Source organism: Ramlibacter sp. WS9 (genome assembly GCF_003797765.1).
Taxonomy (GTDB): domain Bacteria; phylum Pseudomonadota; class Gammaproteobacteria; order Burkholderiales; family Burkholderiaceae_C; genus Ramlibacter.
The window spans coordinates 1-56,546 of the sequence record NZ_RKMB01000030.1; the positions used below are offsets into that span (position 1 = coordinate 1).

Sequence of the window (56,546 nt, forward strand, 5' to 3'; positions counted from 1 at the left end):
CCCCGATCCCGCCCCGCCATGCCGATATAGATTTCCCGAGGACTCGCCCACTTTTTCGGCTGCATCAACAGCTTGGCCGCTGAATGAGAATTCTTCTCCCGACACCAGTGGGCTAGACCCGCAATCCATGCAGCCGAGTGATCACGCAATAAGCATGGATGCCGGATCCAGTCCTACATGACAGTTGGGCTTCGCACGGTCGACATCGGGGCTGCGATACGCGTGCTCGGGAATCGCGGCCAGCGACGAGGCGTGCAGTTGGCCGGGCGCCAGGCCGTAGAACTTCTGGAAGCTCATGATCAGCGGCCGCCACTTGTCGGGGTCGATGCGGTTGGGCTGGCCTTCCATCACGATCGCCGGTGCCAGGTGCACGCGCTGGATTCGCACTTCCAACGCCAGCGCGTAGCCGCGCAGCAGGTCGTCATCGTTCGCCAGCGTATGACGGCCTTCCAGCACCGCCTCGAGTTGCACCGGACACTCACGCGCCCTTGGCGGCGCCACTGTCTCCGATTTCATCGGCGTCAAGCCGGCCAGGTGGAACTTGTCCTTCCAGTGCCTGTAGCCGCACTTCTGCTTGTTGCGCGGCACCGGGTCCGAGCCCGTGGTGAGCGCCAGCCGGTTCACGGCCGACACTTCAGCTTGCGAGGGCAGGTTCAATACACACTGCTTCGTGCGCAGCAGGTTCTCCGTGGTCTTGGAGCCGCCGGCCAACCCGAGCATGCAGCGCCAACCGAGCCAGAAGGCCGATGACATGGGCGCGAGGTTGGCGCTGCCGTCCTCGTTGAGCGTGGAGATCAGCACGACAGGCGTGCCGAAGTAGAGGATGGCGGGTTCGCTGGCGATGTGCATGGAGGTTTTCCTGTTCTTGAAGCCTGCAGTCTCGGCTTCAAGCTCCCATGTGGCTCGCCATTTCCGGACGCGCTATTGCTACGCGGGCTGCGCGAGCAGCGTGCGGATCGCCTCTTCCATCTCCGCATAGCCGCCTTCGCCGAAGTGCTTGCGCACGATGCGGCCGCGCTTGTCCACCAGGTATTCGGCCGGCCAGTACTGGTTGCTGTAGGCCCTCCAGGTCGCGTATCGATTGTCTTGTGCCACGGGGTGCTTCACGCCGAAGCGCTTCATCGCGGTCTGCACGTTGGGGGTCGATCGCTCGAAAGCAAACTCCGGCGTGTGCACGCCCACCACGACCAAGCCCTGGCCGCCGTACTTCTCGGCCCAGCGGTTGACGTAGGGCAGGGTGCGCAGGCAGTTGATGCAGGAGTAGGTCCAGAAGTCCACCAGCACCACCTTGCCGCGCAGGCCGGCCATGGTGAGGGCGGGGGAGTTGAGCCATTGGTCGATGCCGGTGAATTCCGGTGCAAGGCCGTGGTCGAAGAACGCGGGTGCGGCGGCCGTTGCAGCCATCGGCAAGGCAGCGGAGGCGCCCAGCAGGGCGGTGAACTGGCGGCGATTGAGAGTTGCGAGTGTCATGGTCAAAGTCCTGTTGCGAAACCGGGGTAGAAGCCGGACAGCCACACGGTGGCGACGCTGTCCCATTGCAATTGCATGGCCACGGCCACCACCACGATCACCACGCCAAAGGCCTGCTGCATGCGCTGTGTGTGGCGAGTGAGCTGGCGCACGCGGGTGGTGGCGTATTGGCCGCCGTAGGCGATGGCCAGCATCGGAATGGCGGCGCCCACCGAGTAGCAGGCCAGCAGCAATGCGGCCTTGCCGATGTCCGGGCTGGTGGCGATGAGCGTGAGGATGGAACCCAGCACCGGCCCGGCGCAGGGCGTCCACAACGCACCGAGCGAGAGGCCCAGCACCAGCCCGCCCAGGTTGCCGCTGCCAGCCTTGCCGCCCACGGCGTTGACGCGATTGAGCATGCCGTTCATGCGGGCGGTCAGCCAGTAGAAGGGCTGGGGCCAGAGCATCAGCAGGCCGAATGCCAGCAGCATCGCGATGGCGGCTTGCCGCAGCGTTTCCTGCGACAAGCCCAGCACGCTGGTGAAGACGCTGAACAGCAGCGCCACTGAAGCGAACGCCAGCGCGAAGCCCGCCGCGATGAACGCTGGTCGGGCGCGGCTGGTCTGGCCGACCGACGCGCCCAGCACTACCGGCAGCATCGGCAGCACACAAGGCGCGGCGACAGTGAGCAGGCCGGCGACGACGGCGAGCAGCGGATCGATCACTTCGTTGCCTCCGCGGCACCGGTGCTGCTGACGCGCTGCCAGACCTGCGTCTTGCCGAACATCGGTAGCCCGACGTACGAGCGCACCACCAACTGGTTGGGTCCAGCCACCGACAGCAAGGTGCTGTAGCTCTTGCCGTTCTCGCGGTTGTAGATCTCGCCCCTGAGCTCACCATCGCCGGCGGGGCGCAGGCCGGACAACAGCTTCATGCCCATGGCCGGCCGCGCGTCGGCCTGCACCAGCTCGCCGCCACCGCTCATCGAACGGTTGGCCAATACCTTGACGACGGTGCCGCAAAAGGCCTCGCCGCAGGGCGCGATGTCCACCTCCAGGTTGCCACTTTCGGTGACCCAGCGGCCCTGCTGCGGCAGGGTGGATTGGGCGAAGGCCGCGGGTGCCAGCGCCAGGGCCAGCAGGGTGGGAAAGAGCTTCATGATGATCTCCAGTGGATGGGAGACCGCATTGCACCGGCGCCAGGTATCCCGCTTGTGTCATGAAGCCGGCTTTTTGTACGGGCGCTTGTCCGCGTACGGGCCAGACATGTTGAGATACATGGGCTTCCGGGCACAAGCAGCCGGATCGGCTACAAACGGGCATGGACACGCCCGACCACATCCTCATCGTCGACGACGACGCGGGCATCCGCGAGCTGGTCACGCAGTACCTGCAGAAGCAGGGCCTGCAGGCCAGCGCGGCGGCCGACGCCAAACAGATGCGCGCCGTGCTGGCCACCACGCGCATCGACCTGGTCGTGCTGGACCTGATGCTGCCGGGCACCGACGGCCTGGCCCTGTGCCGCGAGCTGCGCGGCCCCGGCGCGCCGCACTTGCCCATCCTGATGCTCACTGCACGCGCCGAAGAGGCCGACCGCATCCTGGGCCTGGAGATGGGCGCCGACGACTACCTGGTCAAACCGTTCGCCGCGCGCGAACTGCTGGCCCGCATCCGCGCGGTGCTGCGGCGCACGCGCATGCTGCCGCCCAACCTGGGCGAGGCGGCGGAGCCCGCCAGCGAACTGGCCTTCGGCGACTGGGTGCTGGATACGACGGCGCGGCACCTGGTCGACGAACGCGGTGCCGTGGTGTCGCTCTCGGGCGCCGAGTACCGGTTGCTGCGCGTGCTGCTCGATCATCCGCAGCGTGTCCTGACGCGCGACCAGCTGCTCAATCTCACGCAGGGCCGTGAAGCCGATGTGTTCGACCGCTCGATCGACCTGCTGATCTCGCGCTTGCGCCAGCGTCTGCGCGACGAAGCGCGCGAGGCCCGCTACATCAAGACCGTGCGCCACGAGGGCTATGTGTTCTGCGCGGCGGTGCGGCGCGCCGGGACGAAGCCGTGAAGCTGGTACGCCTGTGGCCGGCCTCGCTGTTCGGCCGCATCACGCTCATCCTGTTCCTCGGGTTGGCCGCCGCGCACACGCTGTCGTTCTGGCTGGTATTCGTCGAGCGCGGCATGGCGATGCGCGACATGATGGTGTCGTACCTCGCGCGCGATGTCGCCAGCTCGGTCGCCATTCTCGAGCGCGTTCCGGCCGCCGAGCGGCCCCAATGGCTGCGCCTGCTGGAGCGGCGCAACTACCGCTTCGTGTTGGATCCGCCACCGCCCGGCGCCCCGGCGCAGTCGCGCCTGGCGCAGGAGATCGGCATCGCCGTGGCGAGCGCGCTGGAGAGTTCGCGAGAGGTCGTTGCCGTGGAGCCCGGCGACGCCTCGCCCGGCGTTCGCCTGCGCATTCACCTGAAGCTCGCCGACGGCACACCGGTCGCCGTTGAACTGGGCGAGCCGCAGCTGGAAGTCTCGCCCTGGGTGTTCGCGGTGCTGGCCGCGCAACTGGCCTTGCTCGCGCTTCTGACGTGGTTGGCCGTGCGTTCGGCGACGCGGCCCTTGGCGCAACTCGCTGACGCAGCGGACGCGATCGGTCCTGCGGCGGTTGGCACGGCGCTGGCGGAAACCGGCCCGCGCGAGGTTGCGCGTGCCGCGACCGCCTTCAATGCGATGCAGGGCCGGATCCAAGCGCATCTGGCGGAGCGCACGCAGATCCTCGCCGCCATCTCGCACGACCTGCAGACGCCGCTCACGCGCCTTCGCTTGCGCTCCGAGCTGATCGACGACGCCGTATTGCAGGGCAAGTTGCTGGCCGACCTGGACGCGATGCAGGCCCTGGTGCGCGAGGGCATCGCCTACGCGCGCAGCGCGCACAGCGGATCGGAGGCCACGCGTTCGGTCGACCTGCACGCGTTGCTCGACAGCCTGGTGTGCGACTACACCGACGCGGGGCAGCCCGTGACGCTCGAAGGCGGGGAAGGCCTGCTGCTCGACACGCGCCCGCAGGCGCTGCGGCGCCTCGTCACCAACCTGGTCGACAACGCGCTGAAGTTCGCGGGCAACGCGCAACTGACTGCGGGACGCGGCGAGCACGGCATCTTCATCGTTGTTCGTGACGATGGCCCCGGCATTGCACCCGAGGAACTGCAAGCGGTGATGCAGCCGTTCTATCGCGTGGAGAATTCGCGCAGCCGTGAAACCGGCGGCACCGGCCTCGGCCTGGCAATCGCGCAGCAACTCGCGCAGGCGCTGGGCGGTCAGCTTGCATTGCGAAACCGCGAAGAGGGCGGGCTCGAGGCGCGGCTCACGTTACCGATCAAAGACGTCAAACCGTCCGCGTGATCTTGCTCAAGTGCCGCGGCCGATCCGGGTCGAGCCCGCGGGCCCGCGACAGTGCTTCCACCATCGGATAGAAACTCTGGAGGATGGAGATGCCGTCCAGTTCCGGCGCGCCAGTTTCGGTGATGGGCAGGCTGGTGCGCGGCGTCGCGCCGGGTGCGGCCAACAGCACGCGAGCGCCGCGTTGGCGCAACCGGTCCGCCAATTCGAGCAGGCCCGCCTGCGCCGGGCCGCGCGGCGCCAGCACCATCACGGGATACCCTTCGCCGATCAGCGCCATCGGGCCGTGCTGCACTTCGGCGCCCGAGAAGGCTTCGGCCTGGATGCCGCAGGCCTCCTTGAACTTCAGGGCCACCTCCAATGCCACCGGCAAACCCAGGCCGCGCCCGATCACCAGCAGGCGGTCGACTTCGCGCAACACCGGCAGGGCGGCTGACCAATCGGAGAGCGCCGCGCGCGACAGCACCTGCGGCAGATTCGACAGCGCCATTTGCAGGCCCATGTCGTCCTGCCAGGCCGCCACCAGGCGCGCGCCGGCCGTCATCTGCGCGATCACCGACTTGGTCGCGGCGACGCTCGACTCGCTACCCGCATGCAGGGGGAACACCCACTGCGCGGTCTCGGCCAGCGGCGACGTCGCGTCGTTGACGAACGCGGCGGTGATGGCGCCGCCCTCGCGGAAATAATGGGTGGGCTCGACCAGATCGGGGCTTTGCCCCGATTGCGAGAACGCGAAACTGGCCAGGCCCTTGCACTGAATCTTCGACTGGTACAGCGTCACCAGCGACATCGGCAGCGAAGTCACGAGCCGGCCCATCCGCGCCATGATCAGGTACGCGCTGTAGTGCGCCGCGTGGTCCGAACTGCCGCGGGCGATGGTCAGCAGCGATCCCGGCGGCTCGGCACGCAGCAACGCACCGAATTCCTTGTAGGCCAGGATGTCATGCGCGAGCTGCCGGGCCACCGCGGCCGGCGCGTCGCGTGCTTCGAGCAGCATTCGCGAAGTCATCAGGAAACCTCCGCCCTGCGGGCTGCGGTGCCATGAGCCTTGGGAGCGGCCCGGCGGCTCATATCGATACTCCTTCGACGAAGACGTCCTTTATGTTCAGATCCCGGTCCAACACCACGGCGTCGGCCCATGCGCCGGGCGCAAGGCGGCCGCGGTCATCGAGGCCGAGGTGATCCGCCGCGTGGGTGGACACGCGTGCCGACGCTTCGGCCAGGCCCAAACCCAATTGCTGCACGAGGTTGCGCAGCGCGAGGTCCATGGTCAGCGTGGAGCCGGCGAGCGTGCCGTCGGCCAGCCGCACGCCGCCCAGGCATTTGGTGACGCTCTGGCGGCCCAGGCGATAGTCGCCATCGGGCATGCCGGTGGCCGACGTGGAGTCGGTCACGCAATACAGCCGGGGGATCGAACGCAACGCGACGCGCAGCGCGCCGGGGTGTACATGGAGCAGGTCGGGGATGACCTCGGCATACGTTGCATGCGCCAACGCGGCGCCCGCCATGCCGGGCGCCCGATGGTGCAGGCCGCTCATCGCATTGAACAGGTGCGTGAAGCCGCGCGCGCCGCGCGACAACGCTTCCACACCCTGTTCGTAGGTACCCGCGGTGTGGCCGATCTGCACGAGGTATCCACCTTCGACGAGCGCACGGATGTCGTCCATGTTGCCGGCCACTTCCGGCGCCAGCGTGATGAGGCGGATCGGCGCCATGGCATTCAGCCGCGCCAGTTCCTCCAGCGAAACCGGCCGCGCGAAGTCGGGTTGCGCGCCGAGCTTGCCTGCGTTGATGTAGGGCCCTTCGAGATGGACGCCCAGCACGCGCGATGCGCGCCGCCCTCGGCGCGCGCCTGCGTCGCGCAGGCCGGAAAAAGCTGTCACGAGGTCTTCGAACGGCGCCGTCATGGTGGTGGCCAGCAGCGCCGTGGTGCCGTGTGCCGCATGGCATTGCGCGACGTGCGCCGCTGCGGCGCCACCGTCCATGATGTCGCTGCCGCCACCACCATGCACGTGCAGGTCGATGAAGCCGGGCAGGATGATCGGCTCGCCCGACTCGCGCGCAACGCGTTCATCGACCGGCGCGCCCATGATGCGGTGAACGCGTCCCTGGCCGTCGAATTCGATGGCGCCGGCCACCCATCCCTGCGCGCCCAGGATGTGGCCCTTCAGCGTGCGGTTCTCTTCTGTCATGCCCGAATACTAGCCGTGCCAGGCGCCGCGCGCGCACTGCGCGGCCCTTTCGCATCAGAGCCACCGGCTCAGCGGTCGGACAAAGCCCACGCACCGACGGGCGTATGGATGACTACCTTTTGCTCGGCGGCGCGTTAGTCTCCAACGGGCTCTGCGCAACCTTCCCGAGGACACATATGAACAACCACAAGCTCCCGTTTCGCAAACTGATCATCCCCACCTTGTTTGCGGCATTGTTCGCGACCAGCGGCTGGGCCCTGGCCGACCCCCCGTCGCGGGTCGCGCGCCTTTCTTACGTCAGCGGAGCAGCCAGCTTCTCCCCGGGCGGAGAGCGGGACTGGGCCCGCGCCACAATCAACCGCCCCATGATCACGGGCGACCGGCTCTGGGTCGAGCCCGGTGCGCGGGCCGAGCTGCAGTTGGGTGCAGCGGCCGTGCGCGTGGGTGGCGCCACGAGCCTCACGTTGCTCAACCTGAACGACCGCATCGCGCAGGTGCAACTCGCGCAGGGCACACTCGTCATCCGCGTGCGTCGCCTGGACCGCGGTGAAGTGTTCGAGGTCGACACCCCTAATCTCGCGTACACCATTCGCCGACCCGGCAGCTACCGCTTCGAGGTGGATCCGGACGGCCGCTCGACGCTCGTGTCGGTGCGCAGCGGGCTCGCCGAGGCTTATGGCGAAGGCCGCGCTTTCGTCATCGGCGAACGGCAAACCTTCCGGTTCTATGGACGTGGTTTGAGCGACTACCAGACCTATGCCGCGTACCGTGTCGACGAATTCGAGAGGTGGTCGAGCACACGTGACCGCCGCTGGGACACGTCGCCTTCGCGCCGCTACGTGTCCGCCGAAATGATCGGCTACGAGGACTTGGACCAGAACGGCACGTGGCGCAAGACTTCCAACTACGGCATGGTGTGGGTGCCCAATCGCGTTGCTGCCAACTGGGCGCCGTACCGCGAGGGCCACTGGGCCTGGGTCGAGCCGTGGGGCTGGACCTGGATCGACGAGCAGGCGTGGGGCTTCGCGCCGTCGCACTACGGGCGTTGGGCGCGCATCGACACGGGCTGGGCCTGGGTGCCCGGGCCTGCGACCGTGCGCCCTGTGTATGCGCCCGCGCTGGTCGCGTTCATCGGCGGCGATGGCCCGCAGTCATCGGGCGGCCAGAGCGTTGGCTGGTTCCCGCTGGGCCCGCGCGAAGTCTATCGGCCCTCGTACGCCGTGAGCCGCGAGTACTTCAGCAACATCAACACCAGCAACACGGCCATCAACCGGACGGTGGTCACGACCTACTACGGCAACCCGAACCCACCGCGGGTGACCTACATGAACCAGGCCGTTCCGGGCGCCGTGATCGCGGTGCTTGCCGTGGCGTTCGCGCAGTCGCGGCCGGTCCATCGTGAGACCATCACGGTGACGCGCGACATGTTCACCAACGCACCGGCGCGCGCCTTGCCTCGCATCGCGCCGGTGCAGGCCAGCGTGCTGGGCGCCGCCGCCGCGCCCAGCGCCAAACCGCCGGAAAACGTGCAGACGCGCGCCGTCGTCGCGCAGGTCGCGCCGCCGCCGCCGCCCGCGCCTTTCTCGGCGCGGCAGAGCCAGCTCGCAGCCAATACCGACAAGCCCCACGACACGGCCGCTGCGAAGCCCGCGGGGCCGGCACCTGCCGCGGCTCCCGCGCCGGCCGTCACGGTGGTGGCGCCCCAGAAGCCCGTCGCCGCACCGCCGCGGCCGGCGAGTGCGCCAGCGGCGGCTGCGTCGCCCGCAGCATCGGGCCCCGCTGCGCCTGCATCGGCCGCAGCTGCTGCAACCCCGGCGCCCGTGGCCCCGCAACCCGCTGCATCCGCGCGGCCCGACCGCGGCGCATCCGGCCCGGGTGGGCGCGATCGAAGCGGTGAACGTGAACGTCCTGGCGGACGCGACCGCGCGGCTGCTGGCGCCTCGGCGCCGGCACCTGCGGCAGTGCGCGCACCCGCTTCGATTCCGGCACCTACGCCCGCACCTACGCCCGCACCTACGCCCGCACCGACCCCGGCACCCACACCACGCGGGTCGCAACCCACTGCGCCCGCTGCACCTGCACCAGCCCCTTCGGCGGCACCGGCCACGGCCACACCACCCGCGGCCAGCGCACCGGCACCGCGCGACAGGCGCAACCAGCGCGGCGACGAGGAACGCGGCAATCGAGAGCGCGGCTCCGATGCGCGTGGACCGAACCGATCGGCAACGCCGCAGTCTGCTTTGCCTGCGCCTGCGCCTGCGCCCGCGCCGATGGCAGTGCCCGCACCCGCGCCCGCACCCGCGTCCACACCTGCGCCGACTCCAGCGCCTGCACGTGCCCCCGAATCCGCGAAGCCTCGCGCACCGGCACCGGCACCGGCACCCGTCACAGCGCCTGCGCCGCCTCCGCCTCCTGCGGCTGCCCCTGCGCTTCGCCCGCCGCCCCCGCCGGAAGTAGCGCCTCCCGGCACTGCCGAGCAGCGCGGACCGCGGGCGCGCCAAGCTTCGCCCAACGCGTCGGCACGCCGCGAGGCCGCAAGCGAGGCACGCGAGGAACGCAGCAAGCGGCGCGACGAAGAGCAGGGCCGCAAGCCGTAGGCATCACGCCGCCAGCATGCCTGTCAACAGGGGGTGTCGAAGCAAATGATGCCCTTGATCTGGCTCGCCGCTTCGTGCCCTACGCGCTTCGCCACGTCGAAAGAGTCCGCAGCGCTCATGACGACGGCCATGGCCCGCTGATTGGGCCGGCCGACGCATGTGATCGCCACGTAGGCGCCGTCCTTCTCGCCGGCCACCTCGAGCGGGCCTTTGTGGACGTTCTTGAATTGCTGGTTCCTGGCCACGTCTCCGGCGAATCGCAGGCATGTTTTCTCGGACCCGGTCTTCACCAGCGTCTTCTCGAAGTAGAGTGCGGCTGCGCCCGCTTCCTGGCTCAATGCCAAAGCGAGAGCGCCAGTCACAAAGCTGCCGACAACAAGTGCGCGTACTGTCATAGGGTTCTCCTGTTTCGGCCAGATCGTGGGCTTTTTCGCGCCTGTTGTCCTCCTTCATTCGGAGGAGAGACCGCTGATCGATCTGGTCGGGTTCTTCGACGACCGTGAACCCGAGCGTCAGCGCGGCCGTGAGCGGCACCGCCTGCTCATCAGGAGCCAATTGGTGCGGCACAAGCTGCTGCCGGGCAGCACGGGCTGGGCCCAGGTGAACGGCTTCCGCGGAGAAACTGATTCTTCCAAAAAAAATGGAAAAACGAATTCGATGCGACCTGGACTGTCTGCGGAATTGGTCGTTCCACCTCCACCTGTACATCATTTTCAAGACGACGTGCCGGGTTTTTAAGGACAGCGCGGCGTACTTATTAGGGCGGACTGGATTTATAGTGCGATTGAGCCCTTGTGAGGTGCGTGAGCTCGACGGCACCATCCATCCCAGGCCTCGTTGCTCGTCGAGGCCCGGGCGCACGTCCCGGCGCATGGGAGGTCCAACCATAAGTCCGAGGAAATCGTGAAGAAGCTGCCCATTCGCCCCTTGCTATCGCTGGCCGCCCTGTGCGTTGGGTCCGCCGCCCATGCCCAGGCCGAGCCTGCAAAAGCCTTCGAGTTCCGCGCGGCCGCCGGCATCGAGCACGACAACAACGTGCTGCGCCAGAACGCCAACGAGATCACCGACACCATCTACACGCTATCGGCCGGCGCGCGGTTCGACAAGCGCATCGGCCTGCAGCGCCTGCGGGCCGACATCGAAGCAACTGCCTACAAGTACCAGGACCGGTCCGACCTGGACTACAACACGCTCAACTACTCGGCCGCATGGGACTGGAGCCTGACGCCGCGCTTTCGCGGCGTGCTGAGCGCGGACCGCCGCCAGTACCGCGAAGTCGTCACCGACAGCCTCACGGTCGCCAACCGTGTGGGCCGCCGCACCGAGCGTGTCGAATTGCTCGAAGGCATGTACGAAGTGGGCGCGTCGTGGCGCGCATTGGGCGGCGTTCGGCACACCGCGAACGAGAGCACCGAGCCGCGCAGCTGGGATGCCAGCCCGCACGTCACCAGCGCGCATGTCGGCGTCGGCTACGAAACGCCCAAGGGCTCGCTGCTCACGCTGAAATATCGCCGTGGCGACGGCGAATACACCGATGCGAGTGCGGGCGCGGCCGCCGGCGACTTCAAGGAAGACGAAGTCGAGCTGGCCCTGAAGTGGCCGCTGACGGTCAAGACCCTGATCCAGGGGCGTATCGCCCACCTCAAGCGCCAGCACGACATCGCACCGCAGCTGGACTTCAGCGGCATGGTCGGCGGTGCCAGCATCAACTGGGAGATCACCGGCAAGACGCGGCTGATCGCCGGCTACGCACACGACCTCGTCGCGTCGGGCCTCGTCACCGGCGGCCACGTCGAAGCCGACCGCGTGTACATCACGCCGGTGTGGCAGGTCGCGCCGCACATCGCCTTGAACGCGCGCCTCGACCACACGGATCGCCGCTGGAAGGATGTTTCCGCCGGCGCCGATGTCGGCCGCAGCGAGAAGGTGCAGACCATCGGCGTGGGGGTTGATTGGGACCCGCGCCCGGCGTTCACGGTGTCGGCCGGCGTGCGCGGCGAAAAGCTCAGGTCGAGCCTGCCGTCGTCCAGTTATGACGCAACCATTCTTGCCGTCGCGGTGAAGGCGAGATTCTGAAGCCGCGGTAACCCCACCTTAACCCAAGGAGACCATCATGTCCAACCTGCTCAGATCCATGCTGTCAGTCGCATTGGCTGCCACGGTCACCGCTGCCGGTGCGCAGGCAACGAAGCCGAACAACGACTACAAGCTCGCGGCCGGCGACACCATCAAGATCCAGGTCTACCAGAACCCCGACCTGTCGATGGAAGCGCGCGTGTCCGAGAGCGGCACCATCAGCTACCCGCTGGTGGGCAGTGTGACTGTGGGCGGGTTGAGCGTGCCGGAAGCGGAAGGCCGCATCGCCGGTGCGCTCAAGTCCAAGGACATCCTGAAGGCCCCGCAGGTCAACATCAATGTCGTGCAAGTGCGTGGCAACCAGGTGTCGGTCGTTGGGCAGGTCGGCCGCCCGGGACGCGTTCCGCTGGAGACTTTCAACATGAAGGTTTCGGAAGTGGTTGCGGCGGCCGGCGGCATCACGCGCGAAGGCGATGACACGGTGGCCGTCACCGGTACGCGCGACGGCAAGCCGTTCCGCCGGGAGATCGACCTCGCCGGGGGCAATGCGACGGACGACTTCGTGGTGCAGTCGGGCGACACGATCCACGTCAACAGGGCGCCCACCTACTACGTGGCCGGGGAAGCGCAGAAGCCCGGCTCCTACCGCATCGAGCGCGGCATGACGGTGATGCAGGCGCTGGCCCAGAGCGGCGGCCCCACACCGCGCGGCACGATGAGCCGCCTGCGCCTCACGCGCACCGGCGCCGACGGTTCCGTGGTGCAGATGGAGCCGCGCCTGAACGACATGATCAAACCCGGCGACGTGCTCTTTGTACGCGAAAGCCTGTTCTAAGGGAAACAGCCAGAGTTCCTCGCGCGGTCGTTGCGCCGGGAGCCCGGTGCCGCGGCGTAAGATCGAGACTCCATGAACATTCTTCTCACGGGCGGTGCCGGCTACATCGGCAGCCACACCTATCTGGCCCTGGCCGAAGCCGGCTACACGCCGGTCATCGTCGACAACTTCTCCAACAGCCACCGCGGCGTGCTGCAAAGGCTGCAGGCCATCACGGAGCGGCCGGTGCTGTGCGAGGAGGGCGACGTGCTGGACACCGCATGGGTCGAGGGTGTGCTGCGCAAGCGCCGGATCGGCGGTGTGGTCCACCTGGCCGGCGACAAGGCCGTGGGCGAGAGCGTCGCCAAGCCGCTCAAGTACTACCGCAACAACATCGGCGGTGCCGTCAGCCTGCTGGAGGCCATGCAGGCCGCGGGCTGCGAGGTGATGGTGTTCTCGAGCAGCGCAACGGTGTATGGCGACCCGGCGAGCGTGCCCATCGCCGAGCACTTTCCGCGCAGCCACACCAATCCCTACGGCCACACCAAGCTGGTCATCGAAGACATGCTCGCGGCCCTCAACACCGCGCAACCTTCCTGGAAGATCGCGGTGCTGCGCTACTTCAACCCGGTGGGCGCGCACGCCAGCGGCCTGATCGGCGAAGACCCCTCAGGCATCCCGAACAACCTGATGCCCTTCATCGCCCAGGTCGCGCTGGGCAAGCGGGCGCACCTGCAGGTGTTCGGCAATGATTACGCGACGCCCGACGGCACGGGCGTGCGCGACTTCATCCACGTGAGCGATCTGGCCGAGGGCCATGTCGCGGGCCTCAAGGCCCTGCTGGAACGCGGCGAAAGCCTCACCGTGAACCTGGGCACCGGCCGCGGCCACAGCGTGCTGGAAGTGGTGAAGGCCTTCGAAGCCGCAAGCGGGCGGCCCGTTGCCTACCAATTCGCGCCGAGGCGGCCCGGCGACATCGCGCAGTGCTACGCCGATCCATCACTCGCAGAGCAACTGCTCGGCTGGCGTGCTTCGCGCCCGCTGGACCAGATGTGTGCGGATTCGTGGCGGTGGCAGAGCAAGAACCCGGACGGGTATCGGTAGCGTCGCGGCATAGGAGTCTGCGCGGCCTGCCGACGTGGCAGTACGGGCCGCGCCTGCGTGCCCTGTCTGGCTTGTCCTACACATGCGGCTGCCATGCAACACGTAGAGTGAGTTATATGAGCAGACACACTTGCTACAACACGCTGACGGTTGAAGAGGTCGGCAACAGTAGTTACGCCTAGGCGGTTTCATGATGCGCTACAGCCGCAGCGAACATGCCCGGGTCCATGCGATGCAGCAGGAAGTGGCGCGCGCGGAAGGCGACTACCAGCGGTTGCGTGCCGCTTACCTCGAAATTGCCAAGAACGAGCCCGGCCACGAAGTTGCGCTGGCGATGATCGGCGCGGACATGGACCGCGCGCATGCGCACCTGCAGGCACTGATCGGCTTGCCGCGCTTGCCGTTCACGCACGAGCCGAGCACTGTCGTGCGGCGCGAAGCTCAGCGGATCACGGAAGACCATGACTGACCGCGATATAGCCGCCATGGCCACGCATCCCGTCGAGCCGGACCTTGAGCCGGACTCCGAGCCTCACGAACCCAACCCGACCCACCTGCCGATCGAACCCGAGTTCGGCCCGGCATTGCCCCCGGCCGAGCCGGAGGAACCGCACGGCAAACCGCCCGTTATCTAGTCCAACTCATGTCCACCGCCCCGGCCCCCGGCGCGCCCACGCCGGTGCCCACACATCCACCGCAACCCAAACCATCGAATCCCGAGCCGCATCCGGAGCCTCAGGATCCGGAGAAGGGCCACGTGGTGCACACGCCCGATCCAGGGAAATCGGAACATCCGGCGGTGTAACGGGACGACGAACTCAGGCAAGCAGCGCCTGAGCGCCATCATCCAACCCGGCGACGGGCGTAGCCTTCGCCAGCGCCATCCACACACCGAAAGGCAAACCCTCGCGTGAGCGGCGGGGCGCGGCGCGCGCGACGACCAGTCGGCCTTGTTCCACCACCATCACGCCGCATTCAGGCGGCACTTCATCGGGCGCCCCGATGCAGCGGCCCTTCGCGTCGCAACCCAGCACGTACCAGCACTCGCCCAAGTCCAGGTACGCCGTGCGCTTGGCGCTTTGGCGCAAGTCGCCGAGCAAATCGGCGCGCCGCACTTTCACTTCATGCACGATCGGGTCGACATAGGTTGCCACCGACGTATTGCGGATCGAGAACACATCGGGCTTGGCGATGCACCAGCGCAAAGGTTTCTCGGTCCCTTCTTCACCCGGCACCTGCGCACGCAGCGCGAGCCCGCGCCAGGCAATGCGGCCGCCGCGGCCCATTTCCTGCGCGACACGTTCCACCAACGCTTCGTGCGCGGAGAATGCGGCGCGATTGACCGCCAGCGTCGTGGCCAGCAACTGCACACCGGCATCGGTCACGCGCAATGATTCGTGGCCGGAAGGGGCGTGCACGCGATCCAGAAGACCCGCTGCGAGCAACTCGATCTCCAGCGGATCCTGGCACGGCCAGCCGGCGGAGCGGTAGATCTCGCGCAGACGGCGCGCGTGAGCCTTGCCCAGGGACGGCTGGACGCGGATCGGCGCGGGGGAGGAGTCGGCGGGCTCGGCGCTCATGTCAGGACTGCAACAGGCGGGTTCGCCAGTGTAGCGCCGTGCGGCACCGTAGGCACGCTCCGACGGCTGGTCTGGCTGTTGACCTATCGCCGACCCCGGAAGCCCGACGACAATGAGTGCATGGTCGACAACGTCAAATACGGAATCACCGCCCTGCGCTACGCAGGCTCGCAAATCGTCGGAGCGATGATGGGGCTGATCGACGCGACGCAGGCGAAGTGGGACATGCGCCCCGCGCCCACGCGCCTGACTGAAGTCGTGGACCGGCTGGTCGAGGGCGACACCGTCATCAGCATGTTCCCCGACGACGAGGGCCGGCTGCAGCCGGGGCCTGAAGTGAAGGTCGACGTGCTGCCCGAGGGCATCGAAACGCTGGCGCTGGCGGAAGAAGCGCCGGGCCGCCGGCTGCGCGACCTGCCTACTTTTTAGCCGGCAGTTCTAGTCGGCAGCCTCAGCAGTCCGGTGGACAGCGCGGTGCCGCAGACGATGACGCCGCCGCACAGCAGCATCCAGCCGGTCACCGCTTCGCCCAGGAACAGCACGCCGTAGAAGACGGCAAATACCGGCACGAGGAAAGTGACAGCGAGCGCACGCGCCGGCCCCGCCGATTCGATCAGCCGGAAGTACAGGATATAGGCGATGCCTGTGCACAGCACACCCACCACCAGGAGCGACAGCCATGCCGTCAGGCCCGGCATGTGCGCGGGCCAGAACCAGGCCGCCGGGAGAGCCAGCGCCAGCGTGGCGCCGACCTGGCTGCCGGTGGCGGTGACCAGCGCGGGCAAACCGCTGAGGTAGCGCTTGGTGGCGCTGGCCGCAATGCCGTAGCAAAGTGTTGCGAGCAGGCATGCCAGCACGGCCCAGGCCGGCGCAATGCCGGACGCATCGGGTTTGAAGCTGGCCTTGTCCCATGCAAGCAGCGCGACGCCGACGAAACCGATCACCAGGCCGAGGATGCGCGAGCCCGCCGGCTTGTCCTTCAGCCAGAACCATGCGACCAGCGCGCCGAACAGGGGCACCGTGGCATTGAGGATGGCGGACAAGCCCGTGGTGATCGACAGAAGCGCGAACGCGAAGCACGCGAAAGGGATGCCCGAGTTGAGGACGCCGATGGCGAATATCGCCTTCCAGTTGCGGCCCAACTGCGGGCCCAGGCCGCGCAGCCAGAGCAGCGGAAGGAGGAACGCCGCCGCGATGCCGACGCGCACCGCGGCGGTCGGCAGCGCGCCGAATTCCACCGCGCCCAGGCGCATGAACAGGAACGACGAGCCCCAGATCGCGCCCAGGAGGACGAAGTCCACGACCCATCGGCGGGCAGCGCCGGCTGGGGTGGCAGGAGAGATGGCTGCGGTGGGCAGGCCGGCTTCGAGCTTCATGATCGGTCGCAGGTAGTGGGTGCTTCGAGTGTCGGAGCAAAACACTTCGTCTCACATGGCGCATCCATGACGAATTCACCGTCTTTTGATGCCCAAACGCGATCAATCACACGCGCGCGCCTTCGAGCTGCAGCAAAGCGCTCTTGCGCTCGACGCCGCCGGCATAGCCTGTCAGCGAGCCATCGCCGCCCAACACACGATGGCAGGGCACGATGACGCTCACCGGGTTGCGGCCCACCGCGGCGCCGACAGCACGCACCGCCGCCGGCTTGCCGATGCGCTGGCTCAGCTGGCCGTAGCTGGTGGTGCCGCCGCAAGGGATCTGCAGCAAGGCCTGCCACACGGACTGTTGAAATGGCGTGCCGCCTTGAAGATCGAGGGGCAGGTCGAAGCCGGTGCGCGTGCCGTTGAAATATTCATCGAGCTGCGCGATGGCCTGCTTTAACACGGGATGCTGCGGTTCCTCAGGCCACGGGGAGTTGTCGGGCATGTGCTTCTGGCCTTCGAACCAGAGACCGGCGAGGCCGCGCGCGGTGGCGGCGACGACCATGTCGCCGAGCGGGCTGCGATAGCGTGCCTGGACAATGGAGTTGTCGAATTTCATGATGGCTCTCTTTCGAATGGGGGGTGGCTACATCGACGCCCAGGCGCGGATCACGGCGTAGCTGCGCCAGGGCTTCCACGCCATCGATGCGTCCTGCGCCGCGCGCGCGGGATTGGGCTTGCCCTGCACGCCCAGGGCCTTGTGCAATGCCACGTCGCCCGCCGGGAAGGCATCGGGCCAGCGCAGGGCGCGCATGGCGATGTACTGCGCGGTCCAGTCGCCGATGCCGGGCAACTGCTTGAGCGCTTCCACCGTGGACTGGACGTCGGCGCCGCCGTGCAGTTGCAAACGCTTGTCAGCGACGGCCTGTGCGATCGCGACGATGGCGGCCTGCCGTTGCTTGACGATGCCCAACTGCCCCAGCGCGTCGCCGCTCGCGGCGGCCAGCATGGCGGGCTCGGGGAATGACCGGGTGAGCTGCGCGAACGGCGTTTCCACCGGTTCGCCGAAGCGATCGACCATGCGCTGCGCCAACGTCCGCGCCGCCGCCACCGTGATCTGCTGGCCCAGCACGGCCCGCACCGCGAGCTCGTAGCCGCTCATCGCGCCCGGCACGCGCAGCCCATCGCCTTGCGGGAAGCTTTCGTGCAGCACCGCGTTGATCGCGTGCGGGTCGGCGTCCAGGTCGAGCGTCGCGCGCAGCCGGTGGATCACCAGCGGAAGCACACCGCGCAGCGAGTCGCTGACCCGCAGCACCAGCTGGTGCCGTGCTTCGTCGAACTCCGCGGCGATCCATCCCCGATGCCACTGGCCCGCCGCTTCGACAGAGAAAGTGCGCGCCATCCGGCCCTGGGGTGCGTCGACGAACTCGATGCCATGGATCGCGCGCTTGCCGAAGAAGCCGAGCATGGCCTGAACGTCGTAGGGCGGGCGGTATCCCAGGCGGATGGCCATGCCCTCCGCAGGACGGCTCGCGCCTTCGCGCCGCAGCCGCGTCGGGTTCAGGCCGTAGTGTTCGACGAAAGCCGCGTTGAAGCGGCGCACGCTCGAATAGCCGCTGACGAGCGCCACCTGAGTGATGGGCAAATCGGTGTCGGCCAGCAGTTGCTTGGCCGTCAGGAGCCTGCGCGTTTGCAGATACTGCACCGGCGACACGCCGAACTGCGCCTCGAAAATGCGGCGCACGTGGCGGTCGCTCACGCCGAGCTTGGCCGCCAGCAACTCGACGGAAGGCGATGCGTCGCCCCAGGCTTCTGGCTCGTCCAGCAGGCGCGCCGCCTGGTGCGCGAGGATGTAGCTCGCGTCCTGGATCGACCAGACGATGGAGTGCGGCGCCAGCTCCGGGCGGCAGCGCAGGCATGGGCGAAAGCCCGCGCTCTCGGCCTGGGCGGCGTGGCCGAAGAAACGGCAGTTCTCGCGCCGCGGCATCCGCACCTTGCAGACGGGCCGGCAGTAGATGCCCGTGGACGTCACGCCGATGAAGAACCGGCCGTCGAAACGCGCGTCGCGGGCCTGCAGGGCCAGGTAGCACGCGTCCGGCTGCAGTGTGGCGGTATCGGGGTTCATGCGTTCGATGATACGCAGCCCCCCGGATTCCGACTGGCCGTTTTCGGACATGCCCCTCGGGCCGATACGGTCGCGCCGCCGCATGCTTCCGTGATGGCTTCTTCCCTTCTGTCGTTGTCAGTTCGCGGGCGCCAGCGCCGCGCAATAGTCCATGAAGACGTTCACATCGGTCTTCGCGATGGTGACGTGCGCGCCCAACCCGAGGCAATGGCGCCGGATGCCCGGGGTGGCGTAGTCGCTGAAGATCATCACCCTGCCGCCGTCGTTCGAGCGCCGGCACTTGGCGATCACACCCATGCCTGTGCCTTGCTCGAGGATGAGATCGATGACCGCAAGATCCCAGCCGCCGGGGTTATCGAGGAGCCACAGGTTGGCCTCGGCCTCGGTCCTCGCCGTGCTGACCACGGCGAAATCGCCGAGGCTCTGCAGGAGGTCGCGGATCGCGTTCTGCAGGTGGTGGGTATCTTCAACGAGGAAAACCCGGATCGTCATCGAACGGTCTCATCGTTCGGCGCCGCCGGGGCCGATAGGAAACGGACTACGGCAGCGTTCTCAGCGACCTTACACGTGCGATGGGCGCGCTGCTCTACCCTCGGATCAAGTTGCTTGAAGGGCAGATCGCGCACGGTGACGGCTTGCCCCAGCCTGGTCGCACCCTGAACGAGGACCCCATGAAAACAAACCATTTTGAAGAAGGCGGTGAAAAACCCACGGGCCGCGGGAATGCGCAGGGTCGAGAACCCCAGCCGGAACAGGCGCCCGTCGCCTGCGAGCGGCGCTCGAGGCATCGCGTAGCGGACGACCAGAAGTCGGGGAAGGGCTCGTTGAGCGCCCTGTCGAAGATGAAGATGATGCAAAGGCGGCGCGACATCGTGAAGCCGCGCCACGAGGAGCCGGACGACGACTCGCCAGGCTAGGACGGTGCACGCGGGCGTGGCGGATTCAAGATGCTTCTTCATCGAACGGGTCAAGACAATCGGGGTGCGGAGCGCCCCGGCCGAACGCACATTACTGATGCATGCGATGTGCGTCTGTAGGACGAATCCCATAGCGTGTAGGACCGAGCCTTGCGCCCGGAGGGCGCAGCCGCGGGCCAAGCCTACAATTTGCGCTTTGCCCAGCCCGGAACACCCAGCATGCAGCTCTCCCCCTCCATCTTCAAGGCCTATGACATCCGTGGCGTCGTTCCTTCGACGCTGACCGAAGAGGTGGCGCATGCGTTGGGGATGGCGTTCGGCACGATCGCCCGGTCGGAGGGCGAGAAGGCGGTTGCCGTCGGCCGCGACGGCCGGTTGAGCGGCCCGTCGCTCAGTGCCGCCCTGGTGCGCGGCCTGCTGGCCGCGGGCGTCGACGTCATCGACATCGGCATGGTCACGACCCCGATGCTCTATTTCGCCGCGAACACGCTGTGCGCCAGCGGTATCCAGGTGACGGGCAGCCACAACCCCAAGGACTACAACGGCTTCAAGATGGTGATGGCCGGGCGCGCCATCTACGGTGAAGAGATCCAGGCGCTGCGCAGGCTGATGGAGCAAGGGGCCGTGCCCGCCGCGCAAACCGGCAACGTGCGCAATGTGAACCTGCTGGCCCCCTACCGTGACCGAATCGTCCAGGACGTCAAGCTGGCCCGGCCGATGAAGATCGTCGTCGACTCGGGCAACGGCATCGCCGGCGCGTCGGCGCCTGGCATCTTCCGTGCGCTGGGCTGCGAGGTGATCGAGTTGTACAGCGAGGTGGACGGCAACTTTCCGAATCACCATCCGGACCCGAGCAAGCCGGAAAACCTCAAGGACCTCGTCGCCGCCATTCGCGAACACGGTGCCGAACTGGGCCTGGCTTTCGACGGCGACGGCGACCGGCTGGGCATCATCACGCGCGGCGGCAACAACATCTACCCCGACCGGCAGATGATGCTCTTCGCGCGCGACGTGCTTAGCCGCGTGCCCGGCGGCACCATCCTGTTCGACGTGAAGTGCACGCAGCGCCTGGCACCCGCGATTCGCGAAGCGGGCGGCACGCCGCTCATGTACAAGACGGGCCATTCGCTGATCAAGGCCAAGATGAAAGAGATCGATTCGCCCCTGGGCGGCGAGATGAGCGGCCACATCTTCTTCAAGGAGCGCTGGTTCGGCTTCGACGACGGCACCTATGCGGGCGCGCGCCTGCTGGAGATCCTGTCGCGCAGCGAAGACCCGAGCGCCGTGCTGGACGGCCTGCCTACCAGTTTTTCCACGCCCGAACTCAACGTGCAGTGCGCCGAAGGCGAGCCGCACACGCTCGTCGAACGGCTTGTGACGCGCGCCGACTTCAAGGCTCCGGCCGAGGTGTCCACCATCGACGGCCTGCGCGTGGACTGGCCCGACGGCTTCGGCCTGATACGCGCATCCAACACCACGCCGGTGCTGGTGCTGCGCTTCGAGGGCCAGACGCCCGAGGCGCTGCACCGCATCGAGGAACTGATGCTGGGCCTGCTGCGCGCCGTCAAGCCGGACGCGAAGATCGGCGAGGCGGCGCACTAAATGACTCCCCCCCGAAGCGCCTGCGGCGCCTCCCCCTCGAGGGGGCGCCACTGGCGGCCCGGCAAAGCCGGTTCCGCGGTGGCCCCCGAAGGGAGTGTCTCGGGTGCATTTCGGACGTGAGAATTCTCTTCGTCAAGCTGTCTTCGCTCGGCGACGTGGTCCATACCATGCCCGCGGTGCAGGACATCCGCGCGGCATTTCCGGATGCTCAAATCGACTGGGTCGTGGAGCGCGGCTTCGCGCCTCTGGTTCGGCGCTGCGAAGGCGTGACGCGGGTCGTCGAATGCGAGTTGCGGCGCTGGCGCAAGGCGCCACTGGGCGCGCAGACGCGCGCCGAATGGCGTGCCTTTCGCGATGAATTGCGGCGCGAAGCCTACGACGCCGTCATCGACCTGCAGGGCCTGACCAAGTCCGCGCTGGTGGCTCGCACTGCACGCGTCGCGCCCGGCGGCAAACGCTTCGCCTTGGCCAATCGCACCGAAGGCTCGAGCTACGAAGCGCCGACGCGCTGGGTGGCCGACGTCGCGATTCGCATCGAGCCGCACATCCATGCCGTCGCGCGTTCGCGTGAGCTCTGTGGACGGGCGCTGGGGTATCAGGTGCCCGGCCCATTGCAATTCGGCCTGCGCACGTCGGTGGACGTATCCGCCGCGGCGGCGCGCAGCGTCGTGTTCGTTCACGGCACGTCGCGGGACGACAAGTGCTGGCCCGAGGCCTGCTGGGTCGAACTCGGCCAGCGCCTCGTCGATGCGGGATTCACCATAGGCCTGCCGCATGGCAGCGACGCCGAGCGCGAGCGCAGTGAACGCATCGCCCGGGCGCTCGGCGCGCACGCGCAGGTGTGGCCGCGCCTCGACCTGGGCAGCCTGACCGACCGGATGGCGGCCTGTGCCGGCGTGATCGGCGTGGACAGCGGCCTCAGCCACATCGCGGTGGCGCTGGACTTGCCGCACGTGCAGGTCTACAACTTCGACACAGCGTGGCGCACCGGGCCCGCCAGCCAAAAGCAGCGAAGCGTGTACGCTCAGCCCGCGCCGTCCGTCGATGCCGTGTGGCAGGCCTGGCGCGCGATCCAGTCCACCCCTTGATGATCCGCCCCCTCTACTCGCTGCTGGTGATCGGTGCGCAACCGTTCTTGCGGCGGAAGCTCCGGCGCCGCGGCAAGGCCGAGCCCGGCTATCTGCACGCCGTGGGAGAGCGCTTCGGCCAGTATGCGGAGCCCGCACAACCCGGCGCCGTGTGGATCCACGCCGTGTCGCTGGGCGAAACGCGCGCAGCGGCCATCCTCATCGACCGGCTGCGCCAACTCCGCCCTGGCGTGCGGGTCCTGCTCACGCACGGCACGGCCACGGGCCGCGCCGAAGGCGAGCGCATCGTGCAGGGCGGCGATGCGCAGGCCTGGCTGCCCTGGGACACGCCGCGCGCGGTGCGCCGCTTCCTCGATCACTTCCAGCCGAGCTGCGGCATCTTGATGGAAACCGAGGTGTGGCCGAACCTGGTCGCGCAATGCAAGGCGCGCGGCCTGCCGCTGGTGCTGGCGAACGCGAGACTGAGCGACAAATCGCTGACGCAGGCCCGGCGGCTGGCCGGCTTGTCGCGGCCTGCGTATGCATCGCTCGCTGCTGTGTGGGCGCAAACCGAAGGCGATGCGCAGCGGCTCGCCGAGGCCGGCGCCACGGTGAAGGGCGTGTTCGGCAACCTGAAGTTCGACGCCACGCCCGACGCCGGCCTGCTCGACCTCGGGCGCGCCTGGCGCACTGCGTCGCACACGCCGGTCGTGATGTTCGCCTCGTCGCGTGAAGGCGAAGAGGCGGAGCTCTTTCGCGTGCTGCAAGCAGGCCGCGGTCTTGCGAAGGTGCGTTGGCTGGTGGTGCCACGCCATCCGCAGCGCTTCGACGAAGTCGCCGCGCTTGCCACCCAGCACGGCTTGAGCGTGTCGCGCCGCAGCCGGTGGACGCAGCAACCCGACGAGGCCGATGTGTTGGTCGGCGATTCACTGGGCGAGATGGCGCTCTACTACGGCATGGCCGACATCGCGTTGCTGGGCGGCAGCTTCGCACCGCTCGGCGGGCAGAACCTGATCGAAGCCGCGGCCTGCGGCTGCCCGATCGTGATGGGGCCCCACACGTTCAACTTCGCGGAGGCCGCGCAGCTGGCGCAGGAGGCGGGGGCTGCGTTGCGCGTCGGCTCGATGGAGGAGGGTGTGCGTGCGGCCGTTGGACTCGCAGGTGATGCGCCGCGTCGCGATGCGGCGGTTCATGCCGCGCTCACTTTCGCGGCTAGGCATCAAGGCGCCGCGGAGAAAACCGCGCAGGCGGTGCTGGCGCTGATCGCGGGCTAGGCACGCCGCGATGGATGCTCCACCGTACAAACAGTTGCAATGCGGATCGCGTTCGCCCCATTGACGCTCTATTTGCCGCCGTGCCTAAATCCGCGAGGCTCATCGGTGCGCGGTTTCGATGGGTGAATCAAAAAACCGGTCAACCGTGACTGATAACGCCCGGCCACAAGCCGACGGCGCGATCTAACTTGAGGGAGCTCCCCGTGATGATCCGAAATGGCTTCAGATTGAGGGGGGCGCTTGCCGCGGCCCTCGTGTCCGTGTTGTTGGCCTCGTGCGGTGGCGGATCGGGCGAATCGCCCGCGCCCACCAGCCAGGCGCCGCAGTCCCAACCGCAAAGTGCCGCGGTCGCCGAAGCGCCGATGAGCGCTGCCGTGGACGTCACTTCGGTTGACGCCGCCAACGACGATAAGGCCCTGCGCAGGGGCCAGGCCAAAGTCAACGGCAAGGTCTATATCGTGCAGCTGGCGGAGATGCCGGTCACCGCATACAGCGGCGGCATCCAGGGCTACGCGGCCACCAAGCCGCGCAAGGGCCAGAAGATCGATCCCAATTCCCCGCAAGTCAGCCGGTACAAGGGCTATCTGGCGTCGCGCCACGACATGGTGCTGGCCCAGGCCGGCGGCGCAAGAAAACTCTATAGCTACGGCTACGTCTTCAACGGCTTCGCGGCGGAGATGAGCGAAGCGCAGGCCCAGAAGCTGGCGCGTGTGAAGGGTGTGCTGTCCGTGACGAAGGATGAGATGCGGCCCATGGACACGTCGTCCACGCCGTCGTTCCTCGGTCTCTCGGGCTCGGGTGGGTTTTGGAACACGACGGGCGCGACCGGTGAGAACGTCATCATCGGCATGGTCGACAGCGGCATCTGGCCCGAGCACCTGAGCTTCTCTGACCGCACCGGCGCCAACGGCAACGCAACCAAGGACGGCAAGCTGGCTTACCAGCAGGTCCCCGGCTGGCATGGCAAGTGCACGCCCGGTGACTTCTTCTCCGCCACCGATTGCAACCAGAAGATGATCGGCGCGCGCTACTACAACGCGGGCTTCGGCGGCAACTCCGGCGTGGCCGAAGCTTTCCCCTGGGACTTCAACTCGCCGCGCGACTTCGACGGTCACGGTTCGCACACGGCGTCCACCGCCGGCGGCAACTCGGGCGTTGCGGCCACCGGCCTCGCCGCGCCTTTCGGCAACATCAGCGGCATCGCGCCGCGTGCCCGCATCGCCACCTATAAAGTGTGCTGGGGCGGCCTGGACGGCGGCTGCGCCAACTCCGACAGCGTGGCCGCCATCGACCAGGCGGTGGCCGACGGCGTCGACGTGATCAACTTCTCGATCGGCGGAACCCGTACCAATTTCCTGGACCCGGTGGAGGTCGCGTTCCTGTTCGCCGCCGATGCGGGCGTGTTCGTCGCCGCATCCGCCGGCAACAGCGGTCCGGACACCAGCACGGTGGCCCACCCGGGCCCGTGGCTGACGACGGTCGCCGCCGGCACGCACAACCGCAGTGGAGATGGCTCGGTCACACTCGGCAACGGCACCACGTATTACGGTGCTTCCGTCGCGGGCGCACTGGCGTCTTCACCCTTCATCGACTCCATCACTGCCGGCCTTCCGGGTGCGGACCCGGTGAAGGTCGCCCTGTGCTACGCCGCGTCGGACAACGCGGGCGCCGCGGTGCTGGACCCGGTCAAGGTCGCGGGCAAGATCGTGCTGTGCGACCGCGGCGTCACCGGCCGCACGAGCAAGAGCCAGGCGGTGAAAGAGGCGGGTGGCGTCGGCATGGTCCTGGTCAACACAAGTCCCAATTCAATCAATGCCGACATGCACGCCGTGCCGACGGTGCACCTGCCAAACACCGACCGCGTCGCGCTCAAGGCCTATGCGGCCACCGTGGGTGCGACGGCTTCCATCGCGCAGTCTGTCATCGTCGCAACCGCGCCGGCCCCGTTCACGGCGAGCTTCTCTTCGCGCGGCGTGCTGCTCGCAGGCGGCGGGGACCTGCTCAAGCCCGACCTGATCGCACCGGGCCAGGACATCCTGGCCGCGGTGGCGCCCCCGGGCAACAACGGCAAGCTGTTCGACCTGTACAGCGGCACGTCGATGTCCAGCCCGCACATCGCCGGCCTGGGCGCGCTGTTCAAGCAGCTCTATCCCTCATGGTCGCCGATGGCGATCAAGTCGGCGCTGATGACGACGGCCAACGACGTGCTCGACGGCCCCAACACCCATCCGCTGGTGATCTTCCGGCAGGGCGCCGGCCACGTGCGGCCGATGGTCGCGAAGAACCCGGGCCTCGTCTTCGACTCGGGCTACGTCGACTGGTTGGGCTTCCTGTGCGGCACACAGCTCTCGCCATCGGTCTGCACCGGCGCGGGCATCCCGGTGCTGGACCCGAGCAACCTGAACGTCGCATCCATCGCCATCGGCGACATGGCCGGCGTGCAAACGGTGACGAGGCGCGTCACGAACGTCGGCGGGGCCGCGGCCACGTACACGCCTTCGTTCACCGGCATGGCCGGCGTCAACGTGGCGATCAGTCCCGCATCGCTGACGCTTGCGCCCGGCGAGACCAAGCCGTTCACGGCGAGCTTCACGCGTGCCGCGGCCGCGGCCAACGCTTTTGTCGGCGGCCAGCTGACGTGGAGCGACGGCTCGCACCAGGTTCGCATCCCGATGGTGGTGCGGCCGGTCGCATTGGCGGCCCCGGCGCAAGCGGCGACCAGCTACAACGTGACGTTCGGGTACGACGGCCCGTTCACCGCCACGCCGCGCGGCCTGATCGCCGCCACGACGGCACTGGGCTCGGTCGCGACCAACGGGACGGTCGACTTCACCATCGAGATTCCGGCGGGCACCACCTACGCGCGCTTCTCGCTGTTCGACAGCGAGGTGAACCAGGCCGCCGACCTCGACATGGAGGTCTACCTGGGCGGCACGCTGGTCGGCAGCAGCGGCAGTGCGACCTCGGCCGAAGAAGTGAACCTGCTCAACCCGGCCGCGGGCACCTATACCGTGCGAGTGGTGGGCTATGCGGTGCCGTCGGGCGCGGCCAGCTTCAAGCTGTTCAGCTGGGGCCTGGGCAGCACGTCGGCCGGCAACATGACGGTGTCGGCGCCCGCCACCGCGGTGACGGGGACCACGGGCACCATCACCATCACGACGAGCGGCCTCGCGGCGGGGACGAAGTACCTCGGCTCGGTGGCGTACGGCGGCTCACCGGGCATGCCCAATCCGACGATCATCCGCATCGACAACTGAACTGATCCGGCGCTCGCCGGTTCGAAAAAAAGCCGGGGAGCGATCCCCGGCTTTTTTTTGTTGGAGGCGTCTGCCGCGAAAGTTCAGAGCTTGTAGGCGCGGCGCGTGTCTTCAGTGAGGAGATCGAGGTAGCCGGGGTGTTTGCCGATGTATCCCGCGATGAACTCGCAGGCGGGCACCACGTTCAGCCCGCGCCGGCGCACGTCGTCCAGCGCGAATTTGGCGAGTTTCGAGCCGAACCCCTTGCCTTCGTGGCCGGGCAGCACCTCGGTGTGGGTGAATTTGACGGCGCCCGGCAGCAGCTCGTATTCCGCTTGGGCGGCTACGGCGCCGCCCGCCTTCAGCTCGAAGCGGTGGGCGTCTGGATTGTCGGCAATGGCAAAGTCGGTCATGGTGGGTATTCTGGAAGGGCCAAGTGGGACTTTACCTTGCCCTCTCGCCGGCCGAGCTGCCGGGTTGGTGCAGTGCCGCATGAATTTACGCCCCGGATGGTTGCGCGGGGGCGGCGGGCTGGGGTCCAATGCTGGCTATGAACGGAGCGAATCCGCAATTCCTGCCGCTGCCGCCTTCGCGCGAGCGCGAGGCATGGCTGATGCACTTCGCCGGAGCGTTCGAAAATGCCGTGATCGGCATGACCCTGGTCAGCACGGACCACCGGCGCCTCACCGTGAATCGCGCATTCTGCGAATTCCTGGGCTATCCCGAGGAAGAATTGCTGGCGCGCGCCGTGTGCGACCTGATTCACCCGGACGACGTCAACGAGGACTGGCGCCAGCTCGCCATGCTGCTGGCGGGCAAGAAGGACAGCTACCGCCGCGAAAAGCGTTACCTCCACCGCGACGGCCAGGTGCTGTGGGGCGACTTCAGCTGTACGCTCGCGCGCGACCACAAGGGCCAGCCACTGTTCTTCATCACGCAGGTGCTGGACATCACCGAGCGCAAGCGCGCCGAGCGGGCGGTGCGTGAGAGCGAGGAGCGTTTTCGCAGCCTCACCGCATTGTCATCCGACTGGTACTGGGAGCAGGACGCCGAGTTCCGTTTCACGCGGTTCCTGAGCAACGACGCCACGCCGCCCTGGCGCGCCAATCACGACGAACTCATTGGCCGCCGGCGCTGGGAGTTGCCGGGTGCGCAACCGATCGAGGGCAGCTGGACGCGGCATCGCGCGCTGCTGGAAGCACACCTGCCGTACCGGGACTTCGAGTACGTCGATACGCAAAGCCGCGGCGGCCCACGGTTCGTGGCCGTGAGCGGCCAACCGGTGTTCGACGCCGAGGGCCGCTATGTGGGGTATCGGGGCACGGCGCGCGACATCAGCGCCGGCAAGCGGGCCGAGCAGCGCCTGCGCGACACGCAGGCCATGCTGCGGCTGGCCGCGGAAGTGGGGCGGCTGGGCGCCTGGGCCTGGGATGTCGGCGCCGCCACACTCGCGTGGTCGGAGGAAGCTTGTGCCATCTTCGAGACGAAGCCGGGCTTCGCGCCCCGGCCCAAGGAAGCGCTGAGTTTCGTCGCCCCCGAATACCGGCGGGCCGTGCGATCCACGGTGAAGGAGTGCCTGCGCGGCGGGAGCCCGTTCGACATCGAGCTGGAAGTCTTCACCGCGCGCGGACGCCGCTTGTGCATCCGCCTGATCTGCGAAGCGGAGTGGGACGCGCGCGGCCGCGTGCACCGCCTGCAGGGGGCGCTGCAGGACGTGTCGGAGAGCAAGGCGGCGCAGGCCGAGATCCTGCGGCTCAATGCGCAACTCGAGGAACGCGTGCAAAAACGCACCGCGCAGCTGGAGGCCGCGAACCGCGAGCTGGAAGCCTTCTCGTATTCGATCGCGCACGACCTGCGCGCGCCCCTGAGCTCGATCGACGGCTTCAGCAACAGTTTGCAGTCGAGCGCGGCCGCCGTGCTGGACGATCGCTCGCATCACTACCTGCGCCGCATACGCGCCGGTGTGCGGCAGATGAGCGAGTTGACCGACGGCCTGCTCTCGCTGGCCAGCTTGTCACGAGCCGACCTGCGCGATGAACCCGTCGACCTGGCGGACGTGGCGCGCGCTTCGCTGGCGAGTTGCCAGGAGCAGTCGCCGCAGCGATCGGTCGATGCGGTTGTCGCGGACCATCTGCCGGCCCGGGGCGACCCGCGCCTGTTGGCGCAAGTGATCGGCAACCTGGTGGGCAATGCGTGGAAGTTCACTTCGCGCCGCCCGCATGCGCGCATCGAGGTGGGCGGCACGCGAGACCCGGAAGGGCAGTGGGTGTACTTCGTGCGCGACGACGGAGCCGGCTTCGACATGGCGTATGCGTCGAAGATGTTCGAGGCGTTTCGCCGCATGCATTCGAACGCGGAGTTCGAGGGCACAGGGATCGGGCTCGCCATCACCCACCGCATCGTCACGCGCCATGGTGGGCGGATCTGGGCCGAGGCCGCGCCCGACCGTGGTGCCACTTTCTACTTCACACTGGGGGCGTGGGCTGCTGCGCAACAATAGCCGCATGGACCCCAGGCAATCCACGAAACGAATCTCTACCCGAACGATCCTGATTGCGGCCGCCTTGCTGCTGGTGGCCGCGGCGTTCACGGGGTACGCAATGGGCTGGTGGCGGCCCGGCGCAAAGGCGGTCGGCCCGGTGCGCATCACGGCACAGCCGGCGGCCATCTGGATTGAAACATCGGATACCGGCCAGTCGCTCAATTTCGACTTCGTGGTCGAAAACCAGGGCAGCGTTCCACTCGGGATCGACAGCATCGATCTCGTGGCGGTGGACGCCGCCGGCAAGCCTGTGCTGCGGCGCTTCATCGACAGCAACGGCTTCGCGCCCAGCATCGAGACCGTGCCCGGGCGGGTCGTCGCACCCGGCGGAAAGATCCTGGTGTTCAACCCCTTCCACAGCTTCCGCCCCGACGCCGAGCTGCACCGACTCACCTACAAGTTCAGCCTGAGCATCCCGCAGGAAGCGCCGGAAACGCAGGCCAGCGTCACGGTCGAGCCGCGGGTCTACACGCCGAAGACGCCGCTCTCGTTGCCGGTGAGGGGCAAGCTGCTCGTTCACGACGGGCACGACTACTACGCGCATCACCGGCGCCTCAACACCGAGCATCCCGCGGCGCGGGAACTGGGCATCACGCGCAACTTCATGCGCTACAGCCTGGACCTCAATCCGACCAACGACGCCTTCGAGCCGTTTCGCGGCAACGGGGCAAAGAACGAAGACTGGTTTGCCTGGAACCAGCCGCTCTTCGCCACCGGCGACGGCACGGTGGCCGATGCCTTCGACGAGGAGCCCGACAACGTCCGTGGCGGCGTCAACCATTTCGATCCGCGGAGCGTGAAATCGAAGCCGATGAAGTTCTACGGCAACTACCTGGTCATCGACCACGGCAACGGCGAGTTCAGCCTGTTCGGGCACCTGCAGAAGGGCAGCCTGGCCGTGAAGGTGGGCGACAGGGTCACACGCGGCCAGCCGGTGGCGCGAATCGGCAGCTCGGGCAGCTCGAACAACCCGCACGTTCACTATGAACTGCGCACCGGCAAGGACCTGAACGCCGAAGGGCTGCCCGCCGTGTTCCGCGATTTCAACCGGCACCTGGGTTCGAAGGTGGTGCTGGTGCCGGCCTCGGCGGTGGACACGGGGGATTTGCTGGAGGCGCGTTGAAGAAATGCTGTCATTGCGGACTTTGATCCGCAATCCATGACTTTCGTAGTTCCCCGCGTCGCGTCAGGCGGTACCCGGCAGGTCCTCACACTGTGCCGGTCGTCGCTATCGCGCCGACTTCGCTGAGATTCTTGGCCCGGGGCCGGCGCCGTACAACTCACAGAGCGCCTGAGGCCGCTCTGTTCGGACAGGTCCGGCGAGTCAGTCAACGAGGCGCGCAAGCGCGCCCGGCCCCGGGCCAAGAATCCCAGCCGCCACAGAGATCGGCCCTGCCGGGTACCGCCTGACGCTCAGGGATGTATTGACGCGTGACCGTCGCGGACCCAAATGCGTGACTCGGCCGCCGGCCGCGCCAACCACAGTCGAACGTAAAGGCATGGATCGCGGATCAAAGTCCGCAAAGACAGCCCCGCGGGGGTCTAGACCACGGGTCGAGCCCACAATGACACGCTACACGTTCATGATCGTCACGGCGCGTGCGTTCAGGTAGGCATCCATCGCCTCCGGGCCGCCTTCGGAGCCGTAGCCCGAATCCTTGATGCCGCCGAAAGGCATTTCGGCGGACGGCATGGCGGGCATGTTGATCCACATCATGCCCACTTCGACGCGGCGCGCGAGCAGGTCGGCGTTCTTCAGCGACTTCGTGAAACCGTAGCCGGCCAGGCCGAAGGGCAGGCGATTGGATTCGGCGATGGCCTCTTCCAGCGTGTTGAATCCGCGGATCGCAGCCATGGGGCCGAACGGCTCGTCGTTGAACACCTTGGCTTCGAGCGGCACGTCCGTCAACACCGTCGGCTGCCAGAAATTGCCTTCGGTGCCGATGCGCTCGCCGCCGTGTGCCACGGTGGCGCCGGCCTTGATGGCGTCTTGCGTGAACTCGGCCATCGCCGTAATGCGGCGCGGGTTGGCGAGCGGGCCCATGGTCGTGCCTTCGGCGGCGCCGTCGCCGACCTTCAGTCCTTGCGTGTACTTGACCAGCGCGGCGGCGAAGTCGTTCTTGATGCTCTCGTGCACCAGAAAGCGCGTGGGCGAGATGCAGACCTGGCCCGCGTTGCGGAACTTCGCGGCGCCGGCGGCCTTGACGGCCAGCGCGACGTCGGCGTCCTCGCACACGATGACGGGGGCGTGGCCACCCAGCTCCATCGTCACACGCTTCATGTGCTTGCCGGCCAGCGCGGCCAGCTGCTTGCCCACCGGCGTGGAGCCGGTGAACGTGATCTTGCGGATGATGGGATGCGGGATCAGGTAGTTGGAGATGTCGGCGGGGTTGCCGTAGACCAGGCCCAGCACGCCGGGCGGCAGACCCGCATCGGCGAAAGCCTTGATCAGCTGTGCCGGCGCTGCGGGAGTTTCCTCCGGCGCCTTGACGATCATCGAGCAGCCGGCGGCCAGGGCTGCGGCCATCTTGCGCACCACCTGGTTGATCGGAAAATTCCATGGCGTGAAGGCGGCGACCGGGCCGACCGGGTCCTTCAATACCATCTGGCGGGCGGCAAGGTTCCAGCGCGAGGGCACGATGCGGCCATACACGCGCAGGCCTTCATCGGCGAACCATTCGATGATGTCGGCGGCGGCCATCGATTCGCCTTTGGCTTCCACCAGCGGCTTGCCCTGCTCCTGCGTCAGCAGCAGGCCGATGTCGCCGGCGCGCTCGCGCATGAAGGCGGCGGCCTTGCGCATGATCTTGCTGCGCTCGGCGGCGGGCATGTCGCGCCACTTCTCGAAACCGGCCTGCGCAGCCGTGAGCGCGCGGTCCAGGTCGGCGATGCCGGCATGGGCCACGCGGCCAATCTCTTTGCCCGTCGCCGGGTTGAAGACGGCCAGCGTCTTGCCGTCGGCGGCGTCCTGCCACTCGCCATTGATGAAGAGTTGGGTGTTGGGGTAGCTCATCTGTGGTCCTGTAGAAACGGGTCGGGGAAACCCGACATTCTCTGGCAATTGGGCTTGGCCTGCTTTTGACCGCTTTGCCATCCCTGAAAAATCCCTCGGGCCGGCGCGCGGACGAGGCAGTATTTTTACCAAGCGGCTGCTTGCTAAAAATAGCGGCGTTTGCTATGGTTGCCTCCCATGGAGATCGCCGAAGCCCTTCCCGCCGCCGAGCACGCGCCCAAGCGCCCGCGTGGCCGGCCACGCAAGACGCTGGAGGACCGGGATGACGGCAACCGGCGCGGCGAGCTGCTGCGGTCGGCCGCCAAGCTGTTTCGGCGCAAGGGCTTCGACGCCACCAGCACCCGCGACATCGCGGCTGCCGTGGGCATGCAGAGCGGGTCGCCGTTCTATCACTTCAAAAGCAAGGGTGCGCTGCTTTACGCCGTGATGGAGGAGGGCATGCGTTCGGCCATTGAACGGCAGGCCTCGTCGCTCAAACGCGCGGAGGCAGCCTCGCCCGATGCGGCGCAGCGCCTGGGAGTGCTGGTGCGCAGCCACTTCGACGTGCTGCTCGGGCCGGGCAGCGACTTCATTCCCGTCATGCTGTACGAAGCGCGCGCGATCACGCCCCGCCAGCGCGCATCGCTCGCCGAACTGCAAAGCGAGTACGAAGCACCCTGGATACCGGTGCTGGACGCGCTGCACGCCGACGGCAGGTTGAAAGCGCCGGTGAAGCTCGCGCGCCTGCTGATCTTCGGCGCGCTCAACTGGTCGGCGCAGTGGTACGACCGCCGCAAGGGCGCGTCGCTGGACGAACTGGCGGACGCGGCGATGAAACTTTTCATTGGGGAGGCGCCATGAGCGCGCATTACCGTTCCATTTTCACGGCCGGGCTGTTCAAGGGCCGGATCGCTGTGGTCACCGGCGGCGGCTCGGGCATCGGCCGCTGCATCGCGCACGAGCTCGCGTCGCTGGGCGCGCATGTCGTGCTCATCGGGCGCAACCTGGACAAGTTGTTCGACGTGGCCGGCGAGATCGTTGCCGACGGCGGCCTCTCGAGTTTCCACGCCTGCGACATCCGCGACGAGGAGGCCGTGAAGAACACGGTGCAGGCCATGATCGCGGTGCACGGGCGCGTCGACATGCTGGTGAACAACGCGGGCGGGCAGTACATCACCCCGCTCGAGGCGATCAGCGCCAAGGGCTGGGAGGCCGTGCTGAACACCAACCTCACCGGCGGCTTTTTGATGGCGCGGGAATGCTACCTGCAGTCGATGCAGCAGCACGGCGGCTCGGTCGTGAACATCGTGGCCGACATGTGGGGCTCGATGCCGAACATGGGCCACAGCGGCGCGGCCCGCGCGGGCATGGTGAGCTTCACGGAGACGGCGGCGGCCGAATGGGCGCACAGCGGTGTGCGGGTCAATGCAGTCGCGCCGGGCTACATCGCGTCCAGCGGCATGGACCACTACCCGCCTGAAGCCGGCCCCATGCTGCGCGAAATGCGCAAGACCGTGCCGCTGGGGCGCTTCGGCACCGAGGCGGAGACATCGGCGGCGGTGGTGTTCCTGCTCAGCCCGGCGGCGAACTTCATCAGTGGCGAAGTGTTGCGCGTCGATGGCGCGCGGCCGCAGGTGCGCATGGGATGGCCGATGAAGATGCCCGACGAGGCCGCGCAGGGGCGGGACGCGGTGAAGGCGTTCGATGGGTTTCATCGGGCCCAAACACCGAAGGTGTTTTCCGAGCCTTTGCCGAAAGTGTTTCAGCAGAACCCTCACCCTAACCCTCTCCCAGAGGGAGAGGGGACAAAGCCCTCGGGTGAGGCTGTTACTCCCTCTCCCTCTGGGAGAGGGCAGGGGTGAGGGCAATGCCGGCTTACCAATCCAGCTGGAACACGCAGAGCCCACTCGCGCAGCAGCGCCGCGAGGCCATGCTCGCGCGCATCGCGCAGATGCGGGCGCTGGAAGGCCGCGCCGCCGCGGCATCGGCGAAGTCCAAACCCGTGTTCGACAAGCGCGGGCAATTGCTCCCGCGTGAGCGCGTGGCGTTGCTGCTCGATGCGGGCACGCCCTACCTGCCGCTGTGCTCGCTCGCCGGCTACATGCAGGACACCAAGGACGCAGAGCAGTCGGTGCCGGGCGGCGGCATCGTCGCGGGCATCGGCTTTGTCAGTGGCGTGCGCTGCATGGTGGTGGCGAGCGACTCGGGCATCGATGCCGGCGCGATCCAGCCCATGGGCCTGGACAAGATCCTGCGCGTGCAGGAACTGGCGCTGCAGAACAAGCTGCCTTTCATTCACCTCGTGGAGAGCGCAGGCGCCAACCTGATGCGCTACCGCGTCGAGGGTTTCGTGCATGGGGGCTCGCTGTTTCGCAACCTGGCGCGGCTGTCGGCGGCGGGCATTCCGGTCATCACCGTGCAGCATGGCTCAGGCACCGCGGGCGGCGCATACATGCCGGGGCTGTCAGACGTCGTGGTGATGGTGCGCAAGCGCTCGCGCGCGTTTCTCGCGGGGCCTCCGTTGCTCATGGCTGCGACGGGTGAGGTCGCGACCGAGGAAGAATTGGGCGGCGCGGAAATGCACACGGCGGTGTCGGGATTGGGTGAGTACCTGGCCGAGGACGACCGGCAGGCGTTGGGGATTGCGCGGGAGATTTTGGCGGCGTCGTTCCCGCGGAGGCGGGAACCCAAGGCGTCCATGAATTCGGAAGCCTTGGATCCCCGCCTCCGCGGGGATGACGCATTGCGCAGGGATGACGCGATGCTCACCCTCGTCCCCACCAACCTGCGCGAACCGGTCGACATGCGCGAGATCATCGCGCGCATCGTCGACGGCGCGGACATGCTGGAATTCAAGCCGCTGTACGGCGCGGCGACGGTGTGCGCGCAGGCGCGCATCGAGGGCCATGCCGTCGGCATCATCACCAACAACGGCCCGATCGACGTGGCCGGCGCCAACAAGGCAACCCACTTCATCCAGCTCATGTGCCAGCTGGGCCACCCGCTCATCTACCTGCAGAACACCACCGGCTACATGGTGGGCAAGGAGAGCGAGCAGGGCGGGATGATCAAGCATGGCAGCAAGATGATCCAGGCCGTGACGAACGCCACCGTGCCGCAGATCACCATCCAGTGCGGCGCGTCATTCGGTGCGGGCAACTACGGCATGTGCGGGCGCGGCTATGCGCCGCGCTTTCTCTTCAGCTGGCCGAGCGCGAAGACGGCGGTGATGGGTGGCGAGCAGGCGGCTCGCACCATGCAGATCGTCACCGAGGCCGGGCTGGCTCGCAAAGGCCTCACGACCGACCCTGCGCAATCGAAGGCGCAGTTCGACAAGATCGTAGCGATGTTCGAGGCGCAGGCCGACGCGTTCTACACGTCCGGCCTGCTGCTCGACGATGGCGTGATCGACCCGCGCGACACGCGCCCGGTGCTGGCGTTCTGCCTGGACACGTGCGCGGAGGCGGAGCAGAAGCAGTTGCGGCCCATGCAGTTTGGCGTCGCGCGAATGTAGTTGGAGACAAGAATGCAATACACCCACGAACACCTCGAGATCCAGAAAACCCTCAAGCGCTTCATCGACGAAGAGGTGAACCCGCATGTCGACGAGTGGGAAGCCGCGGAGATCTTCCCCGCGCACCAGGTCTTCAAGCGGCTGGGCGAGTTGGGGCTGCTCGGCCTCACCAAGCCCGAGGAATACGGCGGTGCAGGCCTGGACTATTCCTACGCCATGGCGATGGCCGAAGCGCTCGGCCACACGCACTGCGGCGGCGTGCCGATGGCCATCGGCGTGCAGACGGACATGGCGACGCCGGCGCTGGCGCGCTTCGGCAGCGACGAGTTGCGCAAGCAGTTCCTCGCACCCGCCATCGCGGGCGAGATGGTCGCCTGCATCGGTGTCAGCGAACCCGGTGCGGGCAGCGACGTCGCGGGCATCAAGAGCCGCGCCGTGAAAGACGGTGACGACTATGTCATCACCGGCCAGAAGATGTGGATCACCAACAGCCTGCAGGCCGACTGGATGTGCATGCTGGTCAATACCGGGGAGGGGCCGGCCCACAAGAACAAGTCGCTCGTCATCGTGCCGATGCGCGACGGTCCAAACGGCAAATTGACGAAGGGCATATCGGTCGCGCAGAAGATCAGGAAGATCGGCATGAATTCGTCCGACACCGGCCTCATCTACTTCGACGAAGTGCGCGTGCCGCAGCGTTACCGCATCGGCGGCGAGGGCCAGGGCTTCATCTACCAGATGCAGCAGTTCCAGGAAGAGCGACTGTGGGCCGCGGCGAGCTGCCTGCAATCGCTCTCCAACTGCATCGGCTGGACCATCGAATGGGCGCAGGAACGCAAACTGTTCGGTGCTTCGCTCGCCGACCAGCAGTGGGTGCAGTTCAAGTTGGCGGAGTACAAGACCGAGGTGGAGTCGTTGCGCGCGCTGACGTACCGCGCGTGCGAGATGTATGTGGGCGGGCAAGACGTGCTGGAGCTGGCGTCGATGGCGAAGCTGAAGGCCGGGCGCCTCAATCGCATCATTCCCGACGGCTGCCTGCAGTTCTGGGGCGGCATGGGCTACACGTGGGAGAACAAGGTCTCGCGCATGTTCCGCGACGGCCGCCTGGGTTCGATCGGCGGCGGCGCGGACGAAGTGATGCTGGGCATCCTCGCCAAGATCATGGGTGTCGCCAAAAGATGACTCCCCCCCGAAGCGTCCTACGGCCGCCTCCCCCTCAAGGGGGCAACGCCAGCGGCCCGGCAAAGCCGGTTCCGCGGCGTTCGCTGGAGAAGTCATGAAGCGATTGTTGATCGCGAACCGCGGCGAGATCGCCCGCCGCGTGATCCGCACCGCGCATCGCATGGGCATGGCGACCGTGGCGGTGTATTCGGACGCCGACGCGAACGCATTGCATGTGCGCGAAGCCACCAGTGTGTATGCGCTGGGGGGCACGGCATCCGCCGACACCTATTTGCGCATCGACAAACTCATCGCGGCGGCGAAGGCGACCGGCGCCGACGCCGTGCACCCCGGCTACGGATTCCTCAGCGAGAACGCCGACTTTGCGCAGGCGGTGATCGATGCCGGGTTGGTGTGGGTGGGCCCGCCGCCGCAAGCGATTCGCGCGCTGGGCAGCAAGTCTTCGGCAAAGCAATTGGCGCAAGCGCGAGGCGTGCCCTGCCTGCCCGGCTACCAGGGCGAGGATCAAAGCGACGAGCGCTTCGCAGCCGAGGCCGAGCACATCGGCTTCCCGGTGATGGTGAAGGCCGCCGCTGGCGGTGGCGGCCGCGGGATGCGGCTGGTGACGCAGGCATCGCAGCTTGCAGCGGCGGTGCAAAGCGCGCGGTCGGAAGCGCAGTCGGCTTTCGGCTCCGGCGAACTGCTGCTCGAGCGCGCGTTGCTGGCGCCACGACACGTGGAAGTGCAGGTATTTGCCGACAGTCACGGCAACTGCATCCACCTGGGCGAGCGCGATTGCTCCGTGCAGCGCCGGCACCAGAAGATCATCGAGGAAACGCCGAGCCCGGCGGTGGATTCGGTACTGCGCGAGCGCATGGGACGTTGCGCGGTGGAGCTCGCGCAGGCGGCGGGGTATGTGGGCGCGGGGACGGTGGAGTTTCTGGTCGAGGGCGGGCAGTTCTACCTGATGGAGATGAACACGCGCCTGCAGGTCGAGCACCCGGTGACCGAGGCGGTGACGGGGCTGGACTTGGTCGAATGGCAATTGCGCGTGGCGCAGGGCGAACCGCTGCCACTGGCACAGGAGCAAGTGCGGTTCAGTGGTCATGCGGTCGAAGTGCGGCTGTGCGCGGAGGATGAGCATTTCACGCCGCACTCGGGCCGAGTCCTGCATTTCCTCCCTCCGGGGGAGGGCGAGGGCAACGCGATCCGCTTCGACCACGCTCTCTTCGAAGGCCTCGAAGTCCCCCCTTACTACGACTCCATGCTCGGCAAGCTCGTCGCGCACGCATCGACGCGCGCCGAAGCCATCGCGCAACTCGCAGGCGCCCTCGACCGCCTGCAGGTCCTGGGCCTGCCGACCAACCGGCGCTTCCTGGCGGCGTGCCTGCGCCACCGCACTTTCCAGGCGGGCGAGGCGCTGATTCCTTTTCTTGCCGAGCACGGCGACGCGCTGCGCGCGCAAATCGCGGACTGCGAGAAAGATGTGGCGGTTGATAGCGCACTGGCCGCGCTGTTTCCATCCACCGGCGGCGTGCTGCTGCCGTGCCCGTTTCCCCGGCCGGTGCGCCTGCGCCACCGGGGCGGCCTTCTGGAACTGCAGGTGCGGCACCTGGGCCACTCGCTCGAAGTGGGGCAGGGCGGCGGAACGCGGCTCATCTCGCCGCCGCGCGCCGCGTGCGTGCGGCTGCCCAACGGGGCATGGCACGTCCAGTCGGGCGCGGTTGACCTCGTCATCGAAGACGCGTCGTTCGAGCCGGCTGCGGGCGGCGGTGGCGCGTCTGCGGCCAATGAGCTGCGCGCGCCCTTCAACGGCAAGGTGATTGCCATCAAGGCTCAACCCGGTGCAACCGTGGTTCGCGGCGACACGCTGCTGGTGCTGGAATCGATGAAGCTGGAACACGCGTTGGGCGCGTCGCGCGACGGTGTGATCAAGTCCGTGCATGTGGAAGCGGGCCAGCAAGCCGCGACATCGCAGGTGCTGGTGACCTTCGAGGCGCTGCAATGAACGCCGAATTGCAGGAGGACGTGGCTGCGCTCGCCCATACCGTCAAGCGCTTCACGCTGGAGCGCATCGCGCAGCAGGTCGCGGCGTGGGACGAAGCGGGCGAGTTCCCGCGCTCGCTGTACGAAGAAGTGGCGCAGCTCGGCTTGCTGGGCCTGGGCTATCCCGAAGCACTGGGTGGCACACCGGCGCCGTTCGCGCTGCGCAATGCGGTATCGACCACGATGGCGCGCTACGGCGGCAGCGGCGGTGTGATGGCCGGCCTGTTCTCGCTCAACATTGGCTTGCCGCCCGTGCTGCGCCATGGTTCCGCCGACGTGCAGCAGGAAGTGATTCCGCCGGTGCTGCGCGGCGAGAAGATCGCCGCGCTGGCCATCACCGAGCCCGGCGGCGGCTCCGACGTTGCCAGCCTGCGCACGACCGCGCGGCGTGACGGCGGCGACTGGGTGATCGATGGCGAGAAGGTCTTCATCACGTCAGGCATTCGCGCCGACTGGATCACGATGGCGGTGCGCACGGGAGAGCCAGGAGCCAGAGGAGCAGGCGGCATCTCGATGATCCTGGTCCCCGGGGACGTCGCCGGCCTCTCACGCACCGCACTCGACAAGATGGGCTGGTGGTGTTCCGACACGGCGCACCTGCGCATGGACCAAGTGCGTGTTCCCGCGCGCTACCTGCTCGGCGAAGAGGGCAGCGGCTTCAAGATCATCATGAGCAACTTCAACGGCGAGCGGCTGGGCATGTCGGCGATGGCGCTGGGATTCGCGCAGGCCTGCTACGACGAGGCGCTGGACTGGGCGCGCCAGCGCAAGACCTTCGGCAGCGCGCTGGTGGAAAAGCAGGTGATCCGCCACAAACTGGTCGACATGCAGATGCGCATCGCTTCCACCGAGGCATGGCTCGATGCCGTGACGGCGCTGGCCGACGAAGGGAAATTGGAATCTGACCCCCATTGTGTAGCGCAGGTCTGCATGCTGAAAAACCACGCCACGCAGGCAATGCAGTTCTGCGCCGACCAGGCCGTGCAGATCCTGGGCGGCATGGGCTTCATGCGCGGGACGAAGAGCGAGCGGATCTACCGCGAGGTGAAGGTCATGATGATCGGCGGCGGCGCCGAAGAGATCATGAAGGACCTGGCCGCGAGACAATTGGGACTATGAAAAATCCACCAGCGGCTGTCGAGTTCGAGCCCGAGTTCATCGCGGGCCTGAAGCAGATGTTCGAAGAGAAGATCGTCTTCAACCGCGTGCTGGGGCTGAAGATCACCAGCCTCAAGCCCGAGCGCGTGGTGGGGCGTATCGACATGAAGCCGGACCTCATTGGTCACTTCGCGCACAACCGCATCCATGGCGGCGTGATCAGCGCGGGGCTCGACGCGATGGGCGGCCTGGCGGTGATGGCCGCCATCGGCGCGCGCCACATGGATGAGCCGCCGTTGCAGCGCCTGCACCGCTTTGCCAAGTTGGGGACGATCGACCTGCGGGTGGATTATTTGCGGCCGGGGATCAGCGACCACTTCGAGCTGCACGCGCAGGTGCTGCGCCTCGGCTCTCGCGTGGCGTCGACCCGCATGGAGTTCTACGGCGCCGACGGCAGCTTGATGTCGAGCGGGGCGGCGGCGTACATCATCTCCTGAACCCCCGGAGGGCGGGCTATAGTGTGCGGACCCTTCACCTTCAGGAGCTCACATGCCCAAATTCGGTTTTGACCAGGACGCGTTGATCGAACAATTCTCCCAGGCGTCCTCCCGACAGGGTGAAAGTTTGCGCAAGGCGGTGCAGGAGGCGACGCTCAAGGCGCTTCAAGGCCGCGAGCTCACCTTGAAGAACATCAAGGACGTGGTCAAGCAGGTCAGCGGGGCCGCGGCCCAGGGCGCGGGCCAGAACCCGATGGGCGCCGCGCAGATGGAGCCGCTGCTGGCCAAGGCCATCGCCGGCATGGACGCGGCGCTGCTGCAGGCCGTGGAAGCCAATCGCCGCGCGCTCACGCAATTGATGGAATACGGTGCGGGCCTGCGCGAGACGCAAGTCAAGAAGGCGCTGGGCGACATCGAGAAGATGGAAGACACCTTTTTCGACACGGTGCGCAAGGCCGTGGCGGGTGCCGGTGCCAACCCCCTGCAGGACGCGTGGAGCCAGGCACTGGACAAGCTGCAGGTCAAGGGCAGCGGCATGGGCGCGCATGCCACACAGACCATCGAGCAGCTCACCGACCAGGCCCAGACCGCGCTGCGCGAAGGCCGCGCCACCGGCCTGAAGGCCGCGCAGACGCTGCTGGACAGCTACGCCGCCTTGGCCAGCGGTGTGCTGATCGGCATGGCGCAGGGCATGCAGGGCAGCGATGCGGGCGGCGATTCGGCTGAAGCCGAAGCCAAACCCAAGCGGCGCAAGTAGGCAGTCATTGCTCCGGCATGACAAGCTAGCGTTTCTTCGTGACCGCCTGCTCCTGCCGGACTTCAACAAAGATCGCCCACGTTGCGATGAAAATCGCGGCGATCACCGGCCCGATCACGAAGCCGTTCAGACCGAATGCGGCCAGGCCGCCCAGCGTGGCGATGAGCACCAGGTAGTCGGGCATGCGCGTTTCCTTGCCCACCAGGATGGGCCGCAGGACGTTGTCCACCAGGCCGATCACCAGCACGCCCCAGACGGCCAGGCCGATTCCTGACCCCAGCGCACCGGTGGACAGCAGGTAAATGGCCACCGGGCCCCACACCATGGCCGCGCCCACGGCGGGCAGCAGCGACAGCAGCGCCATCAGCGCGCCCCACAGGAGCGGGCCGCTGATGTCCAGGAACCAGAAGGCCAGGCCGCCCAGCGTGCCTTGCACCAGGGCCACCACGACGTTGCCTTTGACCGTGGCGCGCACCACGGTGGCGAATTGCTGCAGCAGGCGCCGGGTGTGCTTGGGCTCCAGCGGCAGGGCGCGCGCGGCCTGGGCGGAAAGCTCCTTGCCGTCGCGCAGCAGGAAGAACAGCAGGTAGAGCATCACGAACAGGTTGACCACGAACTCCAGCGTGTTCTGGCCGATGCTGAAGGCGCGCGAGGTGATCGCCTGGCTGCTCTTGCCCAGCGCGTCGACCAGCCTGCGCTGGACTTCGGCCAGGTCCGCCAGGCCGAAGCGTTCCAGCGCGGTGCGCACCCACGACGGCAACGCGTCGATGCCCCGCTGAAAATACTGGCCAAGCTGGATGTCGCCGGTCTTGAATCGCTCGTAGAAAGCGCCGGCCTCCTGGGTCACGGATGCGACCAGCAGCGCCATCGGAAGCAGCACGCTGACGACGATCACCATCAGCGTGCCGAAGGCGGCCCAGCCCCGGCGGCCGCGCAACGCCCGCGCCGAGCGCTCCTGCAGCGGCGAAAAGACGATGGCCATGAACACCGCCCATGACACGGCGCCGGAAAGCGGCCACAGCACCACGGCGAAGAGCACCGAGACGATCAGCAGCAGCCACAGGAGGGCCTTGCTTTGCAGCAGAGGGGTGTTGAGCGGGTCGGGTGAGGATGACAAATGATCTCGCTTCGCGTGGATGACAAATGACAGATGGAGAGTATCACCGTCGATGCGGCAGAAAAAAGCCGCCCGGAGGCGGCTCTTCATTCATCTGTCATTCGTCATCTGTCATTGCCTCTCAGGGCTTGACGTAGTCCGACACGACTTTCCACTTGCCGTCGGTGATCTGCGACAGGCGCGAGAACTCGTTGCCCAGGCGCTTCTTGGGGCCGAACTTCGCTTCCGGGCTACCGAAGATGTCGGCCGGGAAGGACATGTTGTCCATGGTCTTGATGAAGTTGTCGGTGGTGAGATTGGGGCCTGCCTTCAGGGCAGCGGCCGCGAACGAGTCAACCAGCTGGTAGCCGTAGACAGAGAACACCGTCGGGTCTTCATTGAACTTGGTCTTGTACTTGTTGGCCCAGAAGCGGATCTTGTCCGAGGCCTCGTCCAGGTACGGGTGCTGCGCGGTGTGCGTGGCGTACAGGCCATCCATCGCCTTGCCGCCCAGTTTGTGGATCAGGTCGGTGTAGGCGGCGCTGGAGCCGATGAAGGTGGGCGAAAAGCCCGTCTTGCGTGACTCGCCGATGGCGCCGATGGTCTCGCGGATGATGGTGCCCAGCACCACCAGGTCGCAGCCCGCGGCCTTCATCTTGGCGACCTGCGACGAGAAGTCGGTCGCGCCACGCTTGTAGCTGGTCTTCTCGATGAGCTCCATGTTGATCGCTTTCAAGCCCGCTTCGGCGCCGCGCATCACTTCCAGGCCGAACTCGTCGTCCTGGTACAGGGTGCAGACCTTCTTGGCGCCCTTGTCCTTGACCATCTTGGGCAACGCTGTGCGCATCTGGTCGTAGTAGGTGGCGGCGAAGGAGTACTTGAGGCGATGGAACGGCTCGTACATCTCACGCGCCGCGGTGACGGGGAACCAGTTGATCACGTTCTTTTCGAACTGCACGGGCATGGCGGCCATGTTTTGCGCCGTGCCGATGTGGCCGACCATCGCGAAGATCTTGTCCTGGTTGACCAGCTTCTGCGCGGCCAGCACGGCCTTCTTCGGGTCGTAGGCCGAGTCTTCGACGATCAGCTTGACCTTGCGGCCGTTGATGCCGCCCTGTTCGTTGAGCTCGTCCACACGCAGCATCATGCCCAGGCGCACCTGCTTGCCGAAACCGGCGATGGGGCCCGACAGGTCCTGGATGGAGCCCAGGGTGATTTCGGTCTTGCTCACGCCCTGGTTGGCGTTCTGGGCAGAGGCCGCGGCGGCGGACAGGGCCAGCACGGCGAGTGCGGCGGCGGTTTTGATCTTCATTCTTTGTCTCCTGGCTACGTGAGGGATAACTCAACGCATTCTTCATCGCCAGCCCAGGGTGTCAAGCTGGCGTATTCACCTAAGAAGCAACCCGCAATGAAAAAGGCCGCCTGGAGGGGCGGCCTTGGGTTTGGCGCGGTGAATCACTGGTCCTTGAAGAACTCGGACTCCACCTTCCACTTGCCGTCCTTCTGCTGCACCGGCTTCAGGCCGGCGAAGGCGACGTAGTCGGAAGTGACCTTCCAGCGGCCGTCCTGGATCTGCGACAGGCGCGAGTACTGGTTGCCCAGGTGCTTGGTGGCGCTGAAGCTCAGCTCGGCCGTGCCGAACATGTCGCGCGGGAAGGTCATGGTCTCCATGGTCTTCACGAAGCTGTCGGTCGAGAGCTGCGGGCCGACCTTGAAGGCGACCTTCAGGAAGGCGTCCATCGCGCCCCAGCCGTACACCGAGAACACCGTCGGGTCCTCATTGGTGCGGGTCTTGTACTTGTTGGCCCAGAAGCGCACCGGCTGCTCCGCCGCGTCGAGGTAGGGGTGGGCGGACGTCATGGTGGCGAACAGGCCGTCGGCCATCTTGCCGCCCAGCTTGGGGATGAGGTCGGTGTAGACGGCGCTGGAGCCCACGAACAGCGGGTTGAAGCCGGTCTTGCGGGCTTCAGCCATCGTGCCCACGGTCTCGCGGATGATGGTGCCCAGCACCACCAGGTCGCAGCCCGCGGACTTCATCTTCGCGACCTGCGACGAGAAGTCGGTGGCGCCGCGCTTGTAGCTGGTCTTCTCGGACAGTTCCTTGCCGATCGACTTCAGGCCCGCCTCGGCGCCCTTCAGCACTTCCTGGCCGAAGTCGTCGTCCTGGTAAATGATGCAGGGCTTGGTGAGGTTGCGGTCCTTCACCAGGCGGGGCGCGGCGATGCGCATCTGGTCGTAGTAGGTGGCGGCGTTGGCCCACTTGAGCTTGTGGATGGGCTCGTACATCTCGCGCGCGGCGGTGATCGGCAGGAAGTTGATGACGTTCTTCTCGAACTGCACCGGCATCGAGGCGATGTTCTGCGCCGTGCCCAGGTGGCCCACCATGGCGAAGATGCCCGGGTCCTGGCTGACCATCTTCTGCGTGGCCAGTACCGACTTCTTCGGGTCGTAGCCGTCGTCCTCGATCAGGAGCTTGATCTTGCGGCCGTGCACGCCGCCCATTTCGTTGGCCTCGTCCACACGCATCTGCATGCCCATGCGGATCTGCTTGCCGTAGGACGCGAGCGGGCCGGACAGGTCCTGGATCGTGCCCAGCACGATCTCGTTCTTGCTCACGCCGGGCGCGGCGGACTGGGCCTGGGCCGCGCCGGCGGCGAGGGCCAGCGTGGCCAGGAAAGCGAGTTTCAGTTTCATCGTGTCTCCGGATTGAAGCGTTGGGGGTCGGGCGCTACGGATTGTTTCCGCTGCCGTCCCCGTTCGCCTTTCACCTAGGCGACTGCACTAGGGTAATGACGGAGGTGAAAGAGTCACGCGCGTGACTTGTGAAGTTGTCAGCCGAGCCGACATGGATTGCGGATCGGAGTCCGCAATGACAATCCCGCTACCGGTACATCGCCTCGATCTGCGGCGCGTACTTGGTCTGCACCAGCTTGCGCTTGAGTTTCATCGTCGGCGTGAGCTCTTCGTCTTCGGCGGACAGCTGCGTGTCGAGCAGGAAGAACTTCTTGATCTGCTCGACCCGCGCGAACTTGGCGTTGACGCGGTCGATCTCGGCCTGGATCAAAGCCTGGATCTCCGGTGCTTTGGTGAGGCTGGCGTAGTTGGAGAAGGGCACGTCGGCGTCCTGCGCGTACTTCTCGACGTTCTCCTGGTCGATCATGATGATCACCGTGAGGTAGGCCTTGCGGTCGCCGATGACCACCGCGTCGGTGATGTACGGCGAGAATTTCAGGTCGTTCTCCAGCTCGCTGGGCGTGACGTTCTTGCCGCCGGCCGTGATGATGATGTCCTTCATCCGGTCGACGATCTTGAAGAAGCCGTCCGCGTCGACAGTGCCGACGTCGCCCGTGTGCAGCCAGCCGTCCTTGTCGATGGTCTCCGCGGTCTTCTCCGGCTGATTCAAGTAGCCCATGAACACGTTGGTGCCGCGCACCAGGATCTCGCCGGTGGCCGCATCGAGCTTGACTTCGTTGTACGCGGCGGCAGGGCCGATCGAACCGGGCTTGATCTTGTCGGCGGGGACCCCCGTGGACGCGCCGCACGATTCGGTCATGCCCCACACCTCCAGCATCGGCACGCCCAGCGCCAGGTACCACTTGACCAGGTCGGCCGAGATCGGCGCGGCGCCGGTGACCAGGAAGCGCGAACGGTGGATGCCGATCATCTTGCGCACGTTGTCGAGTGCGATGGCGCGGGCCAGCTTGAACTTGAACTTGAGCATGCCGTCGACCGGCTGGCCGGCCAGCACCTTGTCGGCGATCTGCGTGCCCACGCCGATGCTCCAGGCGTAGGCGGCCTGCTGCAGGCGGCTGGCTTCCTTCAAACCGATCATCACGCCGGAATAGAACTTCTCCCACACCCGCGGCACGGCGGTGAAGACGGTGGGCGCTATCTCGCGCACGTTCTCGGGAATCGTGTCCGGGTTCTCGACGAAGTTCAGCTTCGCGCCCGTGTACAGCGCGAAGTACTCGCCGCCGACTCGCTCGGCGATGTGGCACAACGGCAGGAAGCACATGCGCTCGTCACTCTCGTCCTGCGAGATCAGCGTGTTGTAGCCGCGCGTCGTATAGACCAGGCCCTTGTGCGAATGCATCGCGCCCTTGGGCTTGCCGGTGGTGCCGGAGGTGTAGACGAGGATGGCGAGATCCTGCGGTTTGACGGCCCGCGCGCGCTTCATCAGTTCATCTGGGTGCCGTGCGAGGTACTCGCGGCCCAGCACGCGCAGCGCATCCAGGCTGATCACGCCCGCGTCGTCGAGCTCACGCAGGCCCTCCATGTCCATCACCACGATTTTCTTGAGGCCGGGGAGCCGCGCCCGCACTTCCAATGCCTTGTCCAGCTGCTCGTCGTCTTCGACGAACAGGATGCTGGTGCCCGAGTCTTCGCACAGGTAGTGCACCTGCGAAGCCGCATCGGTCGGGTAGATGCCGTTGGAGACGCCGCCGCAGGAGAGGATGGCGAGGTCGGCCAGCACCCATTCGATGACGGTGTTGGACAGGATCGACGCGGTGTGGCCCGGGGCGAAGCCCAGGCTCATGAGGCCGCCGGAAATTTCGCGCACGGCGGCGGCGGTTTCATTCCACGTCCAGCTGCGCCAGATGCCCAGATGCTTCTGGCGCATCCAGACGTTGGGGCCGCGCTTGTCCACGGCGTTCCAGAAGACGGCGGGAATCGTCTCGCCTTCGAGGACGACGGCGTTGTTGGGTTCGATACGGGACAGGTCCCAGAGGTTGCTCATATCACTCCTTCACTCTGAAAAGTCGCTTCGCGAATTTTCAGAGTGGTTCAACTGGTGTGAAAAGGCCCGGCAAAGCCGGATCCTTTTCACAGAGGAGATCGCGCTGCACGTTGTTCCGCGCGATCCGGGCGCGAGGAAGGCACGGCCTTCCTCTTCCAGACGGTGCGAAACATCGTGCAGCGCCGTCTCGCTTGTGGCAAAGATCCGGCTCCGCCGGGCTTTCCCACACTGATCAGGCCACTTGAAAATCGCACAGCGATTTTCAAGTGAACTATCTCCATGTCTTCTTCTTCTTCCAGCGGCGTTCGCCGCGCACGCCGGCTTCCTTCATGCCCAGGTAGAACTCCTTGATGTCGTCCTTCTCGCGCAGGCGCGCGCAGGTGTCTTCCATCACGATGCGGCCGTTCTCCAGCACGTAGCCGTAGTCCGACGCATTGAGCGCCATGTTGGCGTTCTGCTCGACGAGCAAGATGGTCGTGCCGCGCTCGCGGTTGATGCGAACGACGATCTCGAAGATTTCCTTGGTGAGCTTGGGGGAAAGGCCCAGGCTCGGCTCATCGAGCAGGATCAGGTCGGGCGCGGCCATGATGGCGCGTGAGATCGCCAGCATCTGCTGCTGGCCGCCGGAGAGCAGGCCGGCGTCCTGCGTGGCGCGCTCCTTGAGGATGGGGAAGTACTTGTACACCGCCTCCATGTCTCGGGCGATGCCGTCCTTGTCTTTTCGGGTGTAGGCGCCCATCACCAGGTTGTCGTGCACGGTGAGCAGCGCGAACACCTCGCGTCCTTCGGGCACGTGCGACAGGCCCTGTTGCACGATGTGCGACGGGTCCTTGGCGGTGATGCTCTCGCCCTTGAACTCGATGCTGCCCTTGCGCGGGTCGATGATGCCGGAGATGGTCTTGAGGATGGTCGTCTTGCCGGCGCCGTTGGAGCCGAGCACGGTGGCGATCTCGCCGCGGCGCACCTGCAGGCTCACGCCGCGGATGGCCTTGATCGGGCCGTACGCCGATTCGACGTTCAGCAGCTTGAGGACGGGCGTGTCGTTCACGCCAGGAGGACTCATGCTCATAGTTATCTGGCCCCCACGTTTGCGGCCGGGGCCGCTGCACTGCCCCCCGAGGGGGCTTTCGTGGCTAGGGGCGGCCCGTCGCCACTCACCTCCCTGCGCAGCGAAGAAACGTCTTCCACGGTGCCGAGATACGCTTCAATCACGCCCGGGTGCGTCTGCACCTCGCGCGGCGTGCCCATCGCCAGCACTTCGCCCTGGTTCATCGCCAGCACACGATCCGACACCTTGGAGACCAGCGTCATGTCGTGTTCGACCATCAGCACGGTGACGCCCAGCTCGTGCTTGATGTCCTGGATCCAGAAAGCCATGTCGTCCGTTTCTTCCACGTTCAGGCCTGAAGAGGGTTCGTCCAGCAGCAGCAGCTTGGGTTCGGTGCACAGGGCCCGGCCCAGTTCCACCACCTTGCGCACGCCATAGGGCAGGCCGGCGACGAAGGAGTCGCGGTGCTTTTGCAGATCGAGCAGCTCGATCACCTGTTCGACCTTCCGGCGCGCCTCGATCTCCGCCTGCCGCACGCTCTTGGTGAAGAACATCTGGCTCCAGATGCCCGAGCGGTGGTGCGTGTGGCGGCCGATCATCAGGTTGTGCAGGACGGTGGCATGCTCGAACAGTTCGATGTTCTGGAAGGTACGGGCGATGCCCAGCGAGGCGATGCGGTGCGGCGGCTGTTCCGTCAGCACGTTGCCTTCGTACTCGATGCTGCCCGCCGTCGGGTTGTAGATGCGGCTGATCAGGTTGAACACCGTCGTCTTGCCCGCGCCGTTCGGGCCGATCAGCGTGAACACCTCGCCGCGCTGCACGTCGAAGCTCACGTTGTTGACGGCCAGCACGCCGCCGAAGCGCACGCTGATGTTCTTGGCCGAGAGCAGGGCGCCATCGCGAGCGGCCGCGGCCGCTTTGCCGTTGTGGGTCTGGATCTGGCTCATTTCAGGCGATCGGATTTCTGGAAGGACTTCTGCCGCTTGAACAGGCCCTTGCGGTAGAACGGGAACAGTTGTAGGTACGTGCGCACCTTCAGCCAGCGGCCGTAGATGCCCAGCGGCTCGAACATCACGAAGGCGATCAGCACCGCGCCGTACACCAGGCCCTGCAGGCCCGGCGCCTGGCCGACGACCGGGGGCAGGTAGTCTTTGACGAGCGAGATGGCCTGCGGCATGGTGATGAGGAAGATCGCACCCAGGAAGGCGCCGTGCACCGAGCCCAGCCCGCCGATCACCACCATGAGCAACAAGTCGATCGACTGGATGATGTTGAACTGGTCGGGCGAGATGAAGGTGAGCTTGTGCGCGTACAGCGCGCCGCCGATGCCGGCCAGCGCCGCCGAAAGCGCGAACGACAGCGTCTTGTAGCGCGCGAGGTGGATGCCCATGCTCTGCGCCGAAATTTCCGAATCGCGGATGGCCACGAAGGCCCGGCCGGTGGGCGAGCGCAGCAGATTGAGGATGGCCAGCGTGGAGATCACTGTGATGACCAGGCAAAGGAAGTAGAAGCCGATGGCCGAGTCCACCTTGTAGCCGAACAGGTCGGGGTGCTTGACGTGGATGCCGGAGTTGCCGCCGGTGACCGACTCCCAGCGGGCCAGAACCTCTTCGACGATGAAGCCGAACGACAGGGTGGCGATGCCGAGGTAGATGCCCTTGACGCGCAGCGCCGGCAGTCCGACCACCACACCCACCGCGGCCGACAGCAGGCCCGCCAGCGCCAGGGCGATCGGGAACGGCACGCCCATGTTGACGAACACGGCCTGCGTGTACGCGCCGACACCCAGGAACGCCGCGTGCCCGATCGAAAAGAGCCCGGTGAAGCCCGCCAGCAGCATCAGGCCGAGGCCGACGATGGAGTAGATCAGCACGAAGGTGAGCTGGGCCAGCCAGTATTCCGCAAAGATCCACGGCGCGGCGAACAGCAAGAGCAGCAGCGCGCCATACCAGAGCTTGTGGCCACCGTGCTTGGCCAGGTTGATGTCCTGGCCGTAGTCGGTCTTGAAGATAAACCTCATACCCCCCCCGAAGCGCCTACGGCGCCTCCCCCCCAGGGGGGCGCCACCAGCGGCCCGGCGAAGCCGGTTCCGCGGTGGCCCGCGAACGAAACCTCAAACGCCAACATGCGGTTCATCTTCAAACTTTCTTTCTGAGCTTCTCGCCGAACAATCCGTTCGGCTTCACCATCAGCATCACCAGCACGACGATGTACGCCGCGATGTCCTTGAAGCCCTGGGGCAGGTAGAACCCCGAGAGCGACTCGACGATGCCGATGACGAGGCCGCCGACGATGGCGCCGGGCAGGCTGCCGAAGCCGCCCACCACCGCGGCGGGGAATGCCTTGAGGCCGATGAAACCCATGTTGGCGTGCACGAAGGTGATGGGGGCGAGCAGCAGGCCCGCACAAGCGGCGACGGCGGCGGCCAGGCCCCACACCAGGCCATTCAAGCGCTTGACCGGGATGCCCATGTAGTAGGCAGCCAGCTGGTTCTGCGACGAGGCCTGCATGGCGATGCCGACCTTGCTGTACCTGAAGATCGTGAAGAGCAGGGCGCACAGCACAGCGGTGGCGGCGATGACGACCATCTGCTCGGCGTTGAGCACCAGCGGGCCGGCGTTCCACACTTCGTCCTTGTACGGCACCGGCAGCGCGTGCGTCTCGGTGCCGATGCCAGGGATCATGGTGATGAGGCCGCGCGCCACGTAGCCGATGCCGATGGTCAGCATGACGATGGAGAAGGCGGGCTGGCCCAGGATAGGGCGAATCACCACACGCTCGAGCAGCACGCCGAAGAGCGCCATGGCCGCGATCGCGCTGATGACAGCCAGCCAGAACGGGAAGCCCATGAACGTCATCGACGCCAGGCCCATGAACGCCCCGAGCATCATGAGCTCGCCCTGCGCGAAGCTCACCGTCTCGGTGGCCTTGTAAATGAGCACGAAGCCCAGGGCGATCAGGCCGTAGATGCACCCTTGCGAGATGCCGCTGATCACGAGTTGAATGAATTGCACGTTGTCTCTCTCCAAGCCCGTCGCCGCGGGTGCCTGTTGGTTATATCTGGTCGGGAGTGCGGAAGATAGCGGGTTCTCCCCGAAGCCTTGTCGCCCAGCCGACAAGGTTTGCGCCGTTTGGGGTGCGCCCCTAACTTTGCGCCACTTTCAACGCAAAGGAGACCGCGATGTCACCCCGACTTACCCTCGCAATCGCCGTGCTGTGCCTCGCCGCGGGCACCGCCCAAGCGCAGCAGCAAGGCGTCAGCAAGAACGAGATCGTGATCGGCACGATCCAGGATCTGTCCGGCCCCATCGCCGGCTATGGCAAGCAGGCGCGCAACGGCATGCAGCTGCGCGTGGACGAAGCCAACGAGCAGGGCGGCGTGTATGACCGCAAGCTCAGGCTGGCCGTGGAAGACTCCGCGTACGACCCGAAGCGGGCCATCCTGGCGGCGCAGAAGCTGGTGAACCAGGACAAGATATTCATGCTGGTCGGCCACATCGGCACGGCGCAGAACAACGCCGTCATGCCGATCCTGTTCGAGCGCAACATCGTCAACTACCTGCCGCTCACCGCGTCCAAGGACATGTACGAGCCGCACCACAAGCTGAAGTACGCGCTGTTCGCGTCGTACTACGACCAGATGCGCCTTTCGGTGCCCAAGCTGGCCAAGGACAAGAACATCGGCAAGGTCTGCGCGATCTACCAGGACGACGACTTCGGCGCCGAGGTGCTCAAGGGTGCGGAAGACGGCCTCAAGTCCATCGGCAAGGAGATGGTGGAGAAGACCAGCTTCAAGCGCGGCGCCGCTGACTTCTCGTCGCAGGTCGCGAAGATGAAAGCGAGCGGTTGCGAGATGGTGGTGATGGGCACCATCATCCGCGAGACCGTAGGCACCATGGCGGAGGCGCGCAAGACCGGCTTCAACCCGGTGTTCATCGCCTCCTTCGCCGCTTACAGCGACCTGATTCACAAGCTGGGCGGCAAGGCCGTGGAAGGCTTCTACGCCACCATGAGCTCGCAGACGCCCTATACCGACGAGCAGGACCTGGCCATCCGCTTCTGGGCCAACAAGTACAAGACCAAGTTCAACGAAGACCCGACGGTGATGTCGGTGTACGGCTACACCATGGTCGACATGTTCATCAAGGCGGCGCGCAAGACCGGGCCCCAGCTCACCACCGACAACTTCATCAAGGCGATGGACCTGTCCACCTTCCCGCCGGACAGCTTCGGCTCGCCCAAGATGACGTACAGCTCCACGAGGCGGCTGGGCACCGAGGCGATGCGCCTGTCGCAGATCGTCGACGGCCGCTGGAAAGTGGTGTCGGACTATGTGAGCGATCCGCGTTCGGCCCGGGCCGCCGTGCCTTCGGCGAGCACCGTCAAGACGACGGCCACGCGGTCCTAGCTTCTGGTGTAATTCGCGCATGGTTGATTCCGTGCGCGTCGAGAAGATGGGGCAAGTCAGCGTTGTGACGCTGGACCGCGCCGATGTGCGCAACGCCGTCGATGCGGCGACGGCCAGCGCGCTGTACGGGGCATTCGTCGCGTTCGACACCGACGAGGAGGCTCGGGTTGCGGTCTTTCACGGTGCCAACGGCCATTTCTGCGCCGGCTGGGACTTGCAGCGCGGTGCCGAACTGGCGAAGCAGGGCGCCGGCACCGATGTGCTGGCAGAGCTGGACTTCGAACCGGGCGAGGTTCAACCGATGGGCCCCATGGGTCCGTCGCGCCTGCTGCTGTCGAAGCCCGTGATCGCCGCAGTCAGCGGCGCCGCCGTGGCCGGCGGCATGGAACTGGCGCTGTGGTGCGACATGCGGGTGATGGAAGAAGACGCCTACTTCGGCGTCTACTGCCGGCGCTTCGGCGTGCCGCTGATCGATGGCGGCACCGTGCGGCTCCCGCGCCTGGTGGGCATGGGCCACGCGATGGACCTGATCCTCACCGGGCGCAAGGTCGACGCGGCCGAGGCATTGCAGATGGGGCTGGCCAACCGCGTGGTGCCGAAAGGCGGCGCGCGCGACGCGGCGATCGAGCTGGCACAGCAGCTGGCGAAGTTTCCGCAGAAGACGATGCTGGCGGACCGGATGAATGCCTACGAGCAGTGGGGCAAACCCTTGCCCGAAGCACTGCACGGCGAGTGGGAGCGCAGCAAGCACTGCATCGCCGACGGGCTGGAAGGTGCTGCACGATTCGCCGGTGGCGAAGGCCGGCACGGGAAGTTTTAGCGCTTTGGAATCGGCCGCGGTTTCCCACCCTCGTCGATGGCCACATAGGTCAGCGACGCGTCCGTCACCTTCACATACTGCCCCTGGGCGCGGAAGCGTTCTGCATACACCTCGACCTGCACCGTGATCGACGTGTTGCCGACGCGCGTGACGTGGGCGAAGAAGCTCAGGATGTCGCCCACACGCACAGGCTGCTTGAAGATGAACTGGTTGACGGCCACTGTGGCCATGCGGCCGTCCACATAGCGCGCGGGCACGACGGAGCCGGCCAGGTCGACCTGGGCCATCACCCAGCCGCCGAAAATGTCGCCGTTGGCATTGCAGTCGGCCGGCATGGGAATGACCTTGAGCACCAGCTCCTTGTCGGTGGGTAATGGGGCCGGCAGGCTTGAGTTCGCGGACATGGGCACAATCTCCAGTAGTACCAACCCTCGATTGTCCCCCATGCGCCGTGCCGGCGAACTCGCCCGTTCCCCTTCGACCCCCTTGCCCGCGGGCGCCGCCGCCGCGCCGGGCCGCGCGCACACCGACTGGGCGACGCTCAAACGCCTGTTCCCTTACCTGTGGCAGTACAAGGTACGCGTGATCGCGGCGCTGCTGCTGATGGTGGGCGCCAAGGTGGCGAACGTGGGCGTGCCCGTGCTGCTGAAGAACCTGGTGGACGCCATGACGCCGACGGGTGGTCGCCTGTCGGCTCCGAACTTTCAGCCCGGCGATCCGCAAGCGGTGCTGATTGTGCCGGTGGCGCTGCTGCTGGCGTACGGCCTGTTGCGCCTGTCGACCACGCTTTTCACCGAGCTGCGCGAACTGGTGTTTTCCAAAGCGACGCAAGGGGCGGCGCGCAGCATCGCGCTGGAGACTTTTCAGCACCTGCACGCGCTGAGCCTGCGCTTCCATCTGGAGCGGCAGACCGGCGGCATGACGCGAGACATCGAGCGGGGCGTGCGCGGCATCGAATCGCTGATCTCGTATTCTCTCTACAGCATCGTGCCCACGCTGATCGAAGTGGCGCTGGTGCTGACGATCCTGGCTGTGAAGTTCGACGCCTGGTTCGCGTGGATCACCATCGCGGCGCTGGTGGTGTACATCACCTTCACCGTCACGGTGACGGAGTGGCGAACCCAGTTCCGCAAGGAAGCCAACGAGTTCGACTCGGCGGCCCACACCAAGGCAGTGGACTCGCTGCTGAACTACGAGACGGTGAAGTATTTCAACAACGAAGGCTTCGAATCCAGCCGGTACGACAAGAGCCTGGGCCAGCTGCGCAAGGCACGCCTGAAGAGCCAGACGACCTTGTCGATGCTGAATGCGGGCCAGCAGATGATCATCGCTGTCGGCCTGGTGGCGATGCTCTGGCGGGCGACGCAGGGCGTGGTCGATGGCCGCATGACGCTGGGCGACCTGGTGATGGTCAACGCCTTCATGATCCAGCTGTACATCCCGCTGAATTTTCTGGGCGTGCTGTACCGCGAGATCAAGCAAAGCCTGACGGACCTGGACAAGATGTTCGTGCTGATGGAGAAAGAGCGCGAAGTGGCGGACGAGCCCGGGGCGCAGCCTCTGGCCTGCCAGACCGACGCCACCGTCCGCTTCAACGACGTCAGCTTCGCCTACGAGCCCGCGCGCCCCATCCTCCATCACGTGAGCTTCGAAATCCCCGCCGGCAAAACGGTGGCGGTCGTCGGCCCTTCCGGTTCCGGCAAATCAACTTTGGCGCGGTTGCTTTACCGCTTCTACGACGTGCAGCAGGGCGCGATCACCATCGCGGGGCAGGACATCAAGCAGGTGACGCAGGCCAGCGTGCGCCAGGCCATCGGCATCGTGCCGCAGGACACGGTGCTGTTCAACGACACGGTGGAATACAACATCGCGTATGGGCGCCCTGGCGCGAGCCGGGACGAAGTGGAAGAGGCAGCGCGAGCGGCGCGCATCCACAACTTCATCGAGTCAACGCCCAAGGGTTACGCCACGATGGTGGGCGAGCGGGGCCTCAAGCTATCGGGCGGGGAGAAGCAGCGCGTGGCGATTGCCCGAACGCTGCTGAAGAACCCGCCCATCATGATCTTCGACGAGGCCACGTCGGCGCTGGACAGCGCCAACGAGCGCGCCATCCAGGCCGAGCTGAAAGGTGTGGCGCAGAACAAGACCACGCTGGTCATCGCGCACCGGCTGTCGACAGTGGTCGATGCGCACGAGATCCTGGTGCTGGAGGCCGGCCGCATCATCGAACGCGGGACGCACCAGGAACTGCTGGCGAAAGCAGGGCGCTACGCGGAGATGTGGGCGCTGCAGCAGCAGAGCAACGAGCGCACGGAGGAACTGGTCGCCAAGTAGTCGCACGCAAGCACGGCTGTCATTGCGGACTCGATCCGCAATCCAGGCTGTTCTGTCTCCTACGCGTACGCCACCTCCGGCTCTTTCGCCACAGGCGGCGGCGCCAACGCATCCAGTGGACTCGCCGTGCCACCCGCCGCCACCTTGAGCACGTGCGTATAAATCATCGTGGTGCTCACATCGCTGTGGCCCAGCAACTCCTGCACGGTGCGGATGTCCGTACCGGCCTGCAAAAGGTGGGTGGCGAAGGAGTGGCGCAAGGTGTGGGCAGAGACGTGCTTGACAATGCCTGCAGCTCGGACGGCTTTGCGGATAGCGCGAGGAAGTCGATCCTCATACAAGTGATGCCGGCGCACAACGCCTGTGGCTGGATCGACGGCGAGAGTTGGCGACGGGAACAGCCAGAACCAGCCCCACGTCTGACCAACCCTGGGATACTTCTTTTCCAGCGCGTGGGGCACATCGACGCCGCCGCATTGGTCTCGGCGGTCTGCCTCCCACTGCGCGCGCGCCGAGCGCATCTGCGCTCGGAGTGGCTCGACCAGCGAGTGCGGCAGCATCACCACTCTGTCTTTGTTCCCCTTGGCTTCGCGCACGACGATCACGTGACGGTCGAAGTCAACGTCTTTTACCCGCAGCCGCAAGCCTTCCATCAGCCGCATGCCGGTGCCGTAGAGAAGCCGCGCAACGACACCGATGGTGCCCTCCATCCCAA

At 66.6% G+C, this 56,546-nt stretch carries 52 protein-coding genes (1 of these 52 running past the window's edge); 28 read left to right on the forward strand and 24 right to left on the reverse strand.

Going from position 1 to position 56,546, the window contains the following annotated elements:
• Nucleotides 1–141: 141 nt before the first annotated feature.
• From EEB15_RS28090 to EEB15_RS28105, 4 genes are all read right to left on the reverse strand, one after another.
• Nucleotides 142–849, reverse strand: a complete 708-nt coding sequence (locus tag EEB15_RS28090; protein ID WP_141513280.1) for a flavin reductase family protein — start codon at nt 847–849, stop codon at nt 142–144.
• A 78-nt stretch (nt 850–927) separates the two neighbouring features.
• Nucleotides 928–1,470, reverse strand: coding sequence for a redoxin family protein (locus tag EEB15_RS28095; RefSeq protein ID WP_141513281.1), 543 nt, complete (start codon nt 1,468–1,470; stop codon nt 928–930).
• A 2-nt stretch (nt 1,471–1,472) separates the two neighbouring features.
• Nucleotides 1,473–2,174 carry a cytochrome c biogenesis CcdA family protein gene (locus tag EEB15_RS28100; RefSeq protein WP_141513282.1) on the reverse strand — a complete coding sequence of 234 codons (702 nt, stop codon included), beginning with the start codon at nt 2,172–2,174 and terminating at the stop codon, nt 1,473–1,475.
• Entirely contained in the window at nt 2,171–2,608 is a 438-nt protein-coding gene (locus EEB15_RS28105) for a DUF2147 domain-containing protein (protein WP_141513283.1), read from the reverse strand. Before EEB15_RS28105 ends, EEB15_RS28100 begins: the two co-directional genes overlap by 4 nt.
• Before the next feature lie 161 nt (nt 2,609–2,769).
• On the opposite strand from EEB15_RS28105, the gene EEB15_RS28110 reads away from it, so the two are divergent.
• Together EEB15_RS28110 and EEB15_RS28115 are read left to right on the forward strand one after the other, a co-directional pair.
• Nucleotides 2,770–3,513, forward strand: a complete 744-nt coding sequence (locus EEB15_RS28110) for a response regulator (RefSeq protein WP_141513284.1) — start codon at nt 2,770–2,772, stop codon at nt 3,511–3,513.
• Complete coding sequence (locus tag EEB15_RS28115; protein WP_233259647.1) at nt 3,510–4,838, forward strand: ATP-binding protein; 1,329 nt, start codon at nt 3,510–3,512, stop codon at nt 4,836–4,838. Before EEB15_RS28110 ends, EEB15_RS28115 begins: the two co-directional genes overlap by 4 nt.
• Here the strand turns inward: EEB15_RS28115 and EEB15_RS28120 are convergent.
• Nucleotides 4,822–5,844, reverse strand: a complete 1,023-nt coding sequence (locus EEB15_RS28120; protein WP_199236653.1) for an SIS domain-containing protein — start codon at nt 5,842–5,844, stop codon at nt 4,822–4,824. The two genes, EEB15_RS28115 and EEB15_RS28120, sit on opposite strands and share 17 nt — an antisense overlap.
• A 58-nt stretch (nt 5,845–5,902) precedes the next feature.
• The gene (nagA, locus tag EEB15_RS28125; protein WP_141513285.1) at nt 5,903–7,027 is read right to left on the reverse strand and encodes an N-acetylglucosamine-6-phosphate deacetylase; all 1,125 of its coding nucleotides are present in this window, start codon (nt 7,025–7,027) and stop codon (nt 5,903–5,905) included.
• 176 nt (nt 7,028–7,203) lie between these two features.
• Here nagA and EEB15_RS28130 point away from each other — a divergent pair, with 176 nt between their 5' ends.
• Complete coding sequence (locus EEB15_RS28130) at nt 7,204–9,624, forward strand: FecR family protein (protein WP_158290261.1); 2,421 nt, start codon at nt 7,204–7,206, stop codon at nt 9,622–9,624.
• A 23-nt stretch (nt 9,625–9,647) separates the two neighbouring features.
• On the opposite strand, the gene EEB15_RS28135 is transcribed toward EEB15_RS28130, so the two are convergent.
• Nucleotides 9,648–10,019: a hypothetical protein gene (locus tag EEB15_RS28135; protein WP_141513287.1), complete on the reverse strand. Its 372-nt coding sequence runs from the start codon at nt 10,017–10,019 to the stop codon at nt 9,648–9,650.
• A 25-nt stretch (nt 10,020–10,044) separates the two neighbouring features.
• Here EEB15_RS28135 and EEB15_RS28140 point away from each other — a divergent pair, with 25 nt between their 5' ends.
• From EEB15_RS28140 to EEB15_RS33850, 6 genes are all read left to right on the forward strand, one after another.
• Nucleotides 10,045–10,362 (forward strand): hypothetical protein, encoded by a 318-nt coding sequence (locus EEB15_RS28140; RefSeq protein ID WP_141513288.1) that lies wholly within the window; start codon nt 10,045–10,047, stop codon nt 10,360–10,362.
• Nucleotides 10,363–10,527: 165 nt separating this feature from the next.
• Complete coding sequence (epsL, locus tag EEB15_RS28145) at nt 10,528–11,700, forward strand: XrtB/PEP-CTERM-associated polysaccharide biosynthesis outer membrane protein EpsL (protein ID WP_141513289.1); 1,173 nt, start codon at nt 10,528–10,530, stop codon at nt 11,698–11,700.
• 37 nt (nt 11,701–11,737) lie between these two features.
• Nucleotides 11,738–12,535, forward strand: coding sequence for a polysaccharide export protein EpsE (gene epsE / locus EEB15_RS28150; protein WP_141513290.1), 798 nt, complete (start codon nt 11,738–11,740; stop codon nt 12,533–12,535).
• A 72-nt stretch (nt 12,536–12,607) separates the two neighbouring features.
• The gene (galE, locus tag EEB15_RS28155) at nt 12,608–13,618 is read left to right on the forward strand and encodes a UDP-glucose 4-epimerase GalE (RefSeq protein WP_141513291.1); all 1,011 of its coding nucleotides are present in this window, start codon (nt 12,608–12,610) and stop codon (nt 13,616–13,618) included.
• Nucleotides 13,619–13,808: 190 nt separating this feature from the next.
• The gene (locus EEB15_RS28160; RefSeq protein WP_141513292.1) at nt 13,809–14,087 is read left to right on the forward strand and encodes a hypothetical protein; all 279 of its coding nucleotides are present in this window, start codon (nt 13,809–13,811) and stop codon (nt 14,085–14,087) included.
• Nucleotides 14,080–14,253 (forward strand): hypothetical protein, encoded by a 174-nt coding sequence (locus tag EEB15_RS33850; RefSeq protein ID WP_158290262.1) that lies wholly within the window; start codon nt 14,080–14,082, stop codon nt 14,251–14,253. The genes EEB15_RS28160 and EEB15_RS33850 overlap by 8 nt, the downstream gene beginning before the upstream one ends.
• Before the next feature lie 183 nt (nt 14,254–14,436).
• Here EEB15_RS33850 and EEB15_RS28165 read toward each other — a convergent pair whose 3' ends face one another.
• A complete protein-coding gene (locus tag EEB15_RS28165; RefSeq protein WP_141513293.1) occupies nt 14,437–15,198 on the reverse strand; it encodes a hypothetical protein in 762 nt (253 codons plus the stop codon).
• 120 nt (nt 15,199–15,318) lie between these two features.
• Between EEB15_RS28165 and EEB15_RS28170 the strand changes: the two genes are divergently transcribed.
• Complete coding sequence (locus EEB15_RS28170) at nt 15,319–15,627, forward strand: hypothetical protein (RefSeq protein ID WP_141513294.1); 309 nt, start codon at nt 15,319–15,321, stop codon at nt 15,625–15,627.
• On the opposite strand, the gene EEB15_RS28175 is transcribed toward EEB15_RS28170, so the two are convergent.
• The 4 genes from EEB15_RS28175 to EEB15_RS28190 form a co-directional block, all read right to left on the reverse strand.
• The gene (locus EEB15_RS28175) at nt 15,624–16,574 is read right to left on the reverse strand and encodes a DMT family transporter (RefSeq protein ID WP_141513295.1); all 951 of its coding nucleotides are present in this window, start codon (nt 16,572–16,574) and stop codon (nt 15,624–15,626) included. The genes EEB15_RS28170 and EEB15_RS28175 overlap by 4 nt on opposite strands.
• 106 nt (nt 16,575–16,680) lie before the next feature.
• Complete coding sequence (locus EEB15_RS28180) at nt 16,681–17,178, reverse strand: methylated-DNA--[protein]-cysteine S-methyltransferase (RefSeq protein ID WP_141513296.1); 498 nt, start codon at nt 17,176–17,178, stop codon at nt 16,681–16,683.
• 27 nt (nt 17,179–17,205) lie between these two features.
• Nucleotides 17,206–18,684, reverse strand: coding sequence for a DNA-3-methyladenine glycosylase 2 family protein (locus EEB15_RS28185; RefSeq protein ID WP_141513297.1), 1,479 nt, complete (start codon nt 18,682–18,684; stop codon nt 17,206–17,208).
• A 117-nt stretch (nt 18,685–18,801) separates the two neighbouring features.
• Nucleotides 18,802–19,176, reverse strand: coding sequence for a response regulator (locus tag EEB15_RS28190; RefSeq protein ID WP_141513298.1), 375 nt, complete (start codon nt 19,174–19,176; stop codon nt 18,802–18,804).
• Nucleotides 19,177–19,256: 80 nt separating this feature from the next.
• On the opposite strand from EEB15_RS28190, the gene EEB15_RS28195 reads away from it, so the two are divergent.
• The 5 genes from EEB15_RS28195 (at nt 19,257) to EEB15_RS28215 (ending at nt 26,801) form a co-directional block, all read left to right on the forward strand.
• Nucleotides 19,257–19,601 carry a hypothetical protein gene (locus EEB15_RS28195; RefSeq protein ID WP_141513299.1) on the forward strand — a complete coding sequence of 115 codons (345 nt, stop codon included), beginning with the start codon at nt 19,257–19,259 and terminating at the stop codon, nt 19,599–19,601.
• A 219-nt stretch (nt 19,602–19,820) separates the two neighbouring features.
• The gene (locus EEB15_RS28200) at nt 19,821–21,203 is read left to right on the forward strand and encodes a phosphomannomutase/phosphoglucomutase (protein ID WP_141513300.1); all 1,383 of its coding nucleotides are present in this window, start codon (nt 19,821–19,823) and stop codon (nt 21,201–21,203) included.
• Between the two features lie 116 nt (nt 21,204–21,319).
• Nucleotides 21,320–22,291 carry a lipopolysaccharide heptosyltransferase I gene (gene waaC / locus EEB15_RS28205; RefSeq protein WP_141513301.1) on the forward strand — a complete coding sequence of 324 codons (972 nt, stop codon included), beginning with the start codon at nt 21,320–21,322 and terminating at the stop codon, nt 22,289–22,291.
• Nucleotides 22,291–23,544 carry a 3-deoxy-D-manno-octulosonic acid transferase gene (locus EEB15_RS28210; RefSeq protein WP_141513302.1) on the forward strand — a complete coding sequence of 418 codons (1,254 nt, stop codon included), beginning with the start codon at nt 22,291–22,293 and terminating at the stop codon, nt 23,542–23,544. The genes waaC and EEB15_RS28210 overlap by 1 nt, the downstream gene beginning before the upstream one ends.
• A 206-nt stretch (nt 23,545–23,750) precedes the next feature.
• The gene (locus tag EEB15_RS28215; RefSeq protein ID WP_233259650.1) at nt 23,751–26,801 is read left to right on the forward strand and encodes a S8 family peptidase; all 3,051 of its coding nucleotides are present in this window, start codon (nt 23,751–23,753) and stop codon (nt 26,799–26,801) included.
• 83 nt (nt 26,802–26,884) lie between these two features.
• Here EEB15_RS28215 and EEB15_RS28220 read toward each other — a convergent pair whose 3' ends face one another.
• On the reverse strand, nt 26,885–27,193 hold the full coding sequence (locus EEB15_RS28220; protein ID WP_141513304.1) for a GNAT family N-acetyltransferase: 309 nt from the start codon (nt 27,191–27,193) through the stop codon (nt 26,885–26,887).
• A 137-nt stretch (nt 27,194–27,330) separates the two neighbouring features.
• Between EEB15_RS28220 and EEB15_RS28225 the strand changes: the two genes are divergently transcribed.
• Both EEB15_RS28225 and EEB15_RS28230 read left to right on the forward strand, forming a co-directional pair.
• Nucleotides 27,331–29,280 (forward strand): PAS domain-containing sensor histidine kinase, encoded by a 1,950-nt coding sequence (locus tag EEB15_RS28225; protein ID WP_158290263.1) that lies wholly within the window; start codon nt 27,331–27,333, stop codon nt 29,278–29,280.
• A gap of 4 nt (nt 29,281–29,284) precedes the next feature.
• Nucleotides 29,285–30,445 carry a M23 family metallopeptidase gene (locus EEB15_RS28230; protein WP_158290264.1) on the forward strand — a complete coding sequence of 387 codons (1,161 nt, stop codon included), beginning with the start codon at nt 29,285–29,287 and terminating at the stop codon, nt 30,443–30,445.
• A 450-nt stretch (nt 30,446–30,895) separates the two neighbouring features.
• Here EEB15_RS28230 and EEB15_RS28235 read toward each other — a convergent pair whose 3' ends face one another.
• A complete protein-coding gene (locus EEB15_RS28235) occupies nt 30,896–32,335 on the reverse strand; it encodes an NAD-dependent succinate-semialdehyde dehydrogenase (RefSeq protein ID WP_141513307.1) in 1,440 nt (479 codons plus the stop codon).
• Nucleotides 32,336–32,512: 177 nt separating this feature from the next.
• On the opposite strand from EEB15_RS28235, the gene EEB15_RS28240 reads away from it, so the two are divergent.
• The 8 genes from EEB15_RS28240 to EEB15_RS28275 all read left to right on the forward strand — a co-directional run bounded on the left by EEB15_RS28240 (nt 32,513) and on the right by EEB15_RS28275 (nt 41,387).
• Nucleotides 32,513–33,175, forward strand: a complete 663-nt coding sequence (locus EEB15_RS28240) for a TetR/AcrR family transcriptional regulator (RefSeq protein WP_141513308.1) — start codon at nt 32,513–32,515, stop codon at nt 33,173–33,175.
• Nucleotides 33,172–34,176, forward strand: a complete 1,005-nt coding sequence (locus EEB15_RS28245; RefSeq protein WP_141513309.1) for an SDR family oxidoreductase — start codon at nt 33,172–33,174, stop codon at nt 34,174–34,176. The genes EEB15_RS28240 and EEB15_RS28245 overlap by 4 nt, the downstream gene beginning before the upstream one ends.
• A 5-nt stretch (nt 34,177–34,181) precedes the next feature.
• Nucleotides 34,182–35,828, forward strand: a complete 1,647-nt coding sequence (locus tag EEB15_RS28250) for an acyl-CoA carboxylase subunit beta (RefSeq protein WP_141513310.1) — start codon at nt 34,182–34,184, stop codon at nt 35,826–35,828.
• A gap of 12 nt (nt 35,829–35,840) precedes the next feature.
• A complete protein-coding gene (locus tag EEB15_RS28255; protein ID WP_141513311.1) occupies nt 35,841–37,010 on the forward strand; it encodes an acyl-CoA dehydrogenase family protein in 1,170 nt (389 codons plus the stop codon).
• 94 nt (nt 37,011–37,104) lie between these two features.
• Nucleotides 37,105–38,997, forward strand: a complete 1,893-nt coding sequence (locus EEB15_RS28260) for a biotin carboxylase N-terminal domain-containing protein (RefSeq protein ID WP_141513312.1) — start codon at nt 37,105–37,107, stop codon at nt 38,995–38,997.
• Nucleotides 38,994–40,154: an acyl-CoA dehydrogenase family protein gene (locus EEB15_RS28265; RefSeq protein WP_141513313.1), complete on the forward strand. Its 1,161-nt coding sequence runs from the start codon at nt 38,994–38,996 to the stop codon at nt 40,152–40,154. Before EEB15_RS28260 ends, EEB15_RS28265 begins: the two co-directional genes overlap by 4 nt.
• Nucleotides 40,151–40,630 carry a thioesterase family protein gene (locus tag EEB15_RS28270; RefSeq protein WP_141513314.1) on the forward strand — a complete coding sequence of 160 codons (480 nt, stop codon included), beginning with the start codon at nt 40,151–40,153 and terminating at the stop codon, nt 40,628–40,630. The genes EEB15_RS28265 and EEB15_RS28270 overlap by 4 nt, the downstream gene beginning before the upstream one ends.
• A 52-nt stretch (nt 40,631–40,682) precedes the next feature.
• Nucleotides 40,683–41,387 (forward strand): DUF6781 family protein, encoded by a 705-nt coding sequence (locus EEB15_RS28275; protein WP_141513315.1) that lies wholly within the window; start codon nt 40,683–40,685, stop codon nt 41,385–41,387.
• Between the two features lie 25 nt (nt 41,388–41,412).
• Here EEB15_RS28275 and EEB15_RS28280 read toward each other — a convergent pair whose 3' ends face one another.
• The 8 genes from EEB15_RS28280 to EEB15_RS28320 all read right to left on the reverse strand — a co-directional run bounded on the left by EEB15_RS28280 (nt 41,413) and on the right by EEB15_RS28320 (nt 51,283).
• Nucleotides 41,413–42,504: an AI-2E family transporter gene (locus EEB15_RS28280; protein WP_233259648.1), complete on the reverse strand. Its 1,092-nt coding sequence runs from the start codon at nt 42,502–42,504 to the stop codon at nt 41,413–41,415.
• 121 nt (nt 42,505–42,625) lie between these two features.
• Nucleotides 42,626–43,795: an ABC transporter substrate-binding protein gene (locus EEB15_RS28285; protein ID WP_141513317.1), complete on the reverse strand. Its 1,170-nt coding sequence runs from the start codon at nt 43,793–43,795 to the stop codon at nt 42,626–42,628.
• Between the two features lie 143 nt (nt 43,796–43,938).
• Nucleotides 43,939–45,177: an ABC transporter substrate-binding protein gene (locus EEB15_RS28290; protein WP_141513318.1), complete on the reverse strand. Its 1,239-nt coding sequence runs from the start codon at nt 45,175–45,177 to the stop codon at nt 43,939–43,941.
• Between the two features lie 187 nt (nt 45,178–45,364).
• A complete protein-coding gene (locus tag EEB15_RS28295; protein ID WP_141513319.1) occupies nt 45,365–47,221 on the reverse strand; it encodes a long-chain fatty acid--CoA ligase in 1,857 nt (618 codons plus the stop codon).
• A gap of 271 nt (nt 47,222–47,492) precedes the next feature.
• On the reverse strand, nt 47,493–48,290 hold the full coding sequence (locus EEB15_RS28300; RefSeq protein ID WP_141513320.1) for an ABC transporter ATP-binding protein: 798 nt from the start codon (nt 48,288–48,290) through the stop codon (nt 47,493–47,495).
• A gap of 2 nt (nt 48,291–48,292) precedes the next feature.
• On the reverse strand, nt 48,293–49,216 hold the full coding sequence (locus EEB15_RS28305) for an ABC transporter ATP-binding protein (protein WP_141513321.1): 924 nt from the start codon (nt 49,214–49,216) through the stop codon (nt 48,293–48,295).
• Nucleotides 49,213–50,289: a branched-chain amino acid ABC transporter permease gene (locus EEB15_RS28310; RefSeq protein WP_141513322.1), complete on the reverse strand. Its 1,077-nt coding sequence runs from the start codon at nt 50,287–50,289 to the stop codon at nt 49,213–49,215. Before EEB15_RS28310 ends, EEB15_RS28305 begins: the two co-directional genes overlap by 4 nt.
• 118 nt (nt 50,290–50,407) lie before the next feature.
• Nucleotides 50,408–51,283 (reverse strand): branched-chain amino acid ABC transporter permease, encoded by an 876-nt coding sequence (locus EEB15_RS28320; RefSeq protein ID WP_141513324.1) that lies wholly within the window; start codon nt 51,281–51,283, stop codon nt 50,408–50,410.
• 167 nt (nt 51,284–51,450) lie between these two features.
• On the opposite strand from EEB15_RS28320, the gene EEB15_RS28325 reads away from it, so the two are divergent.
• Nucleotides 51,451–52,677, forward strand: a complete 1,227-nt coding sequence (locus EEB15_RS28325; RefSeq protein WP_141513325.1) for an ABC transporter substrate-binding protein — start codon at nt 51,451–51,453, stop codon at nt 52,675–52,677.
• 19 nt (nt 52,678–52,696) lie between these two features.
• The gene (locus EEB15_RS28330; protein WP_141513326.1) at nt 52,697–53,497 is read left to right on the forward strand and encodes a crotonase/enoyl-CoA hydratase family protein; all 801 of its coding nucleotides are present in this window, start codon (nt 52,697–52,699) and stop codon (nt 53,495–53,497) included.
• Here the strand turns inward: EEB15_RS28330 and EEB15_RS28335 are convergent.
• Nucleotides 53,494–53,901, reverse strand: coding sequence for an acyl-CoA thioesterase (locus EEB15_RS28335; RefSeq protein ID WP_141513327.1), 408 nt, complete (start codon nt 53,899–53,901; stop codon nt 53,494–53,496). The two genes, EEB15_RS28330 and EEB15_RS28335, sit on opposite strands and share 4 nt — an antisense overlap.
• Before the next feature lie 40 nt (nt 53,902–53,941).
• Between EEB15_RS28335 and EEB15_RS28340 the strand changes: the two genes are divergently transcribed.
• Nucleotides 53,942–55,831, forward strand: a complete 1,890-nt coding sequence (locus EEB15_RS28340; protein WP_141513328.1) for an ABC transporter ATP-binding protein/permease — start codon at nt 53,942–53,944, stop codon at nt 55,829–55,831.
• Between the two features lie 59 nt (nt 55,832–55,890).
• Here the strand turns inward: EEB15_RS28340 and EEB15_RS28345 are convergent, their stop codons facing one another.
• Nucleotides 55,891–56,546: the 3' portion of an integron integrase gene (locus tag EEB15_RS28345; RefSeq protein WP_141513329.1), read on the reverse strand. 373 nt of this gene lie beyond the right edge of the window; the window shows 656 of its 1,029 coding nt (coding positions 374–1,029); its start codon lies beyond the right edge, outside the window; the stop codon is at nt 55,891–55,893.

Bases quoted from the DNA above. Each gene is read 5' to 3' on its own strand.
- EEB15_RS28265 (WP_141513313.1), top strand. From the start codon at position 38,994: ATGAACGCCGAATTGCAGGAGGACGTGGCTGCGCTCGCCCATACCGTC.
- EEB15_RS28300 (WP_141513320.1), bottom strand. From the start codon at position 48,290: ATGAGCATGAGTCCTCCTGGCGTGAACGACACGCCCGTCCTCAAGCTG.
- EEB15_RS28170 (WP_141513294.1), top strand. From the start codon at position 15,319: ATGGTCGACAACGTCAAATACGGAATCACCGCCCTGCGCTACGCAGGC.
- EEB15_RS28195 (WP_141513299.1), top strand. From the start codon at position 19,257: ATGGGCGCGCTGCTCTACCCTCGGATCAAGTTGCTTGAAGGGCAGATC.
- EEB15_RS28225 (WP_158290263.1), top strand. From the start codon at position 27,331: ATGAACGGAGCGAATCCGCAATTCCTGCCGCTGCCGCCTTCGCGCGAG.
- nagA (WP_141513285.1), bottom strand. From the start codon at position 7,027: ATGACAGAAGAGAACCGCACGCTGAAGGGCCACATCCTGGGCGCGCAG.
- EEB15_RS28165 (WP_141513293.1), bottom strand. From the start codon at position 15,198: ATGAGCGCCGAGCCCGCCGACTCCTCCCCCGCGCCGATCCGCGTCCAG.
- EEB15_RS33850 (WP_158290262.1), top strand. From the start codon at position 14,080: ATGACTGACCGCGATATAGCCGCCATGGCCACGCATCCCGTCGAGCCG.
- EEB15_RS28335 (WP_141513327.1), bottom strand. From the start codon at position 53,901: ATGTCCGCGAACTCAAGCCTGCCGGCCCCATTACCCACCGACAAGGAG.
- EEB15_RS28230 (WP_158290264.1), top strand. From the start codon at position 29,285: ATGGACCCCAGGCAATCCACGAAACGAATCTCTACCCGAACGATCCTG.
- EEB15_RS28245 (WP_141513309.1), top strand. From the start codon at position 33,172: ATGAGCGCGCATTACCGTTCCATTTTCACGGCCGGGCTGTTCAAGGGC.
- EEB15_RS28110 (WP_141513284.1), top strand. From the start codon at position 2,770: ATGGACACGCCCGACCACATCCTCATCGTCGACGACGACGCGGGCATC.
- epsE (WP_141513290.1), top strand. From the start codon at position 11,738: ATGTCCAACCTGCTCAGATCCATGCTGTCAGTCGCATTGGCTGCCACG.
- EEB15_RS28120 (WP_199236653.1), bottom strand. From the start codon at position 5,844: ATGACTTCGCGAATGCTGCTCGAAGCACGCGACGCGCCGGCCGCGGTG.
- EEB15_RS28095 (WP_141513281.1), bottom strand. From the start codon at position 1,470: ATGACACTCGCAACTCTCAATCGCCGCCAGTTCACCGCCCTGCTGGGC.
- EEB15_RS28295 (WP_141513319.1), bottom strand. From the start codon at position 47,221: ATGAGCAACCTCTGGGACCTGTCCCGTATCGAACCCAACAACGCCGTC.
- EEB15_RS28310 (WP_141513322.1), bottom strand. From the start codon at position 50,289: ATGAGGTTTATCTTCAAGACCGACTACGGCCAGGACATCAACCTGGCC.
- EEB15_RS28330 (WP_141513326.1), top strand. From the start codon at position 52,697: ATGGTTGATTCCGTGCGCGTCGAGAAGATGGGGCAAGTCAGCGTTGTG.
- EEB15_RS28190 (WP_141513298.1), bottom strand. From the start codon at position 19,176: ATGACGATCCGGGTTTTCCTCGTTGAAGATACCCACCACCTGCAGAAC.
- EEB15_RS28235 (WP_141513307.1), bottom strand. From the start codon at position 32,335: ATGAGCTACCCCAACACCCAACTCTTCATCAATGGCGAGTGGCAGGAC.
- EEB15_RS28285 (WP_141513317.1), bottom strand. From the start codon at position 43,795: ATGAAGATCAAAACCGCCGCCGCACTCGCCGTGCTGGCCCTGTCCGCC.
- EEB15_RS28210 (WP_141513302.1), top strand. From the start codon at position 22,291: ATGATCCGCCCCCTCTACTCGCTGCTGGTGATCGGTGCGCAACCGTTC.
- EEB15_RS28340 (WP_141513328.1), top strand. From the start codon at position 53,942: ATGCGCCGTGCCGGCGAACTCGCCCGTTCCCCTTCGACCCCCTTGCCC.
- EEB15_RS28175 (WP_141513295.1), bottom strand. From the start codon at position 16,574: ATGAAGCTCGAAGCCGGCCTGCCCACCGCAGCCATCTCTCCTGCCACC.
- EEB15_RS28130 (WP_158290261.1), top strand. From the start codon at position 7,204: ATGAACAACCACAAGCTCCCGTTTCGCAAACTGATCATCCCCACCTTG.
- EEB15_RS28275 (WP_141513315.1), top strand. From the start codon at position 40,683: ATGCCCAAATTCGGTTTTGACCAGGACGCGTTGATCGAACAATTCTCC.
- galE (WP_141513291.1), top strand. From the start codon at position 12,608: ATGAACATTCTTCTCACGGGCGGTGCCGGCTACATCGGCAGCCACACC.
- EEB15_RS28255 (WP_141513311.1), top strand. From the start codon at position 35,841: ATGCAATACACCCACGAACACCTCGAGATCCAGAAAACCCTCAAGCGC.
- EEB15_RS28325 (WP_141513325.1), top strand. From the start codon at position 51,451: ATGTCACCCCGACTTACCCTCGCAATCGCCGTGCTGTGCCTCGCCGCG.
- EEB15_RS28135 (WP_141513287.1), bottom strand. From the start codon at position 10,019: ATGACAGTACGCGCACTTGTTGTCGGCAGCTTTGTGACTGGCGCTCTC.
- EEB15_RS28305 (WP_141513321.1), bottom strand. From the start codon at position 49,216: ATGAGCCAGATCCAGACCCACAACGGCAAAGCGGCCGCGGCCGCTCGC.
- EEB15_RS28220 (WP_141513304.1), bottom strand. From the start codon at position 27,193: ATGACCGACTTTGCCATTGCCGACAATCCAGACGCCCACCGCTTCGAG.
- EEB15_RS28105 (WP_141513283.1), bottom strand. From the start codon at position 2,608: ATGAAGCTCTTTCCCACCCTGCTGGCCCTGGCGCTGGCACCCGCGGCC.
- EEB15_RS28200 (WP_141513300.1), top strand. From the start codon at position 19,821: ATGCAGCTCTCCCCCTCCATCTTCAAGGCCTATGACATCCGTGGCGTC.
- EEB15_RS28185 (WP_141513297.1), bottom strand. From the start codon at position 18,684: ATGAACCCCGATACCGCCACACTGCAGCCGGACGCGTGCTACCTGGCC.
- EEB15_RS28215 (WP_233259650.1), top strand. From the start codon at position 23,751: ATGATCCGAAATGGCTTCAGATTGAGGGGGGCGCTTGCCGCGGCCCTC.
- EEB15_RS28290 (WP_141513318.1), bottom strand. From the start codon at position 45,177: ATGAAACTGAAACTCGCTTTCCTGGCCACGCTGGCCCTCGCCGCCGGC.
- EEB15_RS28160 (WP_141513292.1), top strand. From the start codon at position 13,809: ATGATGCGCTACAGCCGCAGCGAACATGCCCGGGTCCATGCGATGCAG.
- EEB15_RS28250 (WP_141513310.1), top strand. From the start codon at position 34,182: ATGCCGGCTTACCAATCCAGCTGGAACACGCAGAGCCCACTCGCGCAG.
- EEB15_RS28240 (WP_141513308.1), top strand. From the start codon at position 32,513: ATGGAGATCGCCGAAGCCCTTCCCGCCGCCGAGCACGCGCCCAAGCGC.
- EEB15_RS28180 (WP_141513296.1), bottom strand. From the start codon at position 17,178: ATGAAATTCGACAACTCCATTGTCCAGGCACGCTATCGCAGCCCGCTC.
- EEB15_RS28260 (WP_141513312.1), top strand. From the start codon at position 37,105: ATGAAGCGATTGTTGATCGCGAACCGCGGCGAGATCGCCCGCCGCGTG.
- EEB15_RS28090 (WP_141513280.1), bottom strand. From the start codon at position 849: ATGCACATCGCCAGCGAACCCGCCATCCTCTACTTCGGCACGCCTGTC.
- EEB15_RS28270 (WP_141513314.1), top strand. From the start codon at position 40,151: ATGAAAAATCCACCAGCGGCTGTCGAGTTCGAGCCCGAGTTCATCGCG.